The organism is Affinundibacterium baiyunense (assembly GCF_018139645.1).
Classification (GTDB): Bacteria; Pseudomonadota; Gammaproteobacteria; order Burkholderiales; family Burkholderiaceae_D; genus Undibacterium; species Undibacterium baiyunense.
This window is the reverse complement of record NZ_JAGSPM010000004.1, coordinates 57672-115342: the sequence shown is the minus strand read 5'-3', so window position 1 is coordinate 115342 and position 57671 is coordinate 57672. Positions and strand designations below refer to the sequence as shown.

51 protein-coding genes and 1 pseudogene (1 of these 52 only partly in view) are annotated in these 57671 nt (G+C 44.2%); 37 read left to right on the top strand and 15 right to left on the bottom strand.

From position 1 onward, the window contains the following. Nucleotides 1–336 precede the first annotated feature (336 nt). The 5 genes from KDM92_RS08120 to KDM92_RS08100 all read left to right on the top strand — a co-directional run bounded on the left by KDM92_RS08120 (nucleotide 337) and on the right by KDM92_RS08100 (nucleotide 4431). A complete protein-coding gene (locus tag KDM92_RS08120; protein WP_189344800.1) occupies nucleotides 337–1005 on the top strand; it encodes an energy transducer TonB in 669 nt (222 codons plus the stop codon). A gap of 92 nt (nucleotides 1006–1097) precedes the next feature. Continuing rightward, nucleotides 1098–1985 (top strand): MotA/TolQ/ExbB proton channel family protein, encoded by an 888-nt coding sequence (locus KDM92_RS08115; RefSeq protein WP_189344799.1) that lies wholly within the window; start codon nucleotides 1098–1100, stop codon nucleotides 1983–1985. Between the two features lie 115 nt (nucleotides 1986–2100). Further along, nucleotides 2101–2532: an ExbD/TolR family protein gene (locus tag KDM92_RS08110; protein ID WP_189344798.1), complete on the top strand. Its 432-nt coding sequence runs from the start codon at nucleotides 2101–2103 to the stop codon at nucleotides 2530–2532. A gap of 12 nt (nucleotides 2533–2544) precedes the next feature. Next, a complete protein-coding gene (locus tag KDM92_RS08105) occupies nucleotides 2545–2976 on the top strand; it encodes an ExbD/TolR family protein (protein ID WP_189344797.1) in 432 nt (143 codons plus the stop codon). A gap of 207 nt (nucleotides 2977–3183) precedes the next feature. Next, nucleotides 3184–4431, top strand: coding sequence for a hypothetical protein (locus KDM92_RS08100; RefSeq protein WP_212683873.1), 1248 nt, complete (start codon nucleotides 3184–3186; stop codon nucleotides 4429–4431). A 117-nt stretch (nucleotides 4432–4548) separates the two neighbouring features. Here KDM92_RS08100 and KDM92_RS08095 read toward each other — a convergent pair whose 3' ends face one another. Continuing rightward, a complete protein-coding gene (locus KDM92_RS08095; protein WP_212683872.1) occupies nucleotides 4549–6129 on the bottom strand; it encodes a transglycosylase SLT domain-containing protein in 1581 nt (526 codons plus the stop codon). A 295-nt stretch (nucleotides 6130–6424) separates the two neighbouring features. On the opposite strand from KDM92_RS08095, the gene KDM92_RS08090 reads away from it, so the two are divergent. After that, nucleotides 6425–8098: an amidohydrolase gene (locus KDM92_RS08090; protein ID WP_230408241.1), complete on the top strand. Its 1674-nt coding sequence runs from the start codon at nucleotides 6425–6427 to the stop codon at nucleotides 8096–8098. A gap of 163 nt (nucleotides 8099–8261) precedes the next feature. Here KDM92_RS08090 and KDM92_RS08085 read toward each other — a convergent pair whose 3' ends face one another. Next, nucleotides 8262–10082, bottom strand: a complete 1821-nt coding sequence (locus KDM92_RS08085) for an ABC transporter transmembrane domain-containing protein (protein WP_230408240.1) — start codon at nucleotides 10080–10082, stop codon at nucleotides 8262–8264. Nucleotides 10083–10326: 244 nt separating this feature from the next. Between KDM92_RS08085 and KDM92_RS08080 the strand changes: the two genes are divergently transcribed. Further along, the gene (locus KDM92_RS08080; RefSeq protein ID WP_212683870.1) at nucleotides 10327–11646 is read left to right on the top strand and encodes a DUF2799 domain-containing protein; all 1320 of its coding nucleotides are present in this window, start codon (nucleotides 10327–10329) and stop codon (nucleotides 11644–11646) included. 95 nt (nucleotides 11647–11741) lie between these two features. Here KDM92_RS08080 and KDM92_RS08075 read toward each other — a convergent pair whose 3' ends face one another. Then, nucleotides 11742–14453, bottom strand: coding sequence for a S9 family peptidase (locus KDM92_RS08075; RefSeq protein ID WP_212683869.1), 2712 nt, complete (start codon nucleotides 14451–14453; stop codon nucleotides 11742–11744). Nucleotides 14454–14814: 361 nt separating this feature from the next. On the opposite strand from KDM92_RS08075, the gene KDM92_RS08070 reads away from it, so the two are divergent. The 3 genes from KDM92_RS08070 to KDM92_RS08060 all read left to right on the top strand — a co-directional run bounded on the left by KDM92_RS08070 (nucleotide 14815) and on the right by KDM92_RS08060 (nucleotide 18090). Beyond that, on the top strand, nucleotides 14815–15762 hold the full coding sequence (locus KDM92_RS08070) for a DUF808 domain-containing protein (RefSeq protein ID WP_212683868.1): 948 nt from the start codon (nucleotides 14815–14817) through the stop codon (nucleotides 15760–15762). 196 nt (nucleotides 15763–15958) lie between these two features. After that, nucleotides 15959–16921: an ABC transporter ATP-binding protein gene (locus tag KDM92_RS08065; RefSeq protein WP_212683867.1), complete on the top strand. Its 963-nt coding sequence runs from the start codon at nucleotides 15959–15961 to the stop codon at nucleotides 16919–16921. Then, nucleotides 16918–18090: an ABC transporter permease gene (locus KDM92_RS08060; protein ID WP_212683866.1), complete on the top strand. Its 1173-nt coding sequence runs from the start codon at nucleotides 16918–16920 to the stop codon at nucleotides 18088–18090. The genes KDM92_RS08065 and KDM92_RS08060 overlap by 4 nt, the downstream gene beginning before the upstream one ends. A 102-nt stretch (nucleotides 18091–18192) precedes the next feature. Here KDM92_RS08060 and KDM92_RS08055 read toward each other — a convergent pair whose 3' ends face one another. The 3 genes from KDM92_RS08055 to xseA all read right to left on the bottom strand — a co-directional run bounded on the left by KDM92_RS08055 (nucleotide 18193) and on the right by xseA (nucleotide 21340). After that, complete coding sequence (locus KDM92_RS08055) at nucleotides 18193–19116, bottom strand: M28 family peptidase (protein WP_212683865.1); 924 nt, start codon at nucleotides 19114–19116, stop codon at nucleotides 18193–18195. A 122-nt stretch (nucleotides 19117–19238) separates the two neighbouring features. Next, the gene (gene sodB / locus KDM92_RS08050) at nucleotides 19239–19817 is read right to left on the bottom strand and encodes a superoxide dismutase (RefSeq protein ID WP_212683864.1); all 579 of its coding nucleotides are present in this window, start codon (nucleotides 19815–19817) and stop codon (nucleotides 19239–19241) included. Nucleotides 19818–19948: 131 nt separating this feature from the next. Then, nucleotides 19949–21340, bottom strand: coding sequence for an exodeoxyribonuclease VII large subunit (gene xseA, locus KDM92_RS08045; RefSeq protein ID WP_212683863.1), 1392 nt, complete (start codon nucleotides 21338–21340; stop codon nucleotides 19949–19951). A 913-nt stretch (nucleotides 21341–22253) separates the two neighbouring features. Between xseA and KDM92_RS08040 the strand changes: the two genes are divergently transcribed. From KDM92_RS08040 to KDM92_RS07970, 15 genes and pseudogenes are all read left to right on the top strand, one after another. Then, the gene (locus KDM92_RS08040; protein WP_212683862.1) at nucleotides 22254–22859 is read left to right on the top strand and encodes a MotA/TolQ/ExbB proton channel family protein; all 606 of its coding nucleotides are present in this window, start codon (nucleotides 22254–22256) and stop codon (nucleotides 22857–22859) included. Between the two features lie 4 nt (nucleotides 22860–22863). Next, on the top strand, nucleotides 22864–23310 hold the full coding sequence (locus KDM92_RS08035; RefSeq protein WP_189344785.1) for an ExbD/TolR family protein: 447 nt from the start codon (nucleotides 22864–22866) through the stop codon (nucleotides 23308–23310). 97 nt (nucleotides 23311–23407) lie between these two features. Beyond that, a complete protein-coding gene (gene lpxK / locus KDM92_RS08030) occupies nucleotides 23408–24442 on the top strand; it encodes a tetraacyldisaccharide 4'-kinase (protein WP_329603140.1) in 1035 nt (344 codons plus the stop codon). After that, the gene (locus KDM92_RS08025; RefSeq protein WP_212683861.1) at nucleotides 24423–24599 is read left to right on the top strand and encodes a Trm112 family protein; all 177 of its coding nucleotides are present in this window, start codon (nucleotides 24423–24425) and stop codon (nucleotides 24597–24599) included. Before lpxK ends, KDM92_RS08025 begins: the two co-directional genes overlap by 20 nt. 7 nt (nucleotides 24600–24606) lie before the next feature. Next, nucleotides 24607–25353, top strand: a complete 747-nt coding sequence (kdsB, locus tag KDM92_RS08020) for a 3-deoxy-manno-octulosonate cytidylyltransferase (protein WP_212683860.1) — start codon at nucleotides 24607–24609, stop codon at nucleotides 25351–25353. A 206-nt stretch (nucleotides 25354–25559) separates the two neighbouring features. Beyond that, on the top strand, nucleotides 25560–26216 hold the full coding sequence (gene adk / locus KDM92_RS08015) for an adenylate kinase (protein WP_212683859.1): 657 nt from the start codon (nucleotides 25560–25562) through the stop codon (nucleotides 26214–26216). A 225-nt stretch (nucleotides 26217–26441) separates the two neighbouring features. Further along, the gene (locus KDM92_RS08010; RefSeq protein ID WP_212683858.1) at nucleotides 26442–28616 is read left to right on the top strand and encodes a sodium-translocating pyrophosphatase; all 2175 of its coding nucleotides are present in this window, start codon (nucleotides 26442–26444) and stop codon (nucleotides 28614–28616) included. Between the two features lie 286 nt (nucleotides 28617–28902). Next, a complete protein-coding gene (locus KDM92_RS08005) occupies nucleotides 28903–29658 on the top strand; it encodes a 3-hydroxyacyl-CoA dehydrogenase (protein ID WP_212683857.1) in 756 nt (251 codons plus the stop codon). Nucleotides 29659–29768: 110 nt separating this feature from the next. Further along, nucleotides 29769–30995: a patatin-like phospholipase family protein gene (locus KDM92_RS08000; RefSeq protein ID WP_212683856.1), complete on the top strand. Its 1227-nt coding sequence runs from the start codon at nucleotides 29769–29771 to the stop codon at nucleotides 30993–30995. A gap of 109 nt (nucleotides 30996–31104) precedes the next feature. After that, nucleotides 31105–31470, top strand: a complete 366-nt coding sequence (locus tag KDM92_RS07995; protein ID WP_212683855.1) for a guanyl-specific ribonuclease — start codon at nucleotides 31105–31107, stop codon at nucleotides 31468–31470. A gap of 41 nt (nucleotides 31471–31511) precedes the next feature. Further along, nucleotides 31512–31919, top strand: a pseudogene (locus tag KDM92_RS07990) (barstar family protein); the annotation flags it as partial. A 110-nt stretch (nucleotides 31920–32029) separates the two neighbouring features. Then, the gene (gene purN, locus KDM92_RS07985) at nucleotides 32030–32659 is read left to right on the top strand and encodes a phosphoribosylglycinamide formyltransferase (RefSeq protein ID WP_212683853.1); all 630 of its coding nucleotides are present in this window, start codon (nucleotides 32030–32032) and stop codon (nucleotides 32657–32659) included. A gap of 21 nt (nucleotides 32660–32680) precedes the next feature. Next, on the top strand, nucleotides 32681–33991 hold the full coding sequence (locus tag KDM92_RS07980; RefSeq protein WP_212683852.1) for an RsmB/NOP family class I SAM-dependent RNA methyltransferase: 1311 nt from the start codon (nucleotides 32681–32683) through the stop codon (nucleotides 33989–33991). Nucleotides 33992–34065: 74 nt separating this feature from the next. Continuing rightward, a complete protein-coding gene (locus KDM92_RS07975) occupies nucleotides 34066–35364 on the top strand; it encodes a mechanosensitive ion channel family protein (RefSeq protein WP_230408239.1) in 1299 nt (432 codons plus the stop codon). Between the two features lie 109 nt (nucleotides 35365–35473). Then, nucleotides 35474–36676, top strand: coding sequence for a DesA family fatty acid desaturase (locus KDM92_RS07970; protein ID WP_268972800.1), 1203 nt, complete (start codon nucleotides 35474–35476; stop codon nucleotides 36674–36676). Between the two features lie 258 nt (nucleotides 36677–36934). Here the strand turns inward: KDM92_RS07970 and rpmG are convergent, their stop codons facing one another. From rpmG to radC, 3 genes are all read right to left on the bottom strand, one after another. Beyond that, nucleotides 36935–37102: a 50S ribosomal protein L33 gene (gene rpmG / locus KDM92_RS07965; protein ID WP_189344774.1), complete on the bottom strand. Its 168-nt coding sequence runs from the start codon at nucleotides 37100–37102 to the stop codon at nucleotides 36935–36937. Nucleotides 37103–37144: 42 nt separating this feature from the next. Further along, nucleotides 37145–37381, bottom strand: a complete 237-nt coding sequence (gene rpmB, locus KDM92_RS07960) for a 50S ribosomal protein L28 (RefSeq protein ID WP_189344773.1) — start codon at nucleotides 37379–37381, stop codon at nucleotides 37145–37147. 141 nt (nucleotides 37382–37522) lie between these two features. Continuing rightward, nucleotides 37523–38197 (bottom strand): RadC family protein, encoded by a 675-nt coding sequence (gene radC, locus KDM92_RS07955; RefSeq protein ID WP_212683851.1) that lies wholly within the window; start codon nucleotides 38195–38197, stop codon nucleotides 37523–37525. Nucleotides 38198–38306: 109 nt separating this feature from the next. On the opposite strand from radC, the gene KDM92_RS07950 reads away from it, so the two are divergent. Together KDM92_RS07950 and ispH are read left to right on the top strand one after the other, a co-directional pair. After that, entirely contained in the window at nucleotides 38307–38762 is a 456-nt protein-coding gene (locus tag KDM92_RS07950) for an FKBP-type peptidyl-prolyl cis-trans isomerase (RefSeq protein WP_212683850.1), read from the top strand. 8 nt (nucleotides 38763–38770) lie between these two features. Further along, nucleotides 38771–39715 carry a 4-hydroxy-3-methylbut-2-enyl diphosphate reductase gene (ispH, locus tag KDM92_RS07945; RefSeq protein WP_212683849.1) on the top strand — a complete coding sequence of 315 codons (945 nt, stop codon included), beginning with the start codon at nucleotides 38771–38773 and terminating at the stop codon, nucleotides 39713–39715. Nucleotides 39716–39858: 143 nt separating this feature from the next. Here the strand turns inward: ispH and KDM92_RS07940 are convergent, their stop codons facing one another. After that, nucleotides 39859–41073, bottom strand: coding sequence for a winged helix-turn-helix domain-containing protein (locus tag KDM92_RS07940; RefSeq protein ID WP_212683848.1), 1215 nt, complete (start codon nucleotides 41071–41073; stop codon nucleotides 39859–39861). A 162-nt stretch (nucleotides 41074–41235) separates the two neighbouring features. Further along, nucleotides 41236–42306 (bottom strand): tryptophan--tRNA ligase, encoded by a 1071-nt coding sequence (gene trpS / locus KDM92_RS07935; protein WP_212683847.1) that lies wholly within the window; start codon nucleotides 42304–42306, stop codon nucleotides 41236–41238. A 382-nt stretch (nucleotides 42307–42688) separates the two neighbouring features. On the opposite strand from trpS, the gene hemC reads away from it, so the two are divergent. The 5 genes from hemC to ppa all read left to right on the top strand — a co-directional run bounded on the left by hemC (nucleotide 42689) and on the right by ppa (nucleotide 47539). Then, a complete protein-coding gene (hemC, locus tag KDM92_RS07930; protein WP_212683846.1) occupies nucleotides 42689–43579 on the top strand; it encodes a hydroxymethylbilane synthase in 891 nt (296 codons plus the stop codon). 36 nt (nucleotides 43580–43615) lie between these two features. Beyond that, nucleotides 43616–44398: a uroporphyrinogen-III synthase gene (locus tag KDM92_RS07925; protein WP_212683845.1), complete on the top strand. Its 783-nt coding sequence runs from the start codon at nucleotides 43616–43618 to the stop codon at nucleotides 44396–44398. Then, nucleotides 44395–45600, top strand: coding sequence for a uroporphyrinogen-III C-methyltransferase (locus KDM92_RS07920; RefSeq protein ID WP_230408238.1), 1206 nt, complete (start codon nucleotides 44395–44397; stop codon nucleotides 45598–45600). The genes KDM92_RS07925 and KDM92_RS07920 overlap by 4 nt, the downstream gene beginning before the upstream one ends. A gap of 15 nt (nucleotides 45601–45615) precedes the next feature. Beyond that, nucleotides 45616–46812 carry a heme biosynthesis protein HemY gene (locus KDM92_RS07915; RefSeq protein ID WP_212683844.1) on the top strand — a complete coding sequence of 399 codons (1197 nt, stop codon included), beginning with the start codon at nucleotides 45616–45618 and terminating at the stop codon, nucleotides 46810–46812. 190 nt (nucleotides 46813–47002) lie between these two features. After that, nucleotides 47003–47539: an inorganic diphosphatase gene (ppa, locus tag KDM92_RS07910; protein WP_212683843.1), complete on the top strand. Its 537-nt coding sequence runs from the start codon at nucleotides 47003–47005 to the stop codon at nucleotides 47537–47539. Nucleotides 47540–47658: 119 nt separating this feature from the next. On the opposite strand, the gene KDM92_RS07905 is transcribed toward ppa, so the two are convergent. Continuing rightward, nucleotides 47659–48699, bottom strand: coding sequence for a serine/threonine protein kinase (locus KDM92_RS07905; protein WP_230408237.1), 1041 nt, complete (start codon nucleotides 48697–48699; stop codon nucleotides 47659–47661). Nucleotides 48700–48881: 182 nt separating this feature from the next. Next, the gene (locus tag KDM92_RS07900) at nucleotides 48882–50027 is read right to left on the bottom strand and encodes a GNAT family N-acetyltransferase (RefSeq protein ID WP_212683842.1); all 1146 of its coding nucleotides are present in this window, start codon (nucleotides 50025–50027) and stop codon (nucleotides 48882–48884) included. A 20-nt stretch (nucleotides 50028–50047) separates the two neighbouring features. On the opposite strand from KDM92_RS07900, the gene KDM92_RS07895 reads away from it, so the two are divergent. Together KDM92_RS07895 and KDM92_RS07890 are read left to right on the top strand one after the other, a co-directional pair. Further along, on the top strand, nucleotides 50048–51670 hold the full coding sequence (locus tag KDM92_RS07895) for an NAD+ synthase (RefSeq protein ID WP_212683841.1): 1623 nt from the start codon (nucleotides 50048–50050) through the stop codon (nucleotides 51668–51670). A gap of 26 nt (nucleotides 51671–51696) precedes the next feature. Beyond that, on the top strand, nucleotides 51697–52035 hold the full coding sequence (locus KDM92_RS07890; RefSeq protein ID WP_189344761.1) for a P-II family nitrogen regulator: 339 nt from the start codon (nucleotides 51697–51699) through the stop codon (nucleotides 52033–52035). A gap of 75 nt (nucleotides 52036–52110) precedes the next feature. Here KDM92_RS07890 and KDM92_RS07885 read toward each other — a convergent pair whose 3' ends face one another. After that, on the bottom strand, nucleotides 52111–52752 hold the full coding sequence (locus tag KDM92_RS07885) for a Smr/MutS family protein (RefSeq protein ID WP_212683840.1): 642 nt from the start codon (nucleotides 52750–52752) through the stop codon (nucleotides 52111–52113). Nucleotides 52753–52885: 133 nt separating this feature from the next. After that, a complete protein-coding gene (gene trxB, locus KDM92_RS07880; RefSeq protein WP_212683839.1) occupies nucleotides 52886–53839 on the bottom strand; it encodes a thioredoxin-disulfide reductase in 954 nt (317 codons plus the stop codon). A 418-nt stretch (nucleotides 53840–54257) separates the two neighbouring features. Between trxB and KDM92_RS07875 the strand changes: the two genes are divergently transcribed. From KDM92_RS07875 to KDM92_RS07865, 3 genes are all read left to right on the top strand, one after another. After that, complete coding sequence (locus KDM92_RS07875; RefSeq protein ID WP_212683838.1) at nucleotides 54258–56579, top strand: DNA translocase FtsK; 2322 nt, start codon at nucleotides 54258–54260, stop codon at nucleotides 56577–56579. 106 nt (nucleotides 56580–56685) lie between these two features. After that, on the top strand, nucleotides 56686–57330 hold the full coding sequence (gene lolA / locus KDM92_RS07870) for an outer membrane lipoprotein chaperone LolA (protein WP_268972790.1): 645 nt from the start codon (nucleotides 56686–56688) through the stop codon (nucleotides 57328–57330). After that, nucleotides 57327–57671, top strand: the start of a protein-coding gene (locus KDM92_RS07865) for a replication-associated recombination protein A (protein WP_212683837.1). The gene runs 963 nt beyond the window's last position; only the first 345 of its 1308 coding nucleotides appear in the window; its start codon is at nucleotides 57327–57329; the stop codon falls past the right edge of the window. The genes lolA and KDM92_RS07865 overlap by 4 nt, the downstream gene beginning before the upstream one ends.

The following is a 57671-nucleotide window of genomic DNA, read 5'->3' as shown; positions in this document are numbered from 1 at the left end:
GAAACAAAGCAACCGCTTCAATTTTCAGTGTATCGAGAGATACGATTTGAATTTGATGATTGCTAGGCTAGTGCAGTCGTCTGAAGGTGACTAAACGATTTGTAAGTAAATAGTAATACTTGCTTATATGTGTTAAAAAGTGCTTAATTGACACATATAAATAAGTATGGGGGCGCAAACGGTGAGTCAATGTTGTTAATTGACGAGCGAATTGCTGATTGTTGAGTAGATTGATGTTAATTCTTGAATTTCAAGATTCTCGGTTAAATTAATTTAAAACTAAAGTTTCGCGCGTTTGAACCTAATTGAAATTGTTGTGGTATTGGAGGAGTAGGTATGGATTTTTCAGGACGCCAACAGGAACCGGGAAAGAAATTTTTTGGTTTAGGTTTGGTAATTGTTTTTCACATTATATTAGGCTGGGCATTGATGAACGGCTTAGGTAGTAAGGTAGCTGCGTTTATTCAGAAGCCAATGGAAGCTGTGGTGAAAGAAACACCGCCGCCACCACCACCACCGCCAGATACGCCACCGCCACCGCCGCCAAAATTGACGACGCCACCGCCACCATTTATTCCTCCTCCAGAGGTTCAGGTTGCACAGCAGGCACCATCGCCAAATGCGATTTCTACGGTATCGAACGTAAAGCCTGACAGTAACGTATTGACTAAAGCGCCTGCTCCTGTAGCGGAAGCGCCAAAAGCACCAGCCGGTCCAGTGATTATTCCTGGTCGTGTTGACTTCCAACAAGCTGGTTGTACACCTGAATATCCTCGCGCATCATTGCGTAATGAGGAAACAGGTGTTACACGCTTGACAGTTACTATTGGTGCAGATGGTTTAGTCACTGATGTAGTAATCGCAAAATCTAGTGGATTCAGGGGGCTAGATAATGCAGTGCGTGCCCAATTGTTGTCTGGGTCGTGCAAAAATAAACCTGGAACAGTGGACGGCAAGCCGCAGGCTACCACGACTCAAGTTGAATACGTTTGGAAGCTTGATTAAAACAGAGCCAACATGTAACAAGAGTCATAAAAAAGTATCGTTTTACTCACAACCAACGTAAGTATTAAATTTTTTTTAAAGGAAGTATCTACATGAAAACCCGCGCTAAAGTAAGCACATTCCTGGCGGCAATTTTGTTCGCATTGACAGCAACAATGACAACCGCACCAGCATTTGCACAAGAAACTACTGCTTCTGCTGCATCCGCAACTGAAGCAACTGCGGCTTCCGCAGAAGCAGCTCCAGCAGCGGCTGAAGCGCCAGCGGCAGATGCATCTGTTCCAGCTGCAGAGCCAAAACCAGAAGTTGTTGATCAATACAGCTTGTCTCATTTGATCAAAGAAGGTACTTTGGTTGATCAGGCTACATTGGCAATCATGTTGATCATGTCCATGTTCACTTGGTACATTTTGATCACAAAAATTATCGATTTGGCGAAATTGAACACACAAGCTAAAGAAGCTCGTAAGTTCTGGAAAGCAGCAAACGTTGCTGCTGGTTTGTCTACTTTGAAAGAAGGTAGTCCATACCGCTTTATCGCTGAATCTGGTATCAGCGCTAGCGAACACCACGAAGGTGCTTTGTTAGAACAAATCGATTTGAATTCTTGGGTAACTATGTCTATTCAACGCTCTGTTGAAAAAGTACAAAGCCGTTTGGGTGAAGGTTTGACATTCTTGGCTACTGTCGGTTCTACAGCACCATTTATCGGTTTGTTCGGTACAGTTATGGGTATTTACCACGCTTTGGTAGCGATCGGTTCTACAGGTAACTCTTCTATCGATAAAGTTGCGGGTCCAGTTGGTTCAGCTTTGATCATGACTGCGATTGGTTTGGGTGTTGCGGTTCCAGCGGTATTGGGTTACAACTACTTGTTGCGTCGTAACAAAGCAGCGATGGAAGACATCAATGCATTCGGCGCTGACTTGCACTCTGTAGTTTTGTCTGGTGCAATGAGCAAAGCTAACTCAAATAAATAATCTGAGTAATAAAGAAGTAAGTAGTTTTTTATTACGATAATTCTTTCGCTTCGAATAAATTCAGAACAGAATTTATTCGAAGTCAGCGAACTGAATTCACTAAAGAGAAAATATTATGGGAATGCAAATCGGCGGTGGCGGCGGTGAAGACCAAGTCAACAGCACCATTAATACCACACCACTCGTGGATATTATGCTGGTATTGTTGATTATTTTTATCATTACCTCACCAGTAGTTTTAGACTTGACAAAAGTTCAATTGCCGGCTGAAAAGAACGAAGATTATCATCCTGATGCGAAAAACGTCATTATTACAGTGAGTAAAGATGGTGACATTTACTGGGGTGGTGTTCGTACTCCAGTAGCCTCTGATGAAGCTCTGTTTGAACTGATGTCAAAAGAATCAGTGAAAGTTCCGCAACCTGAAGTACATATTCGTGGCGATCAAAATGCGCGCTACGAGTCAATCGGTAAGACGATTTTGACAGTTCAACGTGCGGGTATTTCAAAAGTTGGTTTCGTTCTCGAACCACCACCAAAAGGCTAACAGGAGAATCACATGGGCATGAATATTAGCTCTGGTTCTGGTGGTGATCCAGAACCGATGATGGAAATGAATATGACACCAATGATTGACGTTATGTTGGTGTTAATCATTATGTTTATTACGACGCTTCCAATTGCAAATCACGCGGTGAATTTGAATATGCCAAATAACACGCCGACTGCACCACCCCCGGTACCTCCGGTGGTAATGAAGATTGACGTGGATTTCGATGGAACAATGACTTGGAATGGTGAGGTTGTGAATCGTACTCAGTTAGAAGCAAAGTTGTCTGAAGCTGCTGCGATGAATCCTCAACCAGAAGTTCATTTGCAACCAAATCGTTTAGTATCATACAAGTCTGTCGCGGCAGTTATGGCGGCAGCTCAAACTCGTGGCATCACGAAATTGGGTATGATTGGTAACGAGCAGTTCTTGAAAAATTAACTATTGTATTGAATTGGTTTTTTCGGTTCACACGATTGTTACATGAAAGAGGGCAGGGATTTCCCTGCCTTTTTTTGTATTCTGAGTTATGCTTATCCTGAGTTTTGATCATTCAGAGTTGAATAAGCCTTCATCGTGATTCACTTGTCGTATGAAGCGTTTAACTAGGTTTGAAATTTATTAATTTTATTGATTGAGAGATCAAATATGAAGCACCTACGCTTATCACAACTAGCTATTTTGATCGCCGCTATGGGCTGTGCGACTGTTCCTGAATTAACTGGTATTGCTGGCAATACTGCTTATGCTCAAGAAGCGATGCGCGCAGAAGTCGGTAAAATTGTTCAGCAAGCGAATGAATTGTACAAAGCAAAAAAATATCGCGATGCTTTAGGTAAGTTGCAAGAAGCTGATCGCGTCGGAAATAAAACTGTTAACGAGAATTTTACGATTGAGCGTATGCGCTTATCAGTTGCTTCTGCAGCAGGTGATAACGATGCCGTAATTCGTTCGGCAGAGGTCATTGTGGCTGCGAATAAGTTGCCAGCAAAAGAACAACTCCAATTGATTCAAGTCTTAGCGAACGCTTATTTTAAAGCAAATAGCTTTGCCAAAGCAGCTAAGATGTATGAGCGTTATTTTAGCGAAGGTGGGACAGATAGCTCGGCTCGTCAATATTTGATTCAATCCAAGTCTATGAGTGGTGATAATGCAGGTGCATTGAAAGATACGCGCGCTGAGATTCAAGCTGCTGAAAAAGCGGGTCGTGTTCCAAGCCAATCGACTTTAGAAGCATATGCGTACGCCGTGCAAAAATCTGACAAAGCTGCATACTTGGCCACTTTAGAAAAATTGGTCATGCACTACGGCAAAAAAGAGTACTGGGTTAATTTGCTCAATAGTGTAGAACGTAAGCCAGAGTTCTCTTCACGTTTGTCTATGGATTTGTATCGTTTGAAATTAGCTGTTGGCCAGATTTCCAAAACAAGTGATTACATGGAAATGGCGCAAATGGCGATTCAAGACGGCAATGCTGGTGAAGCGCAAAAAATTATTGATCAGGGCTACAAAGCAGGTGCTTTGGGCACTGGCACAGAAGCAGCGCGTCATGGCCGTTTGAAAGATTTGGCGGCGAAGCGTGTGGCGGAAGCTAAAGCAGGTTTAGCTGCTGCAGAATCCGCAGCGGAGAAGAGTGCTGATGGCACTGCTTTGGTGAATTTAGGTTTCTCATTGGCGACAGCAGGCGAGTACGATAAAGGTATTAGCTTGATGGAACAGGGCATTAAAAAAGGCAATTTGAAGTATGTTGACGATGCCGAGTTACATTTGGGTGTTGCTCAATTGCTGGCCGGCAAAAAGTCTGCAGGTGTTAAGACCTTGAAAAATGTTAAGGGCAAAGATGGTACTGCTGAGTTGGCACGTTTCTGGGTTATTTATGCGAGCCAATCAAAATAATTGATTTTGCTTGATACGAAAAAAGGCAGCTTTCGAGCTGCCTTTTTTATTTCTTACAGAGTTTTGTTGGTGTCAATTGACCTCAATTTATAACAATGAAGTTGGAAGCAATAAGAATTAACTTTGCTTCTTTGCTTTTTTGTTTGCAGCAAGAACAGTCTTGTTAGAGCTTGTTGTTACACCAGATTTTTTTATTTTGGATCGCTTATTCTGAACCTTAATTTTGTTGTTAGCTAGTTTTGTGTCTGACTTTGCGTTGAGTTTATTGGTGCGTTGTTTAGAAGCTTGTTTGGAACTTTGACTAGCTAAATGTAATACAAGTTTTTGTCCAGGTTTGATTTGATCTCGACTCAGGTCGTTCCACGCCTTAATATCAGCGATGCTGAGTTTGTGTCGTTTCGCGATACTTGCCAAGCTATCTTTTTTTCCTGCTTTGATCACCAACTTGCGTGTGTTGGGAACTACACGTTCTATCCGAAGTTGTGCATCCTCTGCAATCTCTTGTGGAATATCGGTTTCAGGTGATTTCGCAGTTTTTGGGACTAGAATCGTTGAGCCTGCTTTCACAACCATCTTTGCGGGAATCGCATTGACCTCTCTCACCACATCAGGCTTGTAACCAAAACGGTTTGCAAGTGATTCTACGCGTTCAGATTTGTTCACGCTGAGCGTGGTCCAAGAAGAGTACGCGCCTTTCCAAGACATAAAGTTACTTTCATACACACTGGCATTTTCAATCGGAAGAAGAATGCTGGTGTTGCCACCACCTGTGATAACCGGTCGATTAAATTGCGGGTTTAAGGCTTTGAATTCACTTAATGGTAGCTCGGCTAATTTTGCAGCCAAGTGAACGTCGATATCTTTTTCGTTTTTTACGCTAGTAAAATACGGTTCATTATCTAGTCTAGGAAGAACGACATTGAATTGTTCTGGATGTCCGATAATGTTTTTTACAGCCTGCAGTTTGGGTACATAGTTTTTTGTCTCGTTCGGCATTAAAGCCGATAGGCTATCGAAATCGATCGGTAGGCCCATTGCCTGTTGACGTTTGATTGCTCGTTGTACTGAACCCTCGCCCCAGTTGTAAGCTGCTAAGGCTAACTGCCAATCGCCAAACATATTGTATAGACGCTGTAAATAATCGAGTGCAGCCTCGGTCGAATCTAAAACGCCGCGACGGTCATCTTTAAAAATATTTTGGCGCAAATTAAAGTCGCGTCCGGTTGCTGGCATAAATTGCCACATGCCCGAGGCCTTGGCTGTTGAGATCGCATTCGGATTGAATGCCGATTCAATGAACGGGAGTAGCGCTAAATCGGTCGGCATGCCGCGCTTATCTAAGGCGTCAACCACATGATATAAATAGCGCGAGCCACGTTGAATGATTCGTAATAAATAATCGATGCGTGAACTGTACCAATTGGTTTGGTAGGTTACCAAGTGATTATCTAGATTGGGAATCGCGTAACCATGCCGAATCCGGTTCCATAAATCTGATTCGGTAAAATTCAGGATTTCATTGCCATTCGATTTTTCTTCATCATTGCTATTGTCGGCATCAACTGGTGACTCAACTTTTTGTTCTGTTAATTTTTTAGAGAGTTTGAGTAAGCCATCTGTACTTGCTGCAGATGATGTTGGAAATTGGCACAGTAATGCAAAGCTGGAGCAGTAAAGACAGTAAATAAATCGTTTCATAAAGACGAGAATCGATACAATCGACTGTGAGATGAGTAACAGCGAAGTGTACGCAACGCTGCAATTGACGGTCAAGCGAAATTGCGGAAAAGTGCTGAGAAATCGCAGAGAATCCTTGATTTTCTGATAGATTCAATGGCAGACAATTAAGTTGTTTCTGTTAGGAAAATTCAAGTTCACTGATCGGCTGATTTTATCAATACGGAACTTGTCGTCATTTTATTGCTCTGTATATTGCTTTGTATCCGCGGATAATCCTGTATCAACAACGATGAATAACATTTGAGAGAGAAAAATGAAGAGAACAAATAATTTAAAAATGGATTTCATGACCATACTGGCTCTTGGCGCTTGTAGCTTGAACGTGCATGCAGATACCTTATTCGTAAAAGCGAATGGCTACACCTTGAACCACAAGCAGCAATTGCAAAGATTTGAGGCGATGTTAGTGGATGATGCAGGTAAGGTTGTTGCTACAGGTACGCAGTCGAATTTGCAAAAGAAAATGCCTAAGGCAAAGCTAGTTGATCTGGCTGGCAAGACTGTATTACCTGGTTTAATTGATGCACATGGACATGTGTTTAATTTAGGCGTCGCTGAAAGCCAATTGAGTCTACGTGCCACAAATAATTTAACTGAAGCATTAAGCGCGATTGCGCAATATGCGAAACGCGCAACGCAGCAACAATGGATTTTAGGTGGTGAGTGGAATCAAGCCATTTGGAAACTTGATCGTTTCCCAACCGCCAAAGAACTTGATTCAGTTGTGGCCGATAGACCAGTGTGGTTGCGTCGAGTTGATGGCCACGCCGGTTGGGCAAACTCAAAGGCGCTTGCATTAGCAGGTATTACCAAAGCGACGCCTGATCCAGCTGGCGGAAAAATTGAGCGGGATGCGAATGGAGATGCTTCTGGAATTTTAGTTGATTCAGCAATGGATATTCTTGAGAAAGTGATTCCTCCGCAAAATGATACCGAGTTAAGAATTGCCTTGGATGCCGCTTTAAAGCAATTGCGTAGCGTTGGGCTAACGACGGTGCATGATGCGGGTGTTGATGCGCAGTCGGATAAGCTATTTCGCGAGTACGCTACACAAGGAAAGTTGACGACGCGTGTGTACGGCATGATTGGTGGCGTCGATCAATTTTTTGATACTGTTTCTGCCGCTGGTCCAGTAAGAAGTTTGGCAGATGATCGTTATGCATTGCGTGCAGTGAAGTTGTATTCGGATGGTGCATTGGGTAGTCGTGGCGCGGCTTTGTTGGCGCCATACAGCGATGCTCCACATACCAAAGGACTTTTATTTGTGCAGGATCAGCAAATGCAAGCCATGGTGCGTAAGGCCGCCGAGAAAGGTTATCAAGTGAATGTACATGCGATCGGCGATGCAGGTAACCGCCAAGTGATTGATGCCTTGGCTACACTTCCTAAACAGTATGGAGCAGAGACTTTGCGACATCGCATCGAACATGCCCAAGTATTAGAGCCTAGCGACATCCCTCGCGTAGCAAAAGCAAAATTGATCCCATCGATGCAACCAACTCATGCCACATCGGATATGAATATGGCTGAAGACCGCGTTGGTAAAGATAGAATCAAAGGTGCGTATGCATGGCGCACTTTCTTGAAACAAGGTTCGAAAATTCCTTGTGGCTCTGATTTTCCTATCGAAAGTCCTAATCCGTTTTGGGGAATTTATGCCGCAGTGACACGCCAAGATCATCAGCAAATGCCGGTTAATGGTTGGTATGCAGAACAAGCGATGACGGTACAAGAGGCTTTCCGTTGCTTTACGCTTGATGCGGCTTATGCTGGACATCAAGAAAAAACACTCGGTAGTTTGGAAAAAGGGAAGTGGGCTGATTTTATTGTGATCGACCAAGATATTTTTACTATTCCAAGCAAAGACATTTACAAGACTGTCGTGCTACAAACTTGGCAGGCAGGTAAGCAAGTCTATGCAAAATAAGTACGGCTGAATTCTTGATTGAAAACGCACTGCAGAGATTTTTTTTGCAGTGCGTTTTTTATGCGCAGTGAATGAATAGATCGATAGTCGCTCATTGATTGATTACCCATGGTGCGCACGTGGCTTGTTCTAGCTTAGACTTATTTGTTCAGAAAAGATGAGTTCAATTTAAGTGAAATTGAAGCGAAGCAAGGTGTGCATAGACGCCACCATGTGCGATCAACTCCGCATGATTTCCAGTTTCGACGATTTGACCATGCTCTAACACGATGATCTTATCGGCACGTTTTACGGTCGCTAAGCGATGTGCAATGATTAAGGTGGTTCGCCCTAGCATCGCGGTTTCTAAGGCTTGTTGAACTAGTCGTTCAGATTCTGCATCGAGCGCGCTGGTAGCCTCATCCAATAGCATGAGTCGAGGATTTTTTAAGATGGCTCGAGCGATCGCAATGCGCTGTTTTTGACCGCCAGATAAACGTACCCCACGCTCACCTAAGAACGATTGATAGCCTTCTGGTAGGCGTTCAATAAATTCGTGGGCCGCCGCCATTTTTGCAGCTTGCATTACTTCTTCGTCACTGGCATTGACGCGTCCATAGCGTATATTCTCCAAGGCATTTGCTGAGAAAATCACAGTGTCTTGCGGCACGATACCAATCGCATCGCGTAACTGATGTAAATCTAAGTCCTTAATATTGACGCCATCGATACAGATGCGTCCTTGTTGTGGATCGTAGAAGCGTAACAAAAGTTGAAACAGCGTGGTTTTCCCCGCGCCTGATGCACCAACCAGAGCGATAGTTTCACCCGCTTTGATAGATAAATGAATGTTTGCCAGGGCTGCAGTGTCTTGCCGAGATGGGTAATGAAAAGTGACTTGTTCAAATTCGACTGCAGCACCATGATGTACTTGTGATTTTGCTGCACTTGGTAACCGAAGTGGTAGTGATGGATTGGTAATCGGTGATTGCACCGACATTAATTCGATTAGTCGTTCTGTTGCACCTGCGGCGCGTTGGGCTTCTCCCATCACTTCAGATAAAGCACCAATGGCGCCCGCAACTATGGATGCATACAAAATAAATTGACCTAATTTGCCACCGCTCATTTCACCTTGCATGACCGAGTGCGCACCTAGCCAAAGAACGAATACGATCGCGCCAAAGATCAATAAGATGGCGATCATCGTGAGTAAGGAGCGAGCCCGAATACGTCGCATTGCTGTGGTAAATGCGTGTTCAACTGAATCCGCAAAACGTTGCGCCTCAATACGCTCATGTGTATAGGCTTGCACCGTTGGCATCGCATTTAGAATTTCACCAGCCACGGCAGAGGCATCAGCTATACGGTCTTGTGAGTCTCGCGATAGTTGTCGAACCCGCCGCCCAAATAAGATAATAGGTGCAATCACTAAGATCAACATCACGATGATGATCGATGACAGCATTGGGCTGGTGATGAATAGCATCACCAAACCGCCAACAAAAAGTAAAAGATTACGCAGCGCTAGGCTGATACTTGTTCCTACTACCGCTTGAATCAAAGTGGTGTCGGTTGTTAAGCGAGATAAGACCTCGCCAGTTTGTGTAGTCTCAAAAAACTCTGGACTTTGTGTGACGACATGGGCATAAACAGCATTACGAATATCGGCGGTCACGCGTTCGCCTATCCATGACACCATATAAAACCGGGCTGCTGTCGCAATCCCTAATATTACGGCAACACCGAATAGCGCCAAAAAAGTCAGGTTGACATGTTCAATGCCTTGTGTACCACCATCGCCTATTTTGCTAAAGCCCAAGTCGATCATTTGACGGAAAGCATAAGGAATTGCGAGTGTCGCCCCCGCCGCAATTACTAGCGCGATTGCAGCTAGTATGAATTGTTGCCGATAAGGGCGAAGAAAAGGCAATAAGCCACGCAGTGTGGCGATGCTGCTCTTTTTGCTTGAATCTGAACTTGTACTAGGTAAGGGAGTTGACATGATCGTTGCTTTCGGGGATATCCGCATATTGTGGCAGCTTTTTAAATAATGCGTGAAACGATCGTTTTACAATTCTTAACATTGTTGTCAACATAGATGCAGTTGCGGCGTTATTGGTTTTACTTTCATTACATTTCTACACATCATGTCGTTCATTTCCCAAATTTCACACCTGAATTCGCACCTGAAAAATATTTTCATTATCGTCTTGCTAGGTCTTAGTTTGAGTGCTTGTCAATCGACTATGCGACAAATTAAGGATTGTAAGCAAGGTGACTGGAACTTGATTGGCAATAAAGACGGTCTAAAAGGACTACCTGCAAATTTCGAAGAACGTCGTTCGTTTTGTGCAGGCGTTGATGGCGACAAAATTAAGGCGGAGTCAGCCAGTTTTTATCAAGCAGGTTGGGTGAGTGGTAACACACAATTTTGGCAAAAATTGGGGGAAGCTGATGGGCGTTTTCCTAGACCAGCGACGTATTATCAAACGCAAATTCAGTCTGAGCCTGTGACAGAAAATAAAACTCCACTGAACCCAGATGCTTATCATATGGGGTGGCGCCAAGGAAATGCCGATTACTGGAGTGCTCTTGGTGATCAAGATGGGGTTGCGGGTTTGCCAGCATCAATCGAAGCGCAACGACTAGCAAATGCAGGTGATATTCCATTTAACTCCACCGCATTTCAGAGCGGATGGGCACGTGGCAATCAAGCTTATTGGACGCGCTTAGGCTATGAAGATGCACGCCAAGGCGTGAGCGATAAGATGCTGCAACAGCATGCAAAAGCGGCAGAAGAGCGGCTAGTATTGATCCGCCGCGATGCATACCAACTTGCTTGGGATACTGAAATTGTTGAGTATTGGAAGCGCACCGCATGGGAAGATGCAACTAATGCTTGGGATCGATATATGCGTCGTGTTGATGCAAAAAGGCGGGATATTAAATTTGTCGAGGAGGCCTACCAAGCGATGTGGGAAAGTCGTTTGCAAGCGTATTGGCGTGACGCTGGCAAGGATGACGGTTTCGGCAAACCACAAAGAATTGACGAACGTATCGCCAATGCTCGTAAAGACAAAGTGTTTGTGATTGAACAGAGCAGGGATCTTTATCTGCAGGCATGGAACGTTGAAAATATGCGTTATTGTAGTCCTGAGAATGCGTTTTCTTTTGGTCGCCAATCACAGTATTTCGAAGTAAGTGTTTGTCATATGACGCTACAGGCCAGAGTCAAGCACGCCTATGGGAATGGACAAAAATATGAAATCACTTGGCGTGAAAAAGAGCGCGTAGAGCGCGATATTCGTTACGCACTTGATCGACGTAATGATGCTGATTATCGAATTCGTCAGCTTGATAAAGATTCTCGCAAAGACCAAGACATCATTAAAAATAGTAAAGATCAAAATGTGGTGAAAGAAGCAAGTAATCGTGAAAAGCGGAGAGACCAAGAACGTCACGATATTCGACGTTCGATTCGCGACCTTAATCGTAGTTTAGATGACTTAGAATCTTGGCGTTTCCGCCATGAGGAACGTTTGGATCAACTACAACGTAGCATTTGATCCGAGTATTCAAGAAAAAAAGGGACGCAAATTTTGCGTCCCTTTTTTGTGATGAGAGCATTGAATGCTGATTCAACGCATGTCGCTCTGAGTAATTATTTGGCTTTACCTAAATGTTGTAGGAAGAAGCTCTCATACTTCTTATGCCATGCTTTCGGTTTGACGGCGCCGCCCATGCCGTGTTCGCCATCTGGATCGAGGAACAAATCAACTAGACTCTCTTTACCATTTTCCAGTAGCGCACGATAAACATTGACTGTGTCTTGATATAAGACATTTGGATCTAGCATGCCATGTACCAGCATCAACGGTTTTTTCAAGCCGACGGTGAGTGGCAATAAAGAGTAGCGACGCAAGTTGGGTTTGCTACGATCAACTTTACCGATGGTGCGACCACTGTACCAACTATTGTAGTTTTCCCACTCGGTTGGCCCCGCGCCTGCGATGCCAGCTGCGAAAACATCTGGGCTAGTGTACATCGTGTATTGAGTTTGAAAGCCACCAAAACTCCAGCCGTTTAAGCCTATACGTTTGCCATCAACGCCCAATTTCTTTTGCATGTATTTCGCCAAATCTTCGAGGTCTTCGGTTTGCGGTTTGCCGACTTGTTCCCAATTCGCACCACTAAATCGACGACCATAGTTGGAGTGGCCACGTGGATCAACCGCGACCGTGACATAACCATGTTTTGCTGCCATGTACATGCCAAATAAATAGGCCGTGGGTTGGAAGCTATCTGTTTCAATGATGTGACGATCACCGAGTGGTCCGCCATAGGTGTAGACGATAGCTGGACGGTTGTCGCTAATACTCCAATTTTGCGGTTTGAATACGTAGGCTTCTATTTTGTCACCGTGACGATTGGTAAAGTTGAAGCGCTCAGGTTGTAGTAGATGTACGGCATTCCACTGCGGATCATGGCTGTCGGTTAAGGTTTTAATGCTTGCCTTGTTGCTCGTCAGATCAAACAATTTTAACTCTGGACGTTTAGACCATTGACCAGCAACGCTGGCGAGACGTTGCGCATTTTCTGCCACAGTTGTGGTACGGTGAAAATCACCTTGCTCACCAAGTGCCGTCATTTCACCCGTCGCCAAACTGACTCTGAACACATTCATTGCTGCGAAATCGTCGCGGTTCGCCAGCACAAACATTTCTTTGCTATCGGCAGTAAAACTTAAGATTCTATGTGCTTCAAAATTACCTTTTAAAATGGGTGTGGCGCTACCGTTATTGGTGTCAATCACATACGGTTGACGGAAGCCAAGCTCATCCAACACGGCAATCAATTGCTTACCATCTGGCGTAAATTGCGGAGACACGACATCAACAACTTCATGACCAACATTGCCACGGCGTTCGAATACGACTTTGGGTTTTGAATTGTCTGCGGTGTTGCCATGATAGATGCGTAATAATTCTTTTTCTCTTTCCCAAGTTGAAAAGGTGTATTGACTGCCGTCTTTTGAAAATGCGACACGGCTCATTTCAAACCAAACATCACCACCATCGTTTGTGAATACGGGGCTGGGTTGACGCATCGACTCATCGCTGACCTTACGAATGTAGAGCGCGCTCGCTGGTACGTTGCGCTTGTCGTCGGATACTTCGCGATTCACTTTTTTTGCAGTTGCGAATCGATCGTTGTAATTCATGATTTCAACCTGACGGCTAGGTGGTGTTCTACCCGGTTCGCCGATCGAAGCATTTGCCATGATCGCCATCCACTGTTTGTCTTCACTTAAAATTGTGCTGTTGAGGCTGTATTTCTTTTCAGCGTCATCGGCGTGAATTAATTCAGGATTGAGCTGACGCAGTTTGCCCTGATTGAAGTGCGCTTCATAGATGCGTCGTTCATCCATGTACAAGTAACCACTGTCATCTGCGGTATAGGCAACGATGCGTTCTACTTTATCTGTCTTGGTGAGGCGCTCTATTTGGCCTGACTGTGCTTGCAAACGGAATAGGTCGCCGCGATATTGAAAAATGAGTTCCTGCGCTTTGTTGGCCCAGATTAAGTTTTCTACACCCGGATATAGATCGGTATTTTTAAGCTTTTCTTTTGCAAGCTTTTTCTTTAACTCATCACGTAATTCCCATAGTTCTTTATCGACTTCGGTTTTTTTTGCTTCGTCGAGTTTTGCAGTCTTATTTTCCTGCTTATTGTCTTGCTTCACTTCGTTCGACTCTTTCTTATCCGAACTAACATCGCTAGCTTTGTTGGCTTTCATTGCCGCCATTGCGAGTTTTTCTTTCGCTGCTTCGGCGTCTTTTTCTGCTTTCTTAGCTGCGTCGCGCGCTTTTTTGTCTGCTAACTCACGTTTTATTTCTTCGATGGCAGCGCGCTCCCATTGCAATAAATCGACTTTCTCGCCGCGCAAATAAGCGGCTTGTGCTTCAGCTTTTGCTTGCCGCTCATTTATTTCTTTTTCTTTTTGTAGCAATTTTTTCTCAAAGCGATCCCAATCTTCAGGCGCGTCATAATTTTTCATGACGGAAGGAGAGGTGATTCGCGTTGTCTTGCCCGTGCTTGCATCGTGCAAATACAAATCAGAACCTTCTTCACCATAGGGATTCCAGACATAAGCAAGAAATCGTGCATCATCGCTGAATTTCAATTGATTCGCTGTTTTTCCCATGTAAGACTTGCTGCGATACAGTTGTTCTAAACTGAGTTCAGACGCTTTGACTTTGGTGATTTTTGCGTCTGCAACTTTGGTATCCGCGTGGGCAATCATCGGCGTGCTTAGGCTTATCAAGCTGCTATAAATGAGACTTAGGCTGAGCGCGATCACTTTTTTCTTCATAGAATCCTCTCTTAGGTGTGAAATTTTTGTTGTGTTGTTTTGATATTGATTAGCTCACGCATTCTGCCACGGACAAAATGCATCAACTTTAGAATCAATAGACTTTATTTGAAGGAGTAAGTTCCAATCAATCTCTCTGTGGATGTGGGACAGATAGCTTAATCCTGAACAGTTAATTGGCGTGTGGCGGAAATGGTCAAGAATTTTTTGTGGTTATTCTAAATTCATTTCACCAAACAGAATTGCTAGAACATTATTGCTGCGTACAGTAGAATTTTGACTTCATTTTGCGAACGACCTTGATGTTTGAATTATCAACGGTCAAACGTGGTTTTTACTATCTTAATTACAGAAAGCGTTTATGCCAGGTGCTAGCCTTTTAACCTTACTCGACGATATCGCGACCGTTCTAGATGACGTCGCATTGATGACCAAAGTTGCAGCGAAGAAAACCGCAGGCGTACTCGGTGATGACCTTGCGCTCAATGCAGAGCAGGTCAGTGGCGTACGCGCAGATCGCGAGTTGCCGGTGGTGTGGGCGGTGGCAAAGGGATCATTGATGAATAAGGTGATTCTGGTTCCACTCGCTTTGCTGTTAAGCGCATTAGCCCCGTGGTCGATCACACCCTTGCTAATGATTGGTGGTGCCTATTTATGCTTTGAAGGTGTCGAGAAATTAGCGCATAAATTTCTACACAATGAGGCGGAAGATGAAGCTCATCATCGTGAATTGATCGATGCAATTAGCCATGAAGAAGTAGATATGGTGAAGTTTGAAAAAGATAAGATCAAAGGCGCGATTCGGACTGATTTTGTTCTCAGCGGTGAGATTATTATCATTACCTTGGGCACCGTCGCCGCTTCTTTATTTACCACACGCGTTGCTGTCTTGGTTGGCGTTAGTTTAATTATGACTGTTGGTGTATATGGCTTTGTTGCTTTGATTGTCAAATTGGACGACATGGGATTTTACCTGCAACGCAATCAAGATCCATCTTGGTTGCGCCGCGTTCAGCGTCAACTTGGTAATGGCTTGGTCGCTTTCGCGCCACGCTTAATGAAGGCATTAACCGTGATTGGTACAGCAGCGATGTTTTTGGTTGGTGGCGGTATTCTCTCACATGGTGTGCATGCTGTGAGTGAGTTCTCTACGCAAGTTGCACAAAGTGCTGGCACGATTGCTTGGGTTGGCGCTGTATTGCAAGCCATTGTGCCGAGTTTGATTGATGCCGTGTTTGGTATGATTGCAGGTGCATTTGTGTTGTTGGGTGTCACAGGTTTTCAACGCGTATTCAAAAAGAAAACCTAATACGCTTAGAAATAACTCAGAAGGCGGAGGGTGTTGGCACCTACCGCCTTTTTTATTGCGGGATAATCGTATTTCATTAAATGTTTATCGTCGTTTGTCGCATGTGCGTTTGTATTGGTAGTTAAATCAAATACAGTACGTTTATTGTGAATTTTCGAATGAAGACACCTAACCCGACGTTTTAACAGGAGATAAAATGATAGGTATCGAGCTGAATCAGGTAGAGAAAACTTATAGCACAGTCAAAGCCGTGCATTCTTTGAGCTTTAAAGTAGAGCCTGGACAAATATTTGCTTTACTCGGTCCAAATGGCGCAGGTAAATCTTCCTTAATCCGGATGCTGGTCGGTCTAACGATGGCTGACGCGGGCGAGATTCGAATTTTTTCGAGTGGCCAACAAATCCCGAAAATCCCAGAAACCAGTTTCGGTTACCTACCAGAAGATCGTGGCTTATATCCCGATAAAACGGTAACGGAAAATTTAAGCTACATCGGCAAATTACGCGGATTAAGTAAAGAACAGATTCAAGAACAATTGGCGATCTGGTTACCGCGTTTCGACTTAATGGATAAGGTAAAAGATAACCTGAGTAAATTATCTAAGGGTAATCAGCAGAAGGTACAGTTGATTAGCTGCTTGATCCATCGTCCACAATTATTGATTTTGGATGAACCATTTTCTGGTTTAGATCCAATTAATCAAGAACATGTTCTAAGTATCCTAAATGAACTTAAGCAAAGCGGAACGACGATTTTGTTAAGTGCACATCAAATGGCTTTGGTGGAGCGCTTAGCTGACGCGATGCTGTTATTAAATAAGGGGCAGCAGGTTGCCTTGGGTAGCTTGAGTGAAGTAATTGCACAGCTAAGCCCAGAAAAATTTTATCAACTGAGTTTTGCATCGGCAGTCGCCAGCGATGCGATTGAGGCATGCCCAGCTGTGAAGAAAGTCGAAGTCAAATCAGCGACACAATTCGTGGTGCAATTGCATGAAGGTGCGAGTGTGAATCAGTTACTACAACAGGTGATGGCGCTTGGTGAGTTAGTTGATTTTGGTCGTATTCAACCTAGCCTGCATGATCTGTATTTAACTGCAGTGCAAAATCATAATGGACAACAAGTGGCATCAGCGACGATGAATGAGGAAACTACAATATGAATACTTGGAATATTGCGGTGTTTGAATTCAAACGCTATTTCAAATGGAAGCAAGAAATTATTTCTATCGCCTTATTGTTAGTCGGCATGGGCTTTTCTTTTGTCTGGCCGCATGTCAAAGGTTTATTGGATAAAGATTATCAAGTTGCGGTGATTGGTGTCAGTCCTTTGCCGAAACTTGAAGGCTTTCAATTTAGTGAAGTTAGTCCGACTACCCGTGAAGAAGTGTTAAAGAATGTTGGTGAAACTTGGCATGCGGTGATTGAGATTGAAGATGCGCAAGTCAAATTAACTTTAAAAGAAAAGGCGAGTTGGCAAGCGAAGTTGAAATCGAATTTACAAAGCTGGCAGCAAGAACGACAAATTGCACAATTGCCTTTAAGTGCAGAACAGCGACAACAAATTACTCAGTTGCCAGAGATAAAAACGGTGATGTTGAAACCAGAGAAGGATGATAAAGATGAGAAAGGACGTACGGTTTTAAGTGGTGCCGTATTATTCCTTTTGATGATGGGAATTTTTTCTGGCTTTGGTTATTTATTCACAGGAATCACCAGCGAGAAACAAAATCGCGTTACCGAACAGTTACTGACTTTGATCACGCCATCGCAATGGATACAAGGAAAAATTCTTGGCATCTCTTTGTTTTGTCTAAAAACGATGCTCACTTATGGCTTGATTTTCTTCGCCTTTATTCAAGGTGCTGCCGTGATAGCAGGTAAGCCGGATATCAGCCTTCCTGTAACTGCGTTTCAGTTGTTTAGTACGCTCTTGTTTGTGATTTTGGGCTTGTTATTGGTGAACAGTTTTATGGCTGCATTTGCTGCGACGATTGATGATCCAAATCACTCAAGTCGAAGCATTATGATGTTCTTACCCGCTTTGCCAGTTGGTTTAGCATATAGCGGTATCGATAATGCAGAAGGAATGATGATGCAAGTGTTGAGTGTCTTTCCATTGACTTCATTTGCGGCGATGCCTTTGCGTATGGCACATACGGATGTTCCAATGTGGCAGTGGGGTTTATCAGTTGCTTTGTTGCTTGCTTGTTTGTGGTGGTTTAAGTCGGCTGCGACGCGCGTGTTTACCTTGGGTATTCGCATGTACGGAAAAGAACCGAGTTGGAAGCAATTGTTGGAGACTTTCTTGTTTCCGGTGAAACACCATTAGCATGATGCATTAAAAAAAATATTGCCTTATGCTGGATAAAAAAATGGCTGCAGATTGAACTGCAGCCATTTTTTTTGAATTGTTTGTGACAAATTTTATTAATTAAGCTTTGTCTTTGCGCAAAAATTCTTGATCAATTCGTTTCACTGCATTTTGTAAAAAAGCGATGCATGCATGAAAAAATTGTGGATTTATTTTCTCGAAAGTGTCGGTAGGTTTATGGTAATCCGCATGATCTTCAACACCGAAGTAGAGATGCGGAATACCTGCTTTAAAAAACGCGTAATGATCAGATTGTGAGGTCCAGTCATTGCTGCCTTGCTCAGGGCGATCGTGATCAAACAGTACCTTGATGTCGCTGCTAGTATTTAGATTTTCTAATAGTGGTTTGAAGTTTGGATTGTGGTAAGTGCCACTGATAAATAATTCCTTCTTATCACCACGCGCAATCATGTCGAAGTTAAGATTGGCCGCAATGTTTTGGCGCGGAATTGGTCCTTGCTTGACGAAGGCATGCGCACCCAATAAGCCGCGTTCTTCACCATCAAAAAACGCATAGACAATATGATGTCGGGTCGCGCTGTCTTTCAAGCTTTCAGCAACGGCTAACACGCCTGCAACGCCCGAGGCATTGTCATCTGCACCGAAGTAGATTTTGTTATTGTTGACACCAATATGGTCATAGTGGGCGGATACCACCAGATATTTGGCAGCAGGATTCTCTTTTGCATGCTGGCACGCCAAGATATTGTGTCCTTGTGATGCTTGCTTTAAACCGCTCACTTTGAATTCATGTACATAAGTTTCGCCGCAAGGTTTTAACCCTAGTTCAGAGATGCGTTTAAGTATGTATTCGCGCGCCAAGGCATTGCCAGTGCTACCGATTTCTCGTCCTTGCATCGCCTCACTTGCGAGATACTGCACATCTTGCATGACTTGAGATTGTTTTGATTGTGCCAAGCTGGCATTGCTACCTAGCAGGGCGATCAGACTAAGGGCAACGCGAACAGATGAAAATGTATGCATAACTAGAATGAATGTATAAAAATAACTTAGTCAGACAAAGTGTATTTAAGTTCCTGACCCATAGAAAAAGCCTGCGAGCTTGTTCAACTCGCAGGCTTGATTCAATCCACAATCTAAAACAATTAGGCGAAATTTGCTGCCGCAAAATCCCAGTTTGCTAATGCCCAGAATGCTTCCAAATATTTTGGACGTGCATTGCGGTAATCGATGTAGTAAGCATGTTCCCACAAATCGCAAGTAATCAAAGGCTTGTCGGTAGTTGTTAATGGCGTTGCTGCATTGGATGTGTTGACGATATCCAAAGTGCCGTCCGCTTTCTTGACCAACCAAGTCCAGCTAGAACCAAAGTTACCAACGCAAGATTTTGTGAAGGCTTCTTTAAACGCATCAAATGAACCCCATTTCGCGTTGATTGCATCTGCTAATGCGCCACTTGGAGCACCACCGCCGTTTGGTTTTAAACCATTCCAATAGAAAGTATGGTTCCAAATTTGCGCTGCGTTATTGAATACACCGCCAGAAGACTTTTGTACGATTTCTTCTAATGTGGAATTTTCAAACTCGGTACCTTTGATCAGGTTGTTCAAATTGGTCACATAAGTTTGATGGTGCTTACCATAATGGTATTCCAGAGTTTCTTGAGAAATGTGTGGAGCCAAAGCGTCGATGGCGTATGGTAAAGCTGGCAAAGTATGTTCCATGGCAGTTCCTTTTTGGTTAGTCGAAATGATGCAAAAAAATGATGTGAAAAATTAGTGCAAGGTCTGCTTTTTATTCTAAAAGCAGCAAGCTCCAAAAGCAGCATTGTAAGCTTTTGTCTGATTGCTTGCAGCTACTCGTTTGATTTCGGTTTTTTTATTGCGAGTTTCTTTTTTGTATTGATAGCAGCAATTTGAAGTTCGCTGCTATCTGCTGCGGTGTGTAAGCTTAAGAAATCGCCAGCTTGAATTTGCTGAGCACTACGAATGACTTGACCATCGGCTTGCTGCAAAATGACATAACCACGTTCCAAGGTGCGCTGCGGATTGAGCATTTCTAGTTTGTCTTGTAGGTTGCTCAATTGAGCCTGCTGTCTTTGTAGTCGGTGCCGCATCGTGGTGCGCATTTGCATTTGTTGATACGTCAATCTGTTCTGAAACGCTTGTGTATTTGGGCGTTGTTGTGCCAGCCTTTTTTCCAAGTGTAATAATCGATTTTGAGCCGTTTGAATAGGCTTGAACACGGCAAACCGCAAACTTTGCGCACAATGCTGAATTTGTTGACGTTTTGATGTCAATGTCGCATTTGGGTTTTGTAAGCGTTGACTCAACCAGTCTAGATTTTGCGCATGATAATCAAGTTGACGACGCATTTGTCGCTGCATGCTTGATTGCGATTGCGCCAAGATCGCTAGCCAATCGGCACGCGGTCGTGCTGCCATTTCCGCCGCCGCAGTTGGCGTTGGAGCGCGTAAATCGGCGACAAAATCAGCGATGGTAAAGTCGGTTTCATGACCAACGCCACAAATGATAGGCAGTGTGCAATGGGCGATGGTGCGTGCCAAAATCTCTTCGTTGAAGGCCCATAAATCTTCAATACTACCTCCACCGCGACATACTATTAAAAGCTCGCATCGGTTCTCGGCTTCAGCTAGCGCAATCATTTGGGCAATTTTTGCAGCTGCACCTTCACCTTGTACCGGGCAAGGATAAATAACGACTTCAATATGAGAAACTCGCCTTTGCAGGGCGGTCAGCACATCGCGTAATGCCGCAGCATTGGGGCTGGTAACGATGCCGATCCGACGCACAAAATTGGGGATTGCCTTTTTTCGCTCTTGGTCGAATAAACCTTCGGCAGCCAACTTCGCTTTGAGTTGTAAAAATGCCTCGTATAAATTACCAACGCCAGCACGCCTGATGGCTTCGACGTTAATTTGATAGTCACCGCGCGGCGCGTATAGACCAGCCAAGGCTCTGACTTCTACTTTATCGCCTTCACGTGGCATGAAATTGGCATATTGCGCTCTGCCACGAAACATCACCGCGCGTACTTGCGCCGCACTGTCTTTCAATGTGAAATACCAATGACCAGAAGCAGCGCGGGTAAAGTTAGAAATTTCGCCGGAAACCCACGTCAATGCGAAGTTTCGCTCCAATAGTTGCGCTACTGCTTGGTTTAAGGCCGAAACTGTAATAACAGACTCGGATTTTTGTGGGTTTTGCGATGAAAATGTTGATGCCATAAGCCTTATGCTGAGAAAGCTGTCCACAGATTTGAAAAAGAAGGCGCAAGCATGTCATGTGCGATCTTTACTGTCAAAAAAATTTTAGATGACGCTTGTAAGTCTTTGAATTTAAAATGATTAATTACTTTAACTTTAAGCTTCAAATGTTTTATTTCTAGAATTTATTAAGAAGTTTTGATTCGTATAAGAAAATTTTTTGTGCTTATGCACAAATTTATCCACAGGAAAATTCTTGTCTTTTGAAAAGAGTTCCATGTGGCAACAATATGTCTTATTGCCTTTTTTTGCAGCAGGGTAATAAAATTCTATAAAATCAGTGACTTACTATCATGTGCCCGGCTTGTTCACAAAGATATCCACATTTTGTGTGTAGAACTTTTGCTTTATCCACTAAATTTGGGCTAAATATTCAAAATAAATAGCTAAAAATATCATCAAATTGCGGATAGTTTCTTTTGAATACTGTTTGCTCAAAATTTTTGCAGAGATATTTAATTCATATAAATCAATGATTTAGCTTGATGTGAAGTGCTTGTTCACAAAGTTTTCCACAGTTTGTGTGCAGAACTTCGATCCTTGTTAAGAACTTTTATTTGTTCAACGATTTAGCAGCGAATTGCTGATTTATCGCTACTGCTCAATTTAGAAGCGCCTAATTAAATTCTTTTTGAATCAATAGCTTAGTATTTAGCCCAAAGGATATCCACAATCTTGCGCACAGTTTCTGTGAATAAGCTTGAGCTTAATTATTTGATTAGTGATTAAATTATGAGATGCGCACAAGTTGAATGTAACAAAAAATAATCCTGTGCATCTACTTGCCCAGCGTCGAACAACACGATACATTGCGGGCTAAGTATTTCTTCGTCATTACCAAGACTTAATTAGATTTTCTCGCAAGGAGTTTCATTTGTTCGCAATCATTCAGGCGGCTGGTTGGCCGATCTATTTTTTATTAGTGGCATCGATTGTCGCATTAGCTTTGATTATTGAGCGTAGCTTGTCTTTAAGAAGACAAAGGATTTTGCCTAAGACACTGCTAGAGGAAGTAATTAGGGTTTATCAAAGTGGAAAAATCAAACAAGAAGTGATTGATCAGCTTGCGATCAATTCGCCACTTGGTCGTGTGTTAGCCGCTGGTTTGCGTAATGTGCATGCGCCGCGCGAAGTCATGAAGGAATCGATTGAAGAAGCGGGTAGCGCAGTAGCGCACGATCTTGAGAAGTTCTTAACTACACTAGGTACCATTGCCTCACTAGCACCATTGATGGGTTTGTTCGGCACAGTTGTTGGTATGATCGAAATTTTTGGTTCGCAAAACGCTACTGGTGCGAATCCTGCTCAATTAGCACACGGTATCTCCGTCGCTTTATACAACACGGGCTTTGGTATTTTTATCGCGATGCCAGCCTTACTCTTTTATCGCCATTTCCGTGCATTGATTGATGGATTTGTGATTGAAATGGAGCAGCAAGCAGTGAAGTTTGTTGATATCGTCCACAGCACGAGAAAGTAGTCGTATGAATTTTCGTAAAGGACGGGGCAAAGAAGATCCAGAAATTAATTTGATTCCCTTTATCGACGTTTTGTTGGTGATTTTGATTTTTTTGATGGTGACGACCACGTATAGTCGTTTTACCGAATTGCAAATCACATTGCCGACAGCCGATGCAGAAAAAGCAGAAGATAAACCAAGTCAAATTGAAATTGGGATTGACGCGCAAGGTCGCTATAAAATTAATAGCGAAGTTGTTAGCTTTTTAGATGCGGCAACGCTGGCAAATGATTTAAAAAAGGCTGCAGATAGTTTAAATGCGGGAAAAGCCAATCCGATTGATCCCGTTGTTATTATTAACGCGGATCGTGCAAGCAGTCACCAATCAGTGATTGATGTTTTAGAAGCAGCGCGAATTGCCGGATTATCGAAAGTTACTTTCGCCGCGCAAGCAACAGCAAACGCAAAATAAGCCAGTTGCTGTAAGTTACATAAGATGTTTCAAGTAGAGAGAGTGATTCACTCTCTCTTTTTCATTGATCTGCACACTTTAAGTAAGGAGAAGTCGCTTGCGCGCCCAACTAGAGTCGTTTCTGATGAAGACGTGGATGAAACGCGGCATTGTCGCAGTGTTACTTTGGCCTATCTCTGCGTTGTTCGGAATCATTTTATATTGCCGATTTTGCTTGCGTTCACTTGGATTGGTTTCATCAACAAAGTTGTCGGTGCCAGTGATCGTGGTAGGGAATATTTTTATCGGCGGAACTGGTAAAACGCCAATGGTGATTTGGTTGGTGAATGCTTTACGCCGAGCTGGTTGGACACCTGGAGTGATTTCGCGCGGCTATGGCGTGAACGTCGAACAAATTCAAGAGGTGCTCGCAGACTCTTCCGCTGCTGTAGTCGGCGACGAACCCTTGTTGATCGTACAGCGGACAGCTTGTCCTATGATGGTAGGACGACAAAGAGTTGCAAGTGCGCAGCGTTTGCTGGATAAATATCCTGAGGTCGATATCATTATTTCGGATGATGGTTTACAACATTATTCCTTGGCACGTGACATTGAAATCGCGATGTTTGATCAACGCGGTATTGGCAATGGATGGCTGTTGCCTGCCGGTCCACTACGTGAGCCAGCGCAAAGATCTCGTGATTTTACGGTTTTGAATTATGCTGGCACTGAGCCCGTTTTAGGCATCGGTGATCCGGTCACTTCGATGCGCTTACAAATTGGTGAGCTCATTCAATTACAGCGAGCCGAAATGCGCCAGTCTTTGTCCACAATTCGCGGAAAAAAAATACTTGCCGCCGCAGGGATAGGAAATCCTCAACGTTTTTTTGATAGCTTGAATGCGCAAGGCATCACGTTTCAGTCGATGCCTCTGGCTGATCATTTTGCGTTCACCCCAGAACTATTTCGGAATGAAGATGCGGAAATCATCCTTATCACAGAGAAGGATGCAGTAAAATGTCGGCAAATTGCGGAGTTACGAGAAGATCCGCGTATATGGTTGGTGCCAGTGACTGCTGAGCTTGATGTGGAATTTGAACACCAACTGCTGAACTTGATTTCGGAGAAAAAGTATGGACGCACGTCTGCTTGAAGTTCTAGTTTGTCCTTTATGTAAAGGTCCTTTAGTTTACGATAAAGCTGTACAAGAATTAATTTGTAAAGCAGATCGCTTAGCGTTTCCAATCCGTGATGGTATTCCTATCATGTGGGAAGATCAGGCACGTGTAATTCCTGTAGAACATCCATAATCAGATCATGAGTTTTATCGCCATTGTGCCAGCGCGTTTGGCATCTACACGTTTGCCAAATAAGCCGCTAGCTGATATCGCTGGTAAGCCTATGGTTGTGCGTACCGCTGAAAGAGCGTTGTTATCTGGCGCTACTCAAGTGGTGGTTGCTACCGATCATGCTGACATTGCCGCCGCCTGTCGTGAGCATGGTGTCGAGGTTCAAATGACACGTGCTGACCATCCTTCGGGCACAGATAGAATTGCCGAAGTAGCAGCTGCCTTGGGTCTGGCAGCAGATGCGGTGGTGGTGAACGTGCAAGGCGATGAGCCTTTGATCGATCCAGCACTGATTGCTGCAACTGCTGCTTTGGTGAATGCGCAGACGCCGATGGCAACTGCTGCGCACGCCATTCATACTGCGCAAGATTTATTTAATCCGAATGTTGTGAAGGTTGTGTTAGATAAATTCTCTCGCGCATTGTATTTTTCTCGTGCAACGATGCCGTGGGCGCGCGATGCATTTGCGCAGAATCAACAAGTTATCCCATCTGAATATCAAGCCTTGAGACATATTGGTTTGTATGCTTATCAAAATCAATTTTTACAAACCTATCCTACGTTATCGATGTCCCCTCTGGAGCAGATTGAAGCTTTAGAGCAATTGCGCGTGCTCTGGAATGGCATTGCAATTGCGGTGCATGTGACTGAGCACAGTCCGGTGGCTGGAGTAGATACGCTTGAGGATTTACAACGCATCAGAACTTTTTTTTGAGCTTGTTATAAAAAACCATGTGCTAGTGGTGCGAAAGCGTTTCAAGCGGAAAAAACTGTGGTAAATTTCGTAAAGAACAAAATAAATGACGGTGAGTTCTCCTCACCGCTAAAAATAAATATCAAGCTTGATTCAAAAAATTATTAAGTTTTGCAAATTGCGATTTGCAGGACTGACAGAATATTAAACTCGTCTAGGAAATAAAAATGCGTCTTATTTTGTTGGGAGCACCCGGAGCAGGCAAGGGCACGCAAGCCAATTACATTAAGGAAAAATTTGGTATTCCACAAATCTCTACTGGAGACATGTTGCGTGCAGCGGTGAAGGCAGGAACACCGTTGGGCGTGGAAGCGAAAAAAGTCATGGATGCTGGTGGCTTGGTTTCGGATGACATCATCATTGGTTTGGTTAAAGAACGTCTGAAGCAAGATGATTGCGCCAATGGATATTTGTTTGATGGTTTTCCTAGAACTATTCCCCAAGCGGATGCCATGAAGGATGCGGGAGTGGCGATTGACTACGTGCTGGAAATCGACGTACCCGATAGCGCAATTATCGAACGCATGAGTGGTCGTCGCGTACATCCAGCTTCAGGTCGTACATATCATGTAAAGTTTAATCCTCCTAAGACTGAAGGTAAGGATGATGAAACTGGTGAAGATCTGGTACAACGTGACGACGATAAAGAAGAGACTGTTCAAAAACGATTAGCGGTCTATCACAATCAAACCGAAGTATTGGTTGGTTATTATGGTGATTGGGCAAAATCAGGTAATCCTGGTGCGCCGAAGTACCGCAAGATTGCTGGTGTCGGGGCGGTCGAAGCAATACGTGACGCGGCTTTTGCGGCCTTGTCAGAGTAAAAAAAGCGGACTTCATGTCCGCTTTTTTTTGTTCCACTACCTTTATTTTTTTTTGATGGAGGCATCGCGCAATTTATTTCCCTAGTTATTTTGTTTCAAGTAGATTCAGTTTTAAAACACATTAAATGTCTGTTGTTCTATTTCGCTTATTTCTATAAACGGTGTGATCAGTGTGAAGTCAAAAGCTAAACACGTTCAACATCAACAAAAATTGGAGGCGTCAACATGGTATTAAGTCTGTGGATTGTTGTAGCGTGTGGAGTGCTAGCAGTGCTCTACGGTTTGATTACAAGAAGTTGGATTTTGAAACAGGATGCGGGAAATGCCCGTATGCAAGAAATTGCGACTGCGATACAAGAGGGTGCTGCTGCCTATTTGGCGCGTCAGTACAAGACAATTGCAATTGTCGGTGTTGTGTTATTTATTGCGATCGCGATTTTGCCTGGTTTAGGAATGACCACTGCGGTCGGCTTTTTGATTGGCGCGGTGTTATCTGGCGCTTGTGGTTTTATTGGTATGAATGTCTCTGTAAGGGCGAATGTTCGTACTGCGCAAGCCGCTACCAAAGGCATGAACCAAGCTTTAGATGTTGCATTTAAGGGTGGTGCAATCACTGGTATGTTAGTAGCCGGTTTGGGTTTGTTGGGTGTGGCACTGTTTTATATGTATCTCACCAGTCGGACTGCGACTGGCGTGTCGCAGCACGATTTGATTAAACCACTAATTGGTTTGGCATTCGGCGCATCGCTGATTTCTATTTTTGCGCGTTTAGGTGGCGGCATATTTACCAAAGGTGCCGATGTGGGCGCAGACTTGGTTGGTAAAGTAGAAGCAGGTATTCCAGAAGATGATCCACGTAATCCAGCTGTAATTGCTGATAATGTTGGTGATAATGTTGGCGATTGTGCCGGTATGGCAGCTGATTTATTCGAAACCTATGTGGTCACTTTGATTGCGACCATGTTACTCGGCGCATTGATGGTAACGAACGCAGTAACAGAAGCAATTGTCTATCCTTTGATGCTGGGTGCCGTCTCGATTCCAGCATCGATTATTGGTTGCGCGTTTGTAAAACATACGCCTGGTCAAAAAATCATGTCTGCGCTCTACAAAGGCCTGTGGTGGGCGGCAGGATTATCATTAATTGGCTTCGCCGTCGTGACCTATATGTTGTTCAAAGACGATGCGATGCGTCATCAGATGTTGATTTCTGCTGTTGTTGGCATCGTGTTGACTGGTTTGATGGTCTACATCACCGAGTACTACACTGGTACCGATTTCAAGCCTGTACGTCATATCGCTGAAGCTTCTACGACCGGACATGGCACCAATATCATTGCTGGACTTGGTGTTTCCATGAAATCGACAGCATATCCAGTATTGGCAGTTTGTGTGGCAATTCTCATCTCTTACAAATTCGGTGGCGGTTTGTATGGTATCGCGGTAGCTGCGACCTCGATGCTGTCAATGGCTGGCATCATTGTCGCTTTGGATGCATACGGTCCTATCACGGATAATGCGGGAGGTATAGCCGAAATGTCTGGTATGGACGAGTCGGTGCGGGCAATCACAGATCCATTAGATGCGGTGGGTAACACGACCAAGGCGGTGACCAAAGGTTACGCGATTGGCTCTGCAGGTTTGGCAGCGCTGGTATTGTTTGCTGATTACACACACGCTTTGAGCTCAGTCGGCCTCGATGTGAAATTTGATTTATCTGATCCACAAGTGATTGTTGGCTTGTTTATCGGTGGCTTAATTCCATATTTGTTTGGTGCGATGGCGATGGAGGCAGTTGGGCGAGCGGCGGGAGCTGTGGTAGTTGAAGTGCGTCGTCAGTTCCGTGATATCAAAGGAATTATGGATGGGAGTGGTAAGCCAGAGTATGACAAAGCAGTTGATATGCTAACAGCTTCAGCAATCAAAGAAATGATTTTGCCTTCTTTGTTGCCAGTTGTTGTTCCTATTTTAGTTGGATTAACTTTAGGTCCTGCCGCTTTAGGTGGGATGTTGATGGGAACAATTATCACTGGTTTGTTCGTCGCGATTTCGATGACGACAGGCGGTGGCGCTTGGGATAACGCGAAGAAGTACATCGAAGATGGACATTTTGGTGGTAAGGGTTCAGAGGCGCATAAGGCAGCGGTGACAGGTGATACAGTTGGTGATCCTTACAAAGATACCGCAGGTCCAGCGGTAAATCCTTTGATCAAGATTATCAATATTGTGGCTTTGTTGTTGGTTCCTTTGTTACCTTTGGTCCCTTGGTTGAAGACTCCTGTGCAGGCAGCGCCAGTGGTGTCTCATAAAGCTGATGTATTGCCGCAGATTGAAGCTCCAGTTGGTTTGGATGTCGTGAAAGTGAATGCGGCATCGGCGAGTGAGGCTGCTTCTAAATAAAGTTGGGCTTATTGGGTTCAATGATTTAGTTACAAACAAATTAGTAGCATTTATTGTAGGTTGGTAGCGGAGAGCAGTGATTGTGATGCAATCACTGCTTTTTTTATTGCTTGTGTATTTTTTCTCTTTCTACAAAGTGAGAAAAGCGAGATAATTGACGTTTACGTTAACGTCATGGCATTCTAGTTGATTGAATTTGATGAAAATTAAATTCAACGAATGTGCTGGGCGAATCTTATTTATCCGAATTTATTCTAAATTTTTCTAATTGATAGCAGAGGAAAGTATGCAAATTCAAGACAATGTATTCATTATCACTGGCGGCGCATCTGGTTTGGGTGAGGCAACTGCGCGCATGATTACCGCAAATGGCGGTAAGGTTGTGATTGCGGATGTGCAAGTAGAAGCGGGTCAGAAATTGGCTACAGAGTTGAATGCAACTTTCGTTAAATGTGATGTGACTCAAGAGGCAGATGGTCAGGCGGTTGTAGCGGCTGCGACAGCGGCAGGCACTTTACGTGGCTTGATTAACTGCGCAGGCGTGGCGCCAGCGGTTAAAACAGTTGGTAAAGACGGCGCGCATCCATTGGAATTATTCCAACGTGTTGTTAACATCAATTTGGTTGGTACCTTCAATATGGCGCGTTTAGCAGCAGAAGCTATGAGTAAAACCGATGCGATTCAAGAAGAGCGCGGCATTATTATCAACACAGCCTCTGTCGCAGCATACGATGGTCAAATCGGTCAAGCTGCTTATGCTTCTTCTAAAGCTGCGGTGGTTGGTTTGACTTTGCCAATGGCACGTGATTTATCGCGTAATGGCATTCGCGTGATGACGATTGCGCCAGGTATCTTCGAAACACCAATGCTGTTGGGCATGCCACAAGAAGTACAAGACGCTTTGGGTAAAATGGTACCGTTCCCATCTCGCTTGGGTAAGCCAAACGAATATGCACAATTAGCAAAATCCATCATTGAAAACATGATGTTGAATGGCGAAACGATTCGTCTCGATGGTGCGATCCGTATGCAACCAAAATAAATTCCGGATATTCGCTTCAAAATGACACTTTTTTGATTTCTTGCAGACATTTATGTTGTACACGAATACACTAGATGCATGGAAAAAGTAGCTTTTGGAGTTGGATAGGAATGAATAGTAATGCCACAACTGGCTTGATCCTGACCGGAGGCGGCGCACGTGCCGCCTACCAGGTTGGGGTGTTAAAAGCGATCTCCGATATCTTGTTAACGCAAGGATGGAGCGCAAAAAAAAATCCCTTCGGAATTATTTGTGGAACCTCTGCCGGTGCCATCAATGCGACCGCTTTGGCTTCTCGAGCCGACCATTTTCAAGAGTCGGTAAATAGTCTCCATCATGTATGGAGTCACTTTGAGGCTGCACAGGTCTATCGTGCCGATTCGTTAGGTGTGATTCGGTCTGGGGCACGTTGGTTGTCCATCATGTCCTTTGGTTGGCTGCTGAATAAATGGCGTAAATCGCCGCCGACCTCATTGCTCGATAATTCCCCATTGGCAGGTTTGCTGCACAGAATGTTGGATATGGAACGCCTTGATCGTGCGTTTGAAACCGATGATCTGCAGGCTCTTGCTGTCACCGCATCGTCCTATACAACTGGTCATCATTTAACTTTTTATCAGACTTTAAAAGACATTGCGCCTTGGGTGCGTAGTCAGCGACTGTCTCAGCGCGACTTTATTGGTGTGCAACATTTACTGGCTTCTTCGGCGATTCCCTTTATTTTTCCATCGATTCCTTTAAATTGGGGTGGTCATCTTGAGTATTGTGGAGATGGATCTATGCGCCAGTTAGCGCCGATTTCTCCAGCAATTCACCTTGGTGCTAGCAAAGTGTTGATCGTCGGAGCCGGACGACTGACCGAACCGCCGAGACAGAATTTTGAAGCTGCAACTTATCCAAGTTTGGCACAGATTGCTGGGCATGCCATGTCGAGCATTTTCTTGGACAGCTTAGCGGTGGATATTGAGCGCTTAACTAGAATCAATAAAACCTTGTCGATGTTGCCTCCGGATTTATTGCAGAAGACACCGTTAAAGCCAGTTGATTTGTTGGTGATCGCGCCATCAGAGCGTTTGGATGAAATTGCGAGCCGTCACACGCAAAGTTTGCCATTACCAGTTAGAACGATGCTTGGTGGGATAGGTGCGACCGATGTGCGCGGTTCCGCTTTGGCGTCGTATTTATTGTTTGAGGCCAGTTATACGCAAGAGTTAATCGCATTAGGCGTGAAAGACACTATGGCAATGCGCGAAGAAGTTATCCAATTTTTTCAAGTGCAATCCGCGGCGCAACATCATGATCATAAGTTAGTTGAGGAAACTGTTGGATTAGAATGAGTAGATGAAGCGGAGCGGTCGGCTTCAAGAAATTTGCTATGCATCTAACATACGATTATGCTATCGCTTCTTTGAATCAAAACAATTCGCTTTGGATGTGCAAATTTTGATGAAAACCTATTTGAAACAATTCGCAGTTCTTTTAGCTTTATGGCTAGGCTTGAGTGTCAATGCTTTTGCCAACGGTATTGCAGATATCTCAGTTCATGATTTACCAAAAGAAGCGCAACAGACGCTGGTATTAATCAAGCGCGGCGGTCCTTTTCCTTATGAAAAAGATGGCTCTACTTTTGGTAATTTCGAAAAGATACTCCCAAAGAAGCAGCGCGGATATTATCGCGAATACACTGTGAAGACACCGTATGCCAGAAATCGTGGAGCTAGGCGCATTGTTACGGGTGGCGATCCACCGTATTTTCGTGAGTTCTATTACACCGCAGATCACTATGCCAGCTTTAAACGCATTAAAGAGTAATGCTTTATTGAGAATGCAAACAAGAATTCTAAATTTGTAATGAGGATGAAATGAGTTTGTTAAGTACGGTTAGTCCGAATGCGGTTCAATCGATCAGAGCTTTCAGAAGCCTAGATTTACAGGCTGAAGCAACTGCGACCGGGCAGCATTTCTTATATGCTAATTGTGGCGACACAAAGAATAAGTTGGAGGTACTTGCTTGTATCGCTGATGCTTTTGGTTTTCCGCAGCACTTTGGACATAATTTTGATGCTTTGTATGATTGTTTGACCGATTTGGTTCACAAGGCAGGACAGCAGAACGGGTTTGTTATTGTGGTAGAACATTTGCCGAATACAGAAGATTTTGACAAAGAACAGCGAGAAACTTTGCTCGACGTGTTTAGAGATGCCTCAGATTATTGGATGAAAAAGAAAGTCGCATTTCGAGTTTTTTATTCCTTCGAGTAGTTCATAGATGCTTAATTAATAGTTAATCTAGTGATATTAAAAAAGCCTGAATTTCGTGGAATTCAGGCTTTTTACTTGGGCTTAGACCGCGACAGAGGTACAATGCCGCAATGAAAAAAATCGTCATCCTTATTTCTGGACGCGGTAGCAATATGCAAGCGATCGTCCAAGCTTCACAATCCCAACAATGGCCAGCGCAAATCGCTGCGGTAATCAGTAACAAACCTGACGCTGCAGGATTGGCTTACGCGGCTGCGCAAGGGATTCCTACTTCCGTCGTCGAAAGCAAGGCTTTTCCTAATCGAGAAAGTTTTGATGCAGCGTTGATGCAGGCGATTGATGGTTTTCAAGCGGATTTGGTGGTATTGGCCGGATTTATGCGTATCTTAACGCCGCAGTTTGTGCAGCATTATGAAAACCGTATCATGAATATTCATCCATCTTTGCTGCCGAGTTTTATTGGTTTACATACTCATCAGCAAGCTTTGGATGCGGGTGTCAAATTTCACGGCGCGACTGTGCATTTTGTGACAGCAGAACTAGATCACGGCCCGATTATTGATCAGGCTTGTGTGCGGATTGAACAGGGCGACACTGAAGATACGCTAGCGCAAAAATTACTTGTCAAAGAACATCAAATTTATCCACGTGCCGTGCGTTTATTCGTTGAAGGCAAATTAGTGGTCGAAGGCAATCGCGTGATTGTTAATGGATCTGACGCAGACACCTGCGCGATCTAATCGTATTTACAGAGGAAGAACATGAGATTACCACCAGCCATGATAGGCCACACTGAAGCCGTATTGCGTGAGGTTTTGCGCTTTACTGGTCCCGCCGATGGCACTTTGTCACGCTATTTTAGAGAGAATCCGCGTCTAGGCGGTCGTGAGCGTGGAGTGATTGCAGAAGCGATTTACGGTTTGTTGCGCAATAAGAGTGTGTATACCAGTTTTTCCGAATCTGGCTCTGGTTCAGTGATGCGTCGTATCACTTTGCTCGGATTAGCTGATGCAGTTGGCATTGATGCACTGGGTGGTTTGACCGAAGAGGAAGATGCTTGGTTGCGTCGCGTCATGGATATCGATCGTGCGCACTTGCCCTTAGCTTTGAAATCGAATATGCCAGATTGGTTGTGGCAAAAGTTGGCGAGCAAATTTGGTGAAGATGAAGCGATGAAATTGGCAAGTGCCTTGAACACGCCAGCGTCTTTGGACTTGCGCGTGAACGCTTTAAAATCCAATCGTGAGGATGTCATCGCTTCGTTGGCCCAGGCACCTATCTTAGCTGAACCGACGCCATATTCTCCATTCGGCTTGCGTGTGATCAAGAAGCCATCGATTCAAAATCTGCCACTCTTTAAGGACGGCACGATTGAAGTGCAAGATGAAGGTAGTCAAATTTTAGCGCAGTTGTTGGGTGCCAAACGCGGTGAGATGGTCGCTGATTTTTGTGCAGGTGCTGGTGGCAAGACCTTGGCGCTGGGTGCCACGATGCGCAATACAGGCCGTTTGTATGCGTTTGATATTTCTGAAAAACGATTAGCTAAACTGAAACCACGCTTAGCGCGTAGTGGTTTGTCGAATGTACATCCGGTCGTCATTGCGCATGAACGTGATGCCAAGATCAAACGTCTGGCAGGAAAACTCGATCGCGTTTTAGTTGATGCGCCATGTAGTGGCTTAGGAACTTTACGTCGTAATCCAGATGTGAAATGGCGTCAGACCCAAGCAGGTGTTGCCGAGCTCAATGTAAAGCAGGCGTCAATTTTGGATAGTGCTGCACGATTGGTGAAAGCTGGTGGTCGTTTAGTGTATGCGACATGCAGTATTTTAGATGAAGAAAATGAGGGCATTGTTGCGCAATTCTTAGCGACGCATCCTGATTTTAGTTTGCTGCCCGCATCGCAAGTTTTAGAAGAGCAAAAAATTCAGCTTGAGATGGGCGATTACTTAAAACTTTACCCACACAAACATAACACAGACGGCTTCTTTGCCGCAGTGTTTCAACGCAATAAAAGTGTCGCGAAAGCTGCTGTAAAAGATGAAGCGAATGCAGATCAGTCTGCAGAATAAGTTGTAGATAATAAAATTATTGAATTTGGGTTTGCGTTTTGGTTAAAGATTTAATTGCAGTCTCCTCTCTATCTATGATGGAAACACATTCATTGTCGCGATTAATTGCTGAGATTTCCGCAGACTTGGGTAATCCAAGTTTGCTCATTCAGGTATTTGCCTTAATGAGTTGTTTTCTCTTGGCTTGGCTTTTATCACGTTCAATACAGCGCTATTTTGCAACCGTAGACCAAAGCTCGGGCGTATTGAAAATTGGTGTTGAGAGTTTTTCACGCGTCTTGTGGCCATTATTAGCCCTAGTATTTTTGTTTTTTGCTAAATTGATTCTTGGCAAATTTCAGCATACCGGATTACTCAAGCTTTTTTTCCCGATTCTCAGCTCGTTCGCTTTAATTCGCTTTAGCTTCTATGTGTTTCGTCGTGCCTTTGTACGCGATGGTACGGTCGGTAATGCGCTGCTTTTGTTTGAAAAAGTATTCGCAACCTTGGTATGGTTAGCGTTAGTGCTGCACTTTACCGGAATGTGGGAAAGTATTTTTCAGGCGCTTGAAGAAATTATTTTGCCGATAGGAAAAAGTAAGGTTTCACTGCTGGCGGTATTGCAGGGGATCGCATCGGTCGCATTGACCGTTGTCTTGGCATTGTGGATTAGCGCTTTGCTGGAAGCGCGATTGCTGCTGATTCCCAATATGCACTCTTCACTCAGAGTTGTGCTTTCGCGTTTGGGGCGTGCTATTTTTATTCTGTTGGCGATTCTGATCAGTTTGTCTTTAGTAGGGATTGATTTAACCGTATTGTCTGTATTTGGTGGCGCATTGGGCGTTGGCTTGGGCTTGGGTTTGCAGCGTATTACGAGTAGTTATGTTTCTGGTTTCATTATTTTGTTTGATCGTAGTCTTTCCATCGGTGACTTAGTGACTGTCGATAAATTCAGTGGCTCGGTAACGCAAATTAACACGCGGTACACCGTGTTAAAAGGTTCGGATGGGATTGAATCTATTATTCCAAATGAGATGTTTGTCTCAAATCCAGTGCAGAACCTCTCATTGACAGATAGATCGGTGGTGCTAGTGACCGATTTTACGGTGGCATACGACACGGATTTAGATAGCTTGTTCCCAGCTTTGGTTGAATTGGTGTCGCAGGTTCCTCGGGTTTCTGCAAATAATCCGCCATCTGCGTACTTACTGCGATTTGGCGCAGATGGATTTGAACTACGCGTGAGCTTTTGGATCGAAGACCCAGAAAATGGTCGAACCAATGTGATCTCTGATGTGAATCGGGCTATTTTGGTGTTGATCCGTGAACGTGGTATTGAATTGCCTTTCCCGCAACGCGAAATCACAGTATTTCAGGCACAAGCGAAAGCTTGAGTTGGAATCAGCGTAGAATAATGATGTTGTTGGGAAATTTTTCGTAGTCAAATCTTATAAAGTGATTTCGCTGGGTTTGACTGCATAATGCATTAGGAGTTGTTATATCTTGAGTAATTTTATTGATTTGGCTGTTGATTTTTTAAGCAATGGTTTTACGCGCGCTTCTGGTTGGCAGGTGTTTATTTTTACGATGGTAGTGACGCATATTACGATTGCTAGTGTGACGATCTTTTTACATCGTTGCCAGGCGCATCGCGCGTTGGAATTACATGCGATCCCGAGTCACTTTTTCCGTTTTTGGCTGTGGTTGACTACAGGTCAGGTAACAAAGGAATGGGCAGCGGTTCATCGTAAGCATCACGCAAAATGTGAAACTGAAGAAGATCCACATAGCCCAGTAACACGAGGTATTAAGAAGGTTTTGTTAGAAGGTGCAGAACTGTACCGGATCGAATCAAAGAATCTAGAAACCATCAATAAATACGGTCATGGAACACCAGACGATTGGATGGAGAGAAATGTCTACACCCGTTTTAGTTGGCAAGGCGTGGCTTTGATGTTGATCATTGATTTCATGTTGTTTGGTGTGATCGGCATTACCGTTTGGGCAGTACAAATGATGTGGATTCCTATTACTGCTGCTGGAATTATTAATGGTATTGGTCACTATTGGGGCTATCGCAATTATGAATGTTCCGATGCGGCAACGAATATCATGCCTTGGGGTATTTTGATTGGTGGGGAAGAGTTACATAATAATCACCACACATTTGGTACCTCTGCGAAGTTGTCATCAAAATGGTATGAGTTTGATATTGGTTGGGGTTATATTCGTACACTAGAGATTATCGGTTTAGCGAAAGTCAAAAAAGTAGCGCCGCAGCCAAAATTTGATGCTGCGAAAATGGTTGTTGACGTTGAAACTTTGCAGGCGGTGATTACGAATCGTTACGATGTGATGGCTAAATATGCGAAGTCTCTGAAGAAAACTTGGCGTGCAGAATTGCAGCAGTTGCGAGATAAAGCACAATTCGAAAAGAGTTTCTTGAAGGCAGCGAAGAAGAGTTTGCAACGTGAACCAGCAAAGCTCGAAGCGCCACAAAGAGAACAGTTATTAGAATTATTTGCACATAGTGCTGCTTTGAAAACGATGCATGACATGCGTGTCGAATTGAATGCAATTTGGGAGCGATCAAGCGCTACCCGCGAGCAATTGGTCGCTCAACTGCAAGACTGGTGCCAGCGTGCTGAAGCATCTGGAATCAAGACCTTACAAGAGTTTTCTTTGCGTTTGAGAAGTTACGCTTAAGAATTTGGGAATTTAAAAATGGCGCGATGAGCGCCATTTTTTTCGTCTAATGAATTGTGAGTTGAATCGAATGATGACTTGATTTTTTTAGAGAACGGCTACTTTCGGATTCAATATTTGAGCGATGGAAGTGTTTTGTGGCGACGCCATATTCATTACAAGAATCTAGATCTAAACTTTCATTTTTCGCTAGGCGAAAAAAAACCTGCGAAATTCGCAGGTTTTTTAGACTTTCTACAAAACAATATCAAATAATAATTACTTGATTTTTGTTTCTTTGTAGATAACGTGCTTACGTGCTTTTGGATCAAACTTCATGATTTCCATTTTTTCAGGCATCGTACGTTTGTTTTTTGATGTCGTGTAGAAGTGACCCGTGCCTGCAGTCGATTCTAATTTGATTTTGTCGCGACCAGTTTTAGCCATGATATTTTCCTAACAATGAGTTCTGTACTAAGCAGAATCTGCTTAAACTTTTTCGCCGCGAGCACGTAAGTCAACTAAAACAGCATCGATGCCGATTTTGTCAACTACACGCAAACCTGCGTTAGACAAACGCAAGGAAACCCAGCGATTTTCTGATTCTACGAAAAAGCGGCGATTTTGCAGGTTAGGCAAAAAACGACGTTTAGTTTTGTTGTTCGCATGGGAAACGTTGTTGCCAACCATTGGCCCTTTCCCAGTAACTTGGCATACACGCGCCATGTTTAGCTCCTTAATGATTTCCGAAATTGGAAAAAACGAAAGTATATCCAAAAAACTTTGAAATATCAACGACTTGTGAAAAATAATTGTGTCTTTGTTTGATTTTAAAATTTAACAATTTGATTTTTCCCTATGAGGAACTTAGATTTGACCATTTTCTGCGAACGAATAAACGGTGTTGTTAGCGACGATAAAATGATCTAAGACGCGAATGTCGACCAAAGATAATGCAGATTTTAGTGTTTGCGTAAGGCTGAGATCAGCTTGACTGGGGTCGGCAGAGCCAGATGGATGGTTATGCGCCAAAATGATGCTGGCTGCGTTGTGTGCTAGCGCGCTCTTGATTACTTCGCGTGGATAAACGCTAGCGTGACTTAAGCTGCCGCGAGAAAGCTCTTGTGTAACCAATAAGCGGTTTTTAACATCGAGAAACAAGACGGTAAATGACTCGTAATGTTTGTTGCCAATTTGTAGCTGCAAATATTGTTTGACCGCTTGCGGTGATGATAGCGATGATTTGCTTTCTAGCTCTTCAGAAATTGAGCGTTTCGCCAGCTCTAGCACCGCTTGTAGTTGCGCATACTTGGCACTGCCAAGTCCATGTACTTTGGCGAACTCATTTAGATTCGCGCTAAATAGCGCTCGTAACGAGCCAAATTGTGAAAGCATGTCGCGTCCAAGGTCGACAGCGCTTTTCCCTTTAACGCCGACGCGTAGAAAGACAGAAAGTAATTCCGCATCAGATAATGCCGCCGCGCCATACTTGATCAAACGTTCGCGTGGTCGTTGATCTTCGGGCCAATGATTAATTCCCATGGTATTTCTCAGCTTTCCTTGGTCGCGGGCAAAGCATTTCCATCTGGACTGCCTTACAATAGCGCTTTGTATTCAATAAAACTCAGTTGAACTAAGTTAAAAATATATTATGTCTGAAAAGTCTATACTTGTCGTTAACAATGGTGCTTATTTAACGTTGCACTACCGGCTCGCAACTCTTGATGGAGAAGATATCATTTCGACCTTTCATGAGAGTCCTGCTACTTTATTGTTAGGGCAAGGGCAATTGGCGCCTAGCTTAGAACAAGCTTTGTTGGGCTTGGAAGAGGGCTCGCACACAACGCAAGAACTAGCACCTGAGCAAGCTTTTGGTTTGCGCAATCCAGATTTGATTCAACGCGTGTCTTTAAAAACGTTGCGTGAAAATTCTGCTTTTGGCGAAGAATTTAAAGTTGGTGATTTGATTGATTTCTCAGCACCGTCCGGCGGTAAATTTGCTGGGGTAATCCAAGAGTTGGATGAGGAATCTGCTCTATTTGATTTTAATCATCCGCTGGCAGGACAGCGCGTACTGTTTGAAACCAAAATTATTGGTATTTTGTGAGTGCTGCCATGAGTGAAATTAATCAAGAAATTTTATTGGCTCAGCCACGTGGTTTTTGTGCTGGCGTTGATCGTGCAATTGATATTGTTGAACTTGCTTTAGCGCAGTTTGGTGCGCCAATTTATGTGCGACATGAGATTGTGCATAATGCTTATGTCGTCAATGACTTGCGCCAAAAAGGGGCTATTTTTATCGAAGAATTGGACGATGTTCCTGCCGGAAATACGCTGATTTTTTCGGCTCATGGTGTTTCACAAGCGATACGCGAGGATGCAGAGCGACGCGGTTTAAAGATTTTTGATGCGACTTGCCCGTTGGTGACCAAAGTGCATATTGAGGTTTCTAAAATGCGCAAGGAAGGCCGTGAAATCATTATGATCGGTCATCAGGGACATCCAGAAGTCGAGGGAACGATGGGGCAAAGCGAAGGTGGAATGTACCTTGTCGAGACAGTTGAGGATGTCGCTAAGCTGAACGTGACTGATCCTGCATTGTTGGCCTATGTGTCGCAGACTACTTTGTCGGTCGATGATACCGCCGATATTATTGCCGCACTCAAAGCCAAGTTCCCTTTGATCGCGGAGCCGAAGAAAGGTGACATCTGTTATGCCACGACTAATCGTCAAGCTGCAGTCAAATTTATGGCGCCGCAAGTTGATTTGGTGCTTGTAGTTGGTAGCAAAAATAGCTCAAATTCCAATCGTTTGCGCGAAGTCGCCGAGAAAATGGGAACGACTGCTTACATGGTGGATAAAGCTGAAGATATTAATCCGCAGTGGTTAGTCGACTGTGTTCGGGTCGGTGTTACCGCGGGTGCTTCTGCTCCAGAGATTTTGGTGAATCAGGTAATCGATCAACTGAAGGAATTTGGGGTAAAAAGTGTGCGCACTTTAGATGGCGAGGAAGAAAATGTGACCTTTCCTCTCCCTAAAGGCTTAAATAAAGCCAACTAACAAGCACAAGAACACAATAAATGTGTGCCGGACTAATGTGGTCAGGTAACACCTTGGTGCCCCAACTAAAAATACTAGCAAAGTTCAGTTCATTTAGAGCTTATTATGGCTGTTCTTTTGCTAGCGTTTGGACGCTACTAAATTCATTGCAAATTTTGTTGAAGCAGCGCTTTTAAATCGAGATTGTCACAGCGTTTTAGTGCTATTTGTGGTGTGTTATGCCAGCTAGCAAATGCCCGCAGCGTTTTTGCCAAGTCTTTAGCGAGTGCCTCGCTAACTAAAACTTTTTCTTCCAGATGCAGTGCTTTAATTTCTAATACGCATTCTTTTCGATGTGCTTTTGCATCGACGCGACCAATCAATTTTCCGCGTCTTAAGATTGGTAAAGTAAAGTAACCAAATTGGCGTTTCGGCTCGGGGGTATAGCATTCAAGTCGGTAATCAAATCCAAACAATTCTGCTGCACGCTTTCTATCCCATACTACGGGGTCGAAGGGTGAAAGTAAGCAGGTGTGGCTTGCACGTAACTGACCTGCTAATGCTTCCTCAATCAAGTCTTGGTGATCTGGATGGAAGTAAGCAATCTCGTCCCACCCTTGGACTGCAATTTTTCTGAGTAAGCCTTGCTCATACAAATTTTCTGCTTGTAATGCGGGTGCGAGTTTTTTCATGCGGAAGTAATCAGCAATCCAGTTTGCCTTGCAGATGCCTAAAGCTTTGACTGCATCCAATACTTGCAGGCGTTGTGCATCGACTAAATTGCCTAGATCACGTTTGTCATTCCATGTTGGATGGACGCGTTCAGTTAAGTCATAGACACGCTGAAATTTCTGACGTCTTGCTACCATGACTTTGCCAGTAGTGAATAATAATTCGAGCGCACGCTTTTCTGGCTTCCATTCCCACCAGCCACTTGACTTACCATCCTTGCGTTCAAAATCCGCAGAGCGACAAGCGCCGAACTCTTTGATGTGCTTGAGAACTTGTTGAACCTGACTGCCATTTTCTTTCAACCAAGCTTGATTGAACTTCCAGCCCATAGACTCGGGGTTGAGCATTTGATGGCGATAGCGAGCAAAGCTTTCTATCGGTAAAAAGCAGGCTTCGTGCGACCAATATTCGAATAGTTGGCCTTCATCCAAATGTTGTTCTAACCATTCTGTTTGGTAGTCACCAAGCCTACTCCAAAGCACTAAATAAGGACTACGTGCGACCACGCTAATGGTGTCAATTTGTAGCACACCCATGTTTTGGATTGTTTTTAAAACCGCTTCTTTATCCGCACGCTGCTTTCGTGGGTGTAATAAACCTTGTGCGGCGAGATGAATGTGCCTAGCGGCGGTTATGCTCAGTTGCATGACTTCTTCTTACATAAGTGGAAGTAAAGCATCAAGCATAACCGTAGAGTTGCAGCGTGTGTGCAGATATTGGTGAATTTCGATTAGCCAGACGCACTGCTTTGTGAAAATTCAAGCTGTCTGCTCCGTTAGGGGGCAAGGTTTTTCTCTATCTTTGCAGAATTAGAAATGCTTTAAGCCTATTGCTGCTTTGACTTCATCATTGGTTTTTGCGGCGACTTCACGTGCACGATAAGTGCCCTCTTTGAGTAACTGTAGAACATGCCCACGGTCTTTCTCATATTCTTGGCGACGTTCACGAATCGGACGCAACATGTCTTGCAAAATACCTTCAAGACGTGCTTTGACTTTGCTATCTCCAAGACCGCCGCGTACATAGTGATCTTTCATCGCTTGCAGCGCTTCTTTGTCTGTATCAAACGCATCAAGATAAGTGAAGGCCACATTGCCTTCTAGGTGACCAGGATCTTCCACTTTTAGGTGTAAAGGATCGGTGTAGACATTGCGAACTGCTTGTTTGATTTCTGCTTCGCTGGCACCGAGATTAATCACGTTGCCGAGCGACTTACTCATTTTCGCTTTGCCATCGATACCCGGCAAGCGACCAATTTCAGGCACAAGTGCTTCGCACTCAACCAAAATGTCCTTCTTTGCCAAGCGGTTAAAACGACGTACGATTTCATTGGTTTGTTCGATCATTGGGATCTGGTCCTCACCCACTGGCACTAAGCTAGCTTTGAAGGCGGTAATGTCGGCGGCTTGACTGACTGGATAGGTGAAGAATCCTGCCGGAATATCGCGTTCGAAATTACGTAAAATGATTTCTTGCTTAATTGTTGGATTACGTTCTAAGCGTGAGATCGTAACCAAATTCATGTAGTAAAACGTGAGCTCAGTCAGTTCTGGGATTTGTGATTGAATGAAAATCGTCGATTTGCTTGGATCAATCCCTACCGCCAAATAATCGAGTGCTACTTCGATCACATTGTTATGGACTTTGGCTGGATCATCCATGTTGTCGGTTAAGGCCTGAGCGTCAGCAATCATGATGTATTGCTTGTATTGATTTTGGTATGCAACGCGGTTGCGCAAGCTGCCAACAAAATGACCAAGATGCAATGGACCAGTTGGACGGTCACCAGTCAAAATCAAGTGCTGTTTATTTGCCGATGGTTGATGTGAAGCTTGAGATGCTGCGCCGACTTCAGTGGAATTTGCTGCTTGCTCGCTCATGGGTAATCCAAAAAATGTTGGGAATGAAAAATAGGTGGTCGAAAATAAAAATGCCGCGCTTACTCAGAAGGGCGGCATCAGAAATCCTGTATTTGCTATGGTCGAAATTGGGTGCCACCCTTATTTAAAGGTGATTCGCCAATAGTTACTAATCTTACTGATGAGTTTGAATCTGCATTTCATGCGGTCATAATGCCGTTTTTCACTGTTTTTTGTCAAGATTTGTCTATCTGCTCATGGTAAAATCGCGCGCTTAGATCCGTGATGACACAAACTATTGCTTGCCAACATTTTGTCTTTTTGAATAATAGATTAGAAAGCTTTTGAAGTGAATTCTGCACCGACCAAACTTATTATCGCTTCTCGCGAAAGCCGTCTTGCTATGTGGCAGGCAGAAAATGTACGTGATCGTTTGCGTGCACTGTATCCTAGCTGTGATGTGCAAATTTTGGGCATGACGACACGAGGCGATCAAATTTTAGACCGCGCATTGTCAAAAGTAGGTGGCAAGGGTTTGTTCGTGAAAGAATTAGAAGTGGCAATGGAAGAAGGGCGTGCTGATTTGGCGGTGCACTCGCTTAAAGATGTTCCAATGGAATTGCCGGAGGGCTTCTCATTGGCGGCGATCTTGCAAAGAGAAGATCCGCGTGATGCTTTTGTGTCTAATCAGTATGGATCTTTGGCAGAATTGCCTGCTGGTGCGATTGTTGGTACTAGTAGTTTGCGTCGCCAAGCCTTAATCTCAGCTCGCTTTCCTCATTTGATTATTAAACCATTGCGTGGCAATTTGGACACGCGTTTGCGCAAGTTAGATGATGGTGAATATGCTGCGATTATTTTGGCTGCGGCTGGTTTGAAACGATTGGGCTTGCCAGAGCGAATTAAGACATTCTTGGAGCCAACCGAAAGTCTGCCCGCAGCGGGACAGGGTGCGATGGCAATTGAAATTTTATCGGCACGACAAGATCTATTTGATGCATTAGCACCTTTGAATGACTTGACTAGTTCGCAAGCCGTTTCGGCGGAACGCACGGTATCCAAAGCTTTTGGCGGCAGTTGTCAGATTCCTTTAGCTGCATTTGCGCAGATCAATGATGACCAAATGTACTTGCGCGCGATGGTGGCGACGCCTGACGGTAGTCAGTCATGTCAAGCGGAAGTGCATGGCAAGGCAGAAGATTTCAATGAATTGGGACTGCAAGTAGTCGCTAGCTTGCGTGCGCAAAATGCCGATGCGATTTTGGCTGTCTGTCGCGAATCTGAGCACGCTTGAGATTCTCGGTTGAAGCATAGAAACCTAACGATAGCGATGTCAGCGCCGAAGGTAATCATTACGCGTCCAGCACACCAAGCGCAGAATTTGCAAGTTTTGCTAGAGACAGCGGGGCGCTCGGTGGCTGTATTTCCATTGTTTGAGATTGCGCCGATTGCGCATAATCCTGTGCTTGATCAGGCATTACTGAACTTAGCCAGTTATGCCATGGTCGTGTTTGTTAGTCCAAATGCGGTCGATGCTTTTTTTATGCGTCAAGCCTCCGATTGGCGTTGGCCGACTGAAGTGGCAATTGCAGTGGTGGGCGCTGCTAGCAGACAAGCTTTATATAAACATGGTGTCGATGATCAGTCTGTGCGTATTTTTAGCCCGAGTAATACGGAGCGCACTGATTCTGAAACCTTATTGCCTGAGCTTGATCTGCCAGCATTAAAGTCAAAAAAAGTATTCATTGTTCGTGCAGATTCGGGACGAGATTTTCTAGCGGATAGTTTGCGTCAAGCCCAAGTTGAAGTGCAGGCAATTACGGCGTATCGACGTGTGACGCCTCAATTTGATGCAACCAAGCAGCAGGAATTACAGATTTACTTAAATGCAGGATGTGATTGGGTTATTACTAGTTCTGCAGTGCTCAGCACTTTGCTCAATTGGTGTGCTCAGTTAGATCAAGCAGATGCAGTCGCCAAAATGCAACAACAACATTTGTTTGTACCTCATTTTCGTATTGCAGAGCGTGCAAGCGAATTAGGATTTAAACACGTACGTCTAACCGCTTCAGGCGACGAAAAGCTCTTACTCGCGTTACAATCACCATTATGACTGAACAAACATCTTCTAACGACGCCATGTCAACGACCAATAATGCGACTGAAGTCAATGCGGCAGCTACGACTGCCACAGTAAATGCTTCTGTGGATAATTCACAGGCAGCTGTGGGTACGAGCACGTATGCAGCTGCAGGAAATACCAACGCCGGCAATGCCAATAACATCCCTTATATTTTGTCGGGTGTGTTAGCACTGTTATTAGCGGCACAATGGTACAGCGCTCAGAATCAAATGACCACTTTGCGAGAAGAAGTGGCGCGGCGTCTACAAACGGCTGATATCAATAATAGTGAGATTAAAGGAATTGCAAAAAGCGTGCAGGAATCGTCGCGCGATATGCAAGCTAAAGTCAGTGTGCTAGAAGCCAAGCAAACTGAGGCGCAAGGTCAACAGCTTGCGCTTGAACAGTTATACCAAGATTTATCGAAGAGTCGCGATGAATGGGCACTGGCAGAAATCGAGCAAGTGTTAGCAACCGCGAGTCAGCAACTGCAATTAGCCGGAAACGTGCAAGGTGCATTGATTGCGTTGCAAAATTCCGATGCGCGTTTGGCGAAGGCGGAAAAAACCCAATTTATCGCCGTGCGTAGAGCGATCGCTAAAGACATAGAAATGCTTAAAGCGCTACCACAGCTAGATATGACCGGTTTGGTGTTGCGTTTGGATAGCGTGATCGCGCAAGTTGATAATATCCCTCTGTGGTCAGATGAAAAACCGCCGGTGGTATCGACACCGCCGAAAGCGCCATTGCGGGTGCTGCCGAAGTCGGTCAAGTCCAAAAATGACAAAGCCGAAACTGCTACTGAATTGACATTCACTGCACAATTGCAGGATCGTTGGCAGAGTTTTTCAAGTGAAATGTGGAGTGAGATGAAGCAGTTGATTCGCGTGCGTAATGTTGAATCACCAGATGCGCTTTTGCTCAATCCTTCGCAAGCCTATTTTGCCAAAGAGAATTTAAAGTTACGTTTGCTGAATGCCCGTTTAGCTTTGTTATCTCGTAATGAGGGAGCATTTCGTAGCGACATGATCTCTGCGCAAGATTTGATTTCTAAATATTTTGATGTGCGTTCAAAGCAAGCACAAACTGCGCAAGCTTTGTTGAAGCAGATTCAAAGTAATAATTTATCGATAGAAATGCCGGCATTAACAGAGAGCCTGAATTCTGTTCGCAATTTCAAGGTAAAACCTTAATCTGACCATAAGCCCATGCGTATCTTTATTCGTATTCTCATTCTATTTGCCTTGGCTGTCGGTATTGCGATTGGCGGACGTTTTAATGCTGGTAACGTCGTGTTGTTTTATCCACCAACAAGAATTGATGTTTCTCTCAACTTCTTCTTGCTGATTTTGGCGGCAGTGTTTTTTGTAGTGTATTTGATCGTGCGTACCATCATTGTCACGACAGAGATGCCTGCGAAAGTGGCTGAATATCGTCAAAGCAAACGTGAACGCGAAAGTAATCGTGCACTACGTGATGCTCTGAAAGCATTATTCGAAGGTCGTTTTGGTCATGCCGAAAAATCAGCAGTAAAGGCGCTCGAATTACCTGAAAACAAAGCACTCGCGAGTTTGGTTGGCGCCAAAGCAGCGCATCACATGAGTCAGTTTGAGCGCCGTAACGCTTGGTTTGCTGGGATTGAAGATGATGCTGCCTATAAAACAGCGCGCTTAGTCACCATGACCGAGTTATATGTCGATGAGCATAAAGCGGAACAAGCTTTAGAAGCCGTGAAAGAATTGAATGCGCGTGGTAAACGTCATATTCAAGTATTGCGCTGGGCTTTAAAAGCGAATCAACAAGCGAAGAATTGGGCTGAAGTGGTGAAGTTAGTTCGCACTTTGGAAAAGAATCATGCAATTCATCCCGCTTTGGCAGGCCGTTTGCGCGAGATGTCTTATGAAGCTTTGTTGAAAGAAAATGGACATGATGCTGAATCATTGCGTCGTATCTGGAGTGAAGTACCAACGGCAGAGCGTAAAAATCGATACATTGCGGTGATTGCTGCAGCGGCATTTACGAAGTGTCAATTGCTTGAAGAAGCGAGAAATATTGTTGAGCGCGCATTGGCTGAAGAATGGGACAATCGTTTGCTACGCAGTTATCGCGAAGCTGCTGGTCCAGAAGGCTCTGTTGCTTTGCGCTCGCAAATTGAGTACTGTGAGGATTGGCTGAAGAAACAAACAAAGAATGCGGAATTAGAATTAACTTTGGGCGTATTGTGCTTCCATCAAAAATTATGGGGTAAAGCCCAAATTCATATGGAAGACGCGTTAAGCCATGCGCAAGAAGCGCGCATTGTGCGCGAAGCAAACTTGAGTTTGGCACAATTGCACGAAAAATTAGGGCAGACCGCCGAGGCGACTAAGCATTATCGCCAATGTGCGTTGGCGACTAGTTTGTAAGTTATTTTTGTTAATTGGTGCTTCGGTTTCTGATGAACTGCTTGCGCTAATTTCTTAGTCAAAATTATTTGCCAAACGCGATCACTTGCCGCATGTAGAAATTCTGCTGCGATGCACCAAGTGCGCTTAAATATCGCTATAATTCCGTTATTGTTTAGTGATAGTGTTGGATTTAACCTGAAAGTGTCTTATGAGTTTAAATAAAGTATCTGCCGGTCGAGATTTGCCGAATGACTTCAACGTCATTATTGAAATTCCTATGAATGCCGATCCGATCAAGTATGAAGTAGACAAAGAAAGCGGCGCGATTTTTGTAGATCGCTTTATGGGTACTTCAATGCATTATCCATGTAACTACGGTTACGTTCCAAACACAATTTCTGGCGATGGCGATCCAGTTGATGTGTTGGTAATCACTCCATTTCCATTGATCCCAGGCGTTGTCGTGCGTTGCCGTCCTATCGGTATTTTGAATATGCATGACGAAGCAGGCGCGGACGGTAAAGTTTTAGCAGTACCTATCGATAAAATTTTGCCGATCTATCAACACTGGCAAAAGCCAGAAGACTTAAACGTCTTGCGTTTGAATCAAATTCAGCATTTCTTTGAGCATTACAAAGATTTAGAGCCAGGTAAATGGGTCAAAATTGATGGTTGGGGCGGTACAGACGATGCCCGTGCTGAGATCTTGAGTGGCGTAGAAAACTACAATAAGTCTCAGGCTTAATGGAATGAAGCAATAAAAAAGGTAGCTACGGCTACCTTTTTTATTATGGATAATTTTGTTCTATGCGATGATTTTCGTCAGAATCCAACGCACAAAGACATCCTGACTTGGCAAGCAGATCAGCGCGACTTGAAGGCCAGTGCAGCCAAGATCGCAGCAATAATAAAGCTTCCCCAGCCTAGCCAGAATAAATTACTTTTACCGGAGAATAATCCTGATGTTGACGCCGAGTTGTCTTCTTTGCCAGAAGAAGACTGGCGACGCGCACGTTTTTCGCTGGATAGGAATTTATTCAGTGCAAGCGCCATTTCCGCTGCACTTTTGTAACGACGATGGGTCTTCTTTTGCATCGCTTTCATGACGATGTGTGCCAGTTTTTCTGGTACATCGGGATTGAGTAGATCCGGCGATTTTGGTGACTTGTGTGTGATGTTGTAGAGCAATTTATCAAAGTCTGAAGCTGAGAAAGGCTTTTGGCCAGTAAGCATTTCGTACATGACTGCACCGAGCGAATAGACATCGGTTAATGCCGTGACTGGCTGGCTTAATGCTTGTTCTGGGGACATATAGTTAGGCGTTCCCATGATGGTGCCTTTGAACAAAGTTTGTGGCTGACCATTGTCATCCAATACCCGATTTGGGACGCGAGCGATACCGAAATCGACAACTTTGGGTTGGTTATTTTCAACAATAAAAATATTGGCTGGCTTGATGTCCCGATGAATCACGCCTTGATTATGTGCAAACGCCAATGCCCCAGCGATTTTGTAGGCAATGCTGGCTACTTCAAGCACATCAAAGCGCTTTCCACTTGCCATTAATTCTCTTAAGTCTTTCCCTTGTAAAAACTCCATCGCGATAAAAGTTGTGCCGCCTTCTGTCGATGCGTCATAAATAGTGACGATATTTGGGTGAGACAAACGACCAGCCGCGCGCGCTTCGTTGATAAATTGTTGTTCTCGTTGCTTCTTGTCGGTTGCGCCAACTGGATTGTTTAAGATTTTGATTGCAACTGCACGATCGATGATCGGATCATGACCCAGCAAAACATTGCCGTTTGAACCACTGCCAAGCTTATCAGTTACAGTGAAGCGCCCGATTCTGCGCATCGGTGATTTGCCTGGAGTGGCTGGGTTACTGGCATGGATATGTTGAATCATACGGACGAAAACCTTGAATTAAATCGTTTTAATCATCTTGTTAGATGATTTTTTAAGCCTGTACATTCTAAAGGATTTGATTGCTTTACATGTAAATGAAATCCATATTTGTCAAAAAATGTTGCAAAAATAGTTGTGTTATAAAAAAGAGGTTTTGATACCACTTTGAAGCGTGATTATTACTACTTAAATGGCGAGTGTTCGTTTAATTCATCAACGTAGTTCTCAATGCCACCTTGCTCTCGTTGCAAAAAGTTGGCAACTGCATTGGCAAACGCCGGTTCATTTAGGTAGTGTGCAGAAAATGTCTTACGTGGCAGAAAGCCGCGCGCTAATTTGTGCTCGCCTTGTGCACCGCCTTCGAAGGTTTGGATCTTTTCGGCGATGCAGAAATCTAAGGCTTGGTAATAAGCGGTTTCGAAATGGAGACAGGGATGATATTCCAGGCAGCCCCAATAGCGTCCATAAATTGTGTGACTGTCATAGATAAATAGTGCTGCGGCGATTCTTTGATTGTCTTTTGTGGCAATTATCAAGTACAGGTGTTCAGGCATGGTTTGCCCAATACGCAGGAAAAAATCCAAGTTTAAATATGGGGAAGAATGATGCTCTGCATAGGTTTTGTCATAGCATTGTTTGAAGAATTCCCAATCTTGGTGTGAGATATCTGGGCCACATCGGTGTTCAAACTGTATATTTGCTTCCTGTACTTTGCGACGTTCCGCGCGAATATTTTTACGTTTTTTTGCATCAAGATGCATTAGGAAATCATCAAAATCTCGATAATTTTGATTTTCCCAATGAAACTGCACACCTTGTCGTGTCATGAAGCCTGCTTGTTGTAGCACATCGATTTCTGCTTCTGTTGTGAACAGCAAATGGCAAGAGGAATACAGACCACTTTGTGCTAATGCTTGTAAATTTTTTATGAGTACCGTTTGTGCTTTTTCGTCGCTAGCGAATAAACGGCTTCCTTCGATTGGTGTAAAAGGAATTGCTGATAAAAGTTTGGGGTAGTAGGCGACACCGTGTTGGTGATAGGCATTTGCCCAAGCCCAGTCAAACACATACTCGCCATACGAATGCGTTTTCTCATACAAAGGCATTGCCGCTACGAGTTTTTGATTGTCCCACAGACCGATGAAGCGCGGCGTCCATCCGGTTTGGTTGGAAGCGGAACCCGATTCGTGTAGTGCGTGCAAAAAGGCATAGGATAAAAACGGATTCGGCTTTGCTTGGCGTTTTAATAATTCGTCCCAATTGACCTGCCCAATCTCCGATAGAGAATCGTGCAAGCGCATGCGATAATGTGATACTTCAGAATTCATTGTTTATTGCCTTAAATCTTATGACAGCAAATACAGTAAAAGTTGCGATTGCTCAAATGAATAGCATTGTTGGCGATCTTGCCGGCAATGCTCGGCAAATATGTGATTATGTAAGCCGTGCTGCTGCTCAGTCTGCTGATATCGTGGTAACACCGGAACTTTCCTTAGTTGGTTACCCGCCAGAGGATTTATTGCTGCGATCAGCGTTTTATCAGCAAACGCAAGTTGCTTTACAAAAGTTAGCACAAGACTTACAGCAATTTCACAATATTTACGTATTGGTTGGCCATCCATTAGAGCGAGATGCGTATCACTATAACGCGATTTCCGTTTTGCTGAATGGTGCGGTGATCCATACTTACCTAAAACACGCGTTGCCGAATGATGCGGTATTTGATGAAAAGCGCTATTTCGCGACAGGCGATGAAGCGCTGGTATTCGAGGTAAAAGGAACCCGTTTTGGTATCAATATTTGCGAAGATGTTTGGAGTGGTGATGCGCCGCAGTTGGCGCGCGCTGCTGGCGCTCAGGTCTTGCTGGCACCGAATGCATCGCCATTTCACGTGAATAAGAGCGAATATCGTGTCGAAGTGATGCGTAAAAATATTAGTTCACTTGGCATGAGTTTGGTTTACGCAAACTTGGTCGGTGGCCAAGATGAGTTGATCTTTGATGGTAATTCTTTCGTGCTAAATCAGCAGGGCGAGCTTTGTTCACAGTTAAAACATTGCGAAGCTGATTTGCAAATCCTTGATTTTGTAAATGGTGTGCCGCAGATGGGGCAGGTGCTAGAGAACTTACCAGTCGAAGCGCAGATTTATTATGCTTTGGTATTGGGGGTACATGATTACGTAACAAAAAATGGATTTCCTAGTGTGCTGATAGGGTTTTCCGGCGGTGTCGATTCTGCATTAACCTTGGCAATTGCGGTAGATGCTTTGGGTGCCGACAAGGTTCGTGCCGTGATGATGCCTTCGCCATACACTGCAGACATTTCGTGGTTGGATTCACGTGATATGGTTAAGCGGATTGGTGTGCGTTACGATGAAATTTCTATTAACGAGTGTTTTGCTGCATTTAACAATACACTGAGCAAAGAGTTTGCGGGTCTGAAAGAAGACACCACCGAAGAAAATATTCAAGCGAGAATTCGTGGCACCATCTTGATGGCGATGTCGAATAAATACGGTTCTATTGTGTTGACTACTGGCAATAAGAGCGAAATGGCGGTCGGTTATTGCACTTTGTATGGTGATATGGCGGGCGGTTTTGCAGTGATTAAAGATGTTGCCAAAACCATGGTTTATCGACTCTGTGCCTATAGAAATTCGATTGGCGATATTATTCCCGAGAGAATCATCACGCGACCACCATCCGCTGAATTAAGGCCAGATCAAAAGGATCAGGATTCTTTACCGCCTTACGATATTCTTGACGGTATTATGCAAGCTTATATGGAAGAAAATCAGTCACGAGCTGAGATTGTGGCGGCGGGGTACAGCGAAGCCGATGTTGAACGCATCACGCGTTTGATTAAAATTAATGAATATAAACGACGTCAGGCACCAGTAGGAATTCGGATTACACATCGCGCTTTTGGTCGCGATTGGCGTTATCCCATTACTTCGAAGTTCCGTGATTAAAATATGAGTCAATCTGTGAGGAAAGCATGAAACAAATTACTGCGATCATTAAACCATTTAAGTTAGACGAGGTTCGTGAGGGTCTGGCGGAAGTCGGTGTGACTGGATTAACTGTAACGGAAGTTAAAGGGTTTGGACGTCAGAAAGGGCATACAGAGTTATACCGTGGCGCTGAGTACGTGGTCGATTTTTTGCCAAAAATAAAAGTAGAAGTGGTTGTCGACGATAAGGTTTGCGATGATGTAGTTGACGCGATTATCAAAGCAGCACACACCGGAAAAATTGGTGATGGAAAAATCTTTGTGCAAAATGTCGAACAAGTGATTCGTATTCGTACTGGTGAAACCGGCGCGGAAGCAGTGTAACTGGCGGATTTGTCCTTATAAAAATATTACGGCGTCTTTGTTTGATGAAGCGGGCGCCGTATTCATCGTGTTAGTCTAGGAAGCACGTAATAAAACAATTAAGGCACCAGAGCCGCCATCAGCCGCAGTTGCCTGGCTAAAAGCAATTACTTCATCCTTCTGAATTAGCCAGTTTCTCACCTTGTTCTTCAGAATCGGTTCTTTGTTCACCGAGCCCAAGCCTTTGCCATGAATGATGCGTACGCAGCGTAACCCGCTACGTATGCATTTGCGCAAAAACTCGCCGAGATTATCGCGTGCTTGATCGCGTCGCATACCATGTAAATCGAGCTGTGCTTGTATGACCCATGCACCTTGGCGCAATTTTTTTGCGACATCGATACCAACACCTGGTCGAGTGTAACTTAAGTTCTCATCCGATTCTAGCAATGTCCCCGCATCAAATTCGTCTGACAGAGATTCCTGCAAAGCCTTCTGTTCATCTTCGAAATGTTTGAACGGAAGTGGTGGTGGTTTTTTTGGTGTAGGGTGAAATTTTTCCGCGGTCTTTAAGGCTTGAACTTCGCCGACTGTACTACGAAAAATATTGGCTTCGATGGCAGCTTGTTTTTCACGTGCAATTCGTTCAGCTTCTGCCTTTGCACGTAATTCTTGCTGTACTTTGAGTTGCTTTGCAACGTCTTGAAGTTCAGCAAATGATTTCATTGATGATGCCATGATGTGGTTTGCTGATATGATTTTTGTTGAATACCGAGAAGAGTAGTGCAAAGTAAACAAGCGCAGAGATGATTGGGATGTGACTCAATATTCTCTGCACTGTTTTGATTGCGCCCTTATTTCACTTCTAAGATTATTCTTCTAAGAAGCGTTGCGCATCTAAAGCGGCCATACAACCAGTGCCCGCGCTTGTAATAGCCTGACGGTAGATATGATCTTGCACGTCACCAGCGGCAAATACACCAGGGATGTTGGTTGCTGTAGCCATACCCTCGTTACCCATTTTGGTGATGATGTAGCCATTCTTCATGTCGAGTTGGCCTTCGAAAATACTTGTATTCGGCTTGTGACCAATCGCGATAAAGACACCATGTAAAGCGACCGAAGTAACGACACCATCAGCCGATTTGATATTGATTCCGGTCACACCAGAGGCATCACCAGTCACTTCATCTAAGGTATGGTTCCACTTCACTTCAACCTTGCCTTCGGCAACTTTTGCCATTAAGCGGTCGATCAAGATTGCTTCTGCACGGAATTTGTCGCGACGGTGAATCACCGTAACTTTGCTTGCAATATTCGATAAATATAGCGCTTCTTCAACAGCTGTATTGCCGCCACCAACGACCGCGACTTCTTTACCGCGATAGAAGAAACCGTCGCAAGTTGCGCATGCAGAAACACCCTTACCCATGAAAGCTTCTTCGGATGGTAATCCTAGGTATTGTGCCGATGCACCTGTAGCAATAATCAAGGAATCACAAGTGTATTCACCTTGATCGCCGATTAGTCGAATCGGCTTCTCTGTCAGTTTTGCGGTGTGGATATAATCAAAAATAATTTCTGTATTGAAGCGTTCAGCATGTTGCAGAAAGCGTTGCATTAATTCTGGACCTTGTACGCCATTTGGATCTGCCGGCCAATTTTCCACATCGGTTGTCGTCATTAATTGACCGCCTTGTTCGACACCTGTAATCAAGACGGGCTTTAAGTTAGCGCGCGCAGCATAAACGGCTGCGGAATAACCAGCTGGACCAGAGCCGAGAATCAATACATGGGCGTGTTTGGTTGATTTTGGTGTAGACATAGTGGTTCCGATGAAAGTGGTAAAAAGAATCGAAAGGCTTGCTTTCGCCAATTTAGCTAGGAAAGCAAAAATCAAAAACAGAATTATCCCAGATTTGCGACGACTTGACTTTATTCAGGTCAAGGAATGCAGTGGTTCAGCGTTTGTTGTTGATTGATCTAGTGCAATGGCTACCGTGAAATAGCCACAGTATTGTGTGATGATTAATTAATAATTAAAGTGTCGGAGAAGGTGTGTCATTTATCCATAGTTAGCTGTATCAGCTATTTATGCTTGGATGTGGCTAAGTTGTTACAAAAGTATAGGCACTCATAGATCGGTGTCATGCCGATATCCTCGTCAAAACGACTTTGCTCTTAGGTAGCTAAATTGCCGACTTTTGCCCTACAATCATGTCTGCTTGTTCACTTTGAAATCTATGTCTAATTCCAACGAAGTTTATCAACGTAATCGAAACTCGGCCGTCGCGACTCCACTGCCAAATCGATTACTTGTGTTGTTACGCGAAGTGCGCTGGATGTTGTTCGCTGCGTTCACCGTCTATTTTATATTGGTGATGGCGACATACTCGCCACTTGATCCTGGCTGGTCGCGTTCGGTGACAGTCGATCGATTTCATAATTTAGGCGGCTACGTGGGTGCACGGATTTCCGATTTAGCTTTGTTTATTTTTGGATTCTCTGCTTGGTGGTTCTCATTTGCCTTATTGCGTTTAGTGTGGCGCAGCTATCGTCGTTTGAATCACGAATCCCATCCAGCACAAGAAGATGCACATTTCTTTGACAAAATTATTCAAATTGCAGGCTTCGTATTTATCTTGATCGGTAGCATGGGTTTGGAATCATTGCGTTTGTATTCAATGAAAGTTGCCTTGCCAGGTGTGCACGGTGGTGTATTAGGTGAGTTGATTGGACATTTAAGCGCAAGCGCGTTTGGCTTCACTGGTGCTACCTTATTATTGTTATTGATTATTGCTTTAGGTTTGAGCCTGTATTTTCATTTGTCTTGGTGGCAAATCGCTGAAAATACTGGCACCTTGATTGAAACAAGTTTTGAGTTCGTACGAAAAAAATATACCGATCACGAAGATCGTAAACTAGGTGAAACCGCCGCGGTGAAACGCGAAACCTCGGTAGTTCAAGAACGTGCAAAAATTGTTGAAGCGCCACCAATACGAATCGAGCCACAAGTTGTCGCCGTACAAAAGTCTGAGCGAATTGAAAAAGAACGTCAGGTGTCGCTCTTCAATGACATGCCTGATACGAATTTGCCACCGTTGTCCTTATTGGATGAACCACCGTTGTCACAAGAAACGGTGAGTGTCGAAACTTTAGAGTTCACCAGCCGTTTGATTGAGAAAAAGCTCTCTGACTTTGGGGTTGAAGTCAAAGTGATTGCGGCTTATCCAGGTCCAGTGATTACACGCTATGAAATCGAACCTGCAACCGGCGTTAAAGGTAGTCAGATTGTTGGTCTAGCCCGCGACTTAGCGCGTTCGTTCGCATTGACATCGATACGTGTCGTCGAAACAATCCCCGGTAAAAATTACATGGGATTGGAATTGCCGAATCCTAAACGTCAAATTGTTCGTTTGACCGAAATCTTAAGTTCTAAAGTGTATAACGATAGCGCATCAAATTTGACGGTTGCCTTGGGAAAGGATATTGCTGGTCACCCAGTCGTTGCTGATCTCGCTAAGATGCCGCATTTGTTGGTTGCTGGTACAACGGGTTCAGGTAAATCAGTCGGGATCAATGCGACCATCTTGTCTTTGCTGTATAAGTCGGACCCGAATGATGTGCGTATGATTTTAATTGATCCAAAAATGTTGGAAATGTCCGTGTATGAGGGGATTCCGCATTTATTAGCTCCCGTGGTGACCGATATGCGTCAAGCTGGACATGCCTTAAATTGGGCGGTCAATGAGATGGAACGACGCTACAAGTTGATGTCGAAACTGGGTGTGCGTAACTTGGCTGGTTATAACGCCAAGATTGCTGAGGCAGCGAAACGCGAAGAGCATATTCCCAATCCATTTAGCCTAACACCCGATGCGCCTGAGCCTTTAGAAAAACTGCCAACGATCGTCATTATCATTGATGAATTAGCTGATTTGATGATGGTGGTCGGGAAAAAAGTTGAGGAATTGATCGCTCGTATTGCGCAAAAAGCGCGCGCTGCTGGATTGCATTTGATTTTGGCGACGCAACGCCCTTCGGTGGATGTTATTACGGGCTTGATTAAGGCGAATATTCCCACCCGTATCGCATTTCAAGTGAGTAGTAAAATCGATTCACGGACGATCTTAGATCAAATGGGCGCAGAGTCTTTGCTCGGTATGGGTGATATGTTGTACATGCCGCCCGGTACGGGTTTGCCGATGCGGGTGCATGGCGCATTTGTATCTGACGAAGAAGTGCATCGTGTCGTTAAGCATTTGAAAGAACAAGGTGAACCCAACTACATTGAGGGAATTCTTGAAGGTGGTGTGCTCGAAGAAGGTGGTGATGCACTTGCTCCTGGTGAGGGTGGCGGTGAGGCGGATGCTTTGTATGATCAGGCGGTCGCGATCGTCTTGAAAAATCGACGTGCTTCGATTTCTTTGGTGCAGCGGCATTTGCGAATTGGATATAACCGCGCAGCACGTTTATTAGAACAAATGGAAGCGAGCGGTGTGGTATCCACCATGCAATCGAACGGTAATCGCGAAATTTTGGTGCCGGTTGGTAACGCTGAGTAAGCCTTCTTGGCTGTTACCGCGTTAGATTACATATTGGAGTTAGTGCATTGTCGAGTTGAATCGACAAATATTGTTCTAGCCTGTTTCATAAAGAATTGGATTTATTTTGAATATCATTAAAAAAAGTGTGTGCTACGGCGCGATTGTTGGCGGTTTATTGTCACTTGGAATGAGCATTGCGCAGGCTTCTGGCGTTGAACAGTTCAAAGCATTTGTGGTGAATACAAAGACCGCTAAGGGTGAGTTTGTTCAGGTACAGATGAAGACGGTTAACGGTGTATCCAAGATGGGTAAAACGTCGTCAGGAACATTTAAATTCGCTCGTCCTGGCAAGTTTATTTGGACCTACGTGAAGCCCTACGATCAAGTGCTTCAAGCAGATGGCGACAAGCTTTATCTTTACGATAAAGATCTCAATCAAGTAACGATCAAATCCTTGGGTAATGCAATTGCATCTAGCCCCGCAGCGATTCTATTTGGTAGCGTTGATTTAGACAAAAATTTCGTGATGAAAGACGTCGGCGTGAAGCAGGGCGTCGAATGGTTGGAGGCAATACCTAAGACCAAAGATAGTCAGTTTGAAACCATCGGTATCGGTATGAAAGACGGGGTTCCGGTTGGAATGGAGTTGCGTGATAGTTTTGGTCAACTGTCTGTCGTTACACTGAAAAATTTTGAGAAGAATCCTAGCTTTGGGGCTGACCAATTCAAGTTCCTGGTACCTCAGGGCGCGGAAGTTTTACGTCCATGATCCTAGGGCAAGAAGCGCAGGCAAAGCTACATCAACCACTGGCAGAGCGTTTGCGACCGAAAAGTCTGATTGAAGTTATTGGTCAGCAGCATTTGTTGGGTGAAGGCAAGCCTTTACGCGTCGCGTTCGAATCAGGTGAACCACATTCGATGTTGTTGTGGGGACCGCCCGGAGTTGGTAAAACTAGTTTAGCGCGATTGATGGCGCAAGCCTTCAACGCGGAATTTATTGCACTCTCTGCGGTGTTATCAGGGGTGAAAGATATTCGTGATGCAGTTGAGCGAGCCGAGTTTATTCGCGCTAGTTCACAGCGTCGGACCATTTTGTTTGTTGATGAAGTT

Excerpts from the sequence above, each read along its gene's own strand:
- KDM92_RS07900 (WP_212683842.1), bottom strand. The coding sequence starts at position 50,027 with ATGAATTCTGAAGTATCACATTATCGCATGCGCTTGCACGATTCTCTA.
- KDM92_RS08105 (WP_189344797.1), top strand. The coding sequence starts at position 2,545 with ATGGGCATGAATATTAGCTCTGGTTCTGGTGGTGATCCAGAACCGATG.
- KDM92_RS08100 (WP_212683873.1), top strand. The coding sequence starts at position 3,184 with ATGAAGCACCTACGCTTATCACAACTAGCTATTTTGATCGCCGCTATG.
- radC (WP_212683851.1), bottom strand. The coding sequence starts at position 38,197 with ATGGGAATTAATCATTGGCCCGAAGATCAACGACCACGCGAACGTTTG.
- KDM92_RS07905 (WP_230408237.1), bottom strand. The coding sequence starts at position 48,699 with ATGATTCAACATATCCATGCCAGTAACCCAGCCACTCCAGGCAAATCA.
- KDM92_RS08095 (WP_212683872.1), bottom strand. The coding sequence starts at position 6,129 with ATGAAACGATTTATTTACTGTCTTTACTGCTCCAGCTTTGCATTACTG.
- KDM92_RS08080 (WP_212683870.1), top strand. The coding sequence starts at position 10,327 with ATGCGACAAATTAAGGATTGTAAGCAAGGTGACTGGAACTTGATTGGC.
- hemC (WP_212683846.1), top strand. The coding sequence starts at position 42,689 with ATGTGGCAGGCAGAAAATGTACGTGATCGTTTGCGTGCACTGTATCCT.
- KDM92_RS07920 (WP_230408238.1), top strand. The coding sequence starts at position 44,395 with ATGACTGAACAAACATCTTCTAACGACGCCATGTCAACGACCAATAAT.
- trpS (WP_212683847.1), bottom strand. The coding sequence starts at position 42,306 with ATGAGCGAGCAAGCAGCAAATTCCACTGAAGTCGGCGCAGCATCTCAA.
- KDM92_RS08060 (WP_212683866.1), top strand. The coding sequence starts at position 16,918 with ATGAATACTTGGAATATTGCGGTGTTTGAATTCAAACGCTATTTCAAA.
- KDM92_RS08065 (WP_212683867.1), top strand. The coding sequence starts at position 15,959 with ATGATAGGTATCGAGCTGAATCAGGTAGAGAAAACTTATAGCACAGTC.
- KDM92_RS07885 (WP_212683840.1), bottom strand. The coding sequence starts at position 52,752 with ATGGCATCATCAATGAAATCATTTGCTGAACTTCAAGACGTTGCAAAG.
- KDM92_RS08090 (WP_230408241.1), top strand. The coding sequence starts at position 6,425 with ATGAAGAGAACAAATAATTTAAAAATGGATTTCATGACCATACTGGCT.
- rpmG (WP_189344774.1), bottom strand. The coding sequence starts at position 37,102 with ATGGCTAAAACTGGTCGCGACAAAATCAAATTAGAATCGACTGCAGGC.
- KDM92_RS07980 (WP_212683852.1), top strand. The coding sequence starts at position 32,681 with ATGAGATTACCACCAGCCATGATAGGCCACACTGAAGCCGTATTGCGT.
- KDM92_RS07950 (WP_212683850.1), top strand. The coding sequence starts at position 38,307 with ATGTCTGAAAAGTCTATACTTGTCGTTAACAATGGTGCTTATTTAACG.
- kdsB (WP_212683860.1), top strand. The coding sequence starts at position 24,607 with ATGAGTTTTATCGCCATTGTGCCAGCGCGTTTGGCATCTACACGTTTG.
- KDM92_RS07975 (WP_230408239.1), top strand. The coding sequence starts at position 34,066 with ATGATGGAAACACATTCATTGTCGCGATTAATTGCTGAGATTTCCGCA.
- KDM92_RS08005 (WP_212683857.1), top strand. The coding sequence starts at position 28,903 with ATGCAAATTCAAGACAATGTATTCATTATCACTGGCGGCGCATCTGGT.
- KDM92_RS08000 (WP_212683856.1), top strand. The coding sequence starts at position 29,769 with ATGAATAGTAATGCCACAACTGGCTTGATCCTGACCGGAGGCGGCGCA.
- trxB (WP_212683839.1), bottom strand. The coding sequence starts at position 53,839 with ATGTCTACACCAAAATCAACCAAACACGCCCATGTATTGATTCTCGGC.
- KDM92_RS08115 (WP_189344799.1), top strand. The coding sequence starts at position 1,098 with ATGAAAACCCGCGCTAAAGTAAGCACATTCCTGGCGGCAATTTTGTTC.
- KDM92_RS07875 (WP_212683838.1), top strand. The coding sequence starts at position 54,258 with ATGTCTAATTCCAACGAAGTTTATCAACGTAATCGAAACTCGGCCGTC.
- rpmB (WP_189344773.1), bottom strand. The coding sequence starts at position 37,381 with ATGGCGCGTGTATGCCAAGTTACTGGGAAAGGGCCAATGGTTGGCAAC.
- KDM92_RS07895 (WP_212683841.1), top strand. The coding sequence starts at position 50,048 with ATGACAGCAAATACAGTAAAAGTTGCGATTGCTCAAATGAATAGCATT.
- KDM92_RS08085 (WP_230408240.1), bottom strand. The coding sequence starts at position 10,082 with ATGTCAACTCCCTTACCTAGTACAAGTTCAGATTCAAGCAAAAAGAGC.
- KDM92_RS07995 (WP_212683855.1), top strand. The coding sequence starts at position 31,105 with ATGAAAACCTATTTGAAACAATTCGCAGTTCTTTTAGCTTTATGGCTA.
- KDM92_RS07915 (WP_212683844.1), top strand. The coding sequence starts at position 45,616 with ATGCGTATCTTTATTCGTATTCTCATTCTATTTGCCTTGGCTGTCGGT.
- KDM92_RS08010 (WP_212683858.1), top strand. The coding sequence starts at position 26,442 with ATGGTATTAAGTCTGTGGATTGTTGTAGCGTGTGGAGTGCTAGCAGTG.
- KDM92_RS08120 (WP_189344800.1), top strand. The coding sequence starts at position 337 with ATGGATTTTTCAGGACGCCAACAGGAACCGGGAAAGAAATTTTTTGGT.
- KDM92_RS07890 (WP_189344761.1), top strand. The coding sequence starts at position 51,697 with ATGAAACAAATTACTGCGATCATTAAACCATTTAAGTTAGACGAGGTT.
- KDM92_RS07925 (WP_212683845.1), top strand. The coding sequence starts at position 43,616 with ATGTCAGCGCCGAAGGTAATCATTACGCGTCCAGCACACCAAGCGCAG.
- purN (WP_212683853.1), top strand. The coding sequence starts at position 32,030 with ATGAAAAAAATCGTCATCCTTATTTCTGGACGCGGTAGCAATATGCAA.
- KDM92_RS08075 (WP_212683869.1), bottom strand. The coding sequence starts at position 14,453 with ATGAAGAAAAAAGTGATCGCGCTCAGCCTAAGTCTCATTTATAGCAGC.
- KDM92_RS08025 (WP_212683861.1), top strand. The coding sequence starts at position 24,423 with ATGGACGCACGTCTGCTTGAAGTTCTAGTTTGTCCTTTATGTAAAGGT.
- KDM92_RS08070 (WP_212683868.1), top strand. The coding sequence starts at position 14,815 with ATGCCAGGTGCTAGCCTTTTAACCTTACTCGACGATATCGCGACCGTT.
- KDM92_RS07940 (WP_212683848.1), bottom strand. The coding sequence starts at position 41,073 with ATGCAACTGAGCATAACCGCCGCTAGGCACATTCATCTCGCCGCACAA.
- ispH (WP_212683849.1), top strand. The coding sequence starts at position 38,771 with ATGAGTGAAATTAATCAAGAAATTTTATTGGCTCAGCCACGTGGTTTT.
- adk (WP_212683859.1), top strand. The coding sequence starts at position 25,560 with ATGCGTCTTATTTTGTTGGGAGCACCCGGAGCAGGCAAGGGCACGCAA.
- KDM92_RS08055 (WP_212683865.1), bottom strand. The coding sequence starts at position 19,116 with ATGCATACATTTTCATCTGTTCGCGTTGCCCTTAGTCTGATCGCCCTG.
- KDM92_RS08110 (WP_189344798.1), top strand. The coding sequence starts at position 2,101 with ATGGGAATGCAAATCGGCGGTGGCGGCGGTGAAGACCAAGTCAACAGC.
- sodB (WP_212683864.1), bottom strand. The coding sequence starts at position 19,817 with ATGGAACATACTTTGCCAGCTTTACCATACGCCATCGACGCTTTGGCT.
- KDM92_RS08035 (WP_189344785.1), top strand. The coding sequence starts at position 22,864 with ATGAATTTTCGTAAAGGACGGGGCAAAGAAGATCCAGAAATTAATTTG.
- xseA (WP_212683863.1), bottom strand. The coding sequence starts at position 21,340 with ATGGCATCAACATTTTCATCGCAAAACCCACAAAAATCCGAGTCTGTT.
- ppa (WP_212683843.1), top strand. The coding sequence starts at position 47,003 with ATGAGTTTAAATAAAGTATCTGCCGGTCGAGATTTGCCGAATGACTTC.